The organism is Pseudoalteromonas sp. AS84 (genome assembly GCF_038900255.1).
Classification (GTDB): domain Bacteria; phylum Pseudomonadota; class Gammaproteobacteria; order Enterobacterales; family Alteromonadaceae; genus Pseudoalteromonas.
Window position 1 is genome coordinate 230,687 of sequence record NZ_JBBMQY010000001.1, and the last position, 57,671, is coordinate 288,357.

Consider the following 57,671-nt stretch of genomic DNA (forward strand, 5'->3'; position numbering starts at 1 on the left):
TCTACAATATCATTGTGGTTGCAGGTTAAAGGATTTACTTGTTGCGCCAAGGTACTGTGGTCGCGCTCTCTTAGGGTTTCCATCACCCCTTGATCAATTTGTTCTTGTTGTTGTGTTGCGTCACTCATACATAACCTCTGTAATAACTTTATAACCGTATTTGTTAACGTTTTAACTCTTAAATATAGTTATAACAGCCTAAACGCCAATAGCCAGCATTTTTGATTCAAGTGCTTATTTTTTGATTTGTTTGCGCAAATAGCCAGCAATTACGGCCTTTTTGAGGAACATTTAAATAATTTGCATTGGGAAAATAAATACGTTAAATTCTAATGATACATTATCACATATCATTTATTGAGGCGTATTATGAAACCAAATATTCATCCTGATTACCACGTGGTTGCTTTTCACGATACCGCTGCCGATTCTTACTTTATTATTGGCTCAACCATAAAAACGAGCCGCACAATAGAAATAGATGGTAATACATATCCATACGTACCTATTGATGTATCAAGTGACTCGCACCCATTTTATACAGGCAAGCAAAAAACAACCGCTACAGATGGCCGCGTTGCGCAGTTTAATCGTCGTTTTAAAAGTTTATCGACTGTTAAAAAGGAAAAGGTATGAAAGTATTAAGATCTCTTAAAAGTGCTAAGCAACGTCCGGGGTGTCAAATTGTAAAACGCAAAGGTCGCGTATTTGTAATTTGTAAAAACAACCCACGCTTTAAAGCAGTACAAGGAATGAAAAAGAAATAAGTTAAACGGGGATGCTCAACATATAATTAGGTAGCTTGCTTAAGCTACCTAATTTAGGGGGACTATTTTACCACTACTGAAAACTCTGGCACTGCCTGAATTACTTTTTTTACCGTACAGGTATTAACGGCTGCAATAAGCGCCTTTTTATATTTATCAGGGAAGCCTTCTGGTAAGTTAATCTCAATTGAAAATAGCTTTTTACCGTTGTCATCTACATTTTCGTTATTTTGAGTAAGCGTCATACCTTGCGTTGAAATATCACGCTGCTCGCAAAACTTACGCGCATAAAAACCTGCACATAAAACCATACTTACTAAAAAATAATCAAACGGTTCTGGATGCTCAGCAGTGCCACCAGCGTTTACACTTTGATCGCTTATTACTTCTAGGTCGCCAAATTTAGCGCTTTGCTTTTGGCCTTCTAACATTGAAACTGAAATTTCCATTGTGTTTCCTTATATTTATTGCTGCAGATACCTTTAACGAAATTAGCTTAAAAGTAGCTACTAAAGATACATATAGTTTAGGTTTATGAACCGAACAGTAATTCAAAGAACCCTGGAGGCTCGTGTAACTCATGATATTTTTTACGTAAATTATCTATATTTTTCAGTGGTTCTTTTGCCGCACTTAGCCCCAGCTCGTTTGCTGCTTTTTTTGCAAGTTCAGCTTGAGCAATCACTTTATCAAGGCCCTGCAATGACTGTTCTGGTTTCTTGTAAAACTTACCTGTTTTACTCACTTTAACCAGCTTTATAAATTCATCAATCGCAGTATTAAATTCACTAAGTTGAGTTGCCTGCACCGCTTGTTTATATGCAAGGCCCGTGTTTTTCATATTTACTTCAAGATCGACTTCTTGCTGCGCAAAAGACATTGAACTAAACACAAAAGTAAAAATAATAACTAAATACTTCATGGTCAAACCTATTAATTAAAAACAATTAAATTGTATCAAGTTTACGTAGCAAAGTAACTTTACGAGCTGTTATGAGTACTTTGAACTGTAAAGGGGGTTTACAAATTAATCATTTTAAAGCCGCAATAGTGAAAAATATTCAAATTACGATTTTTTTGAATAAAAAACACCTAATAAAAATCGCTTTAAAAGAGCATTAACACACATAAACTTTACAAATAAGTACATATTACACTCGCTGGCAACTTCATATAAATAAAAATTTATATGTGAATAATTATAAACTGCAAAAAATTGACTTAAAAAACAACTGAAAATTTAACAAAGAAAATCCAATGTTAATAACTAAGATGCATAAGAAAAACCAAATGTAAAAACACCTAGATTAATATTTAAAAGAACCTCCTCAGTTAATACCAAAAAACACAACAAAAGTTCTTCAGGTTATTTCAAGTTGCTTATTTTACAGTAAGTTAGTTCCTTTTAATAAAATAATCAGCATGCAATAATCGCCGCCCTCATAAAAAAAGTTATAGGGATTTACCCAAATACACACTGTATTTGGTTAAAAACTACATTGTATTTAATTACTATAAAATGTTCTCTGGGAATCAAATGAAACGTCATAACTTACTTTCTACTAGCATTAAATGTGCATTAATTACTGCTGCTGCAACAGCAAGTAATTCTGTGCTTGCACAAGATGAGCAAGCAACAAAAATTGAACGCGTTGAAGTAACGGGTTCACGTATTTTACGTGAAGGTGCTATTGCACCTGCACCAGTAACCGTTATAAGCGGCGAGCAGCTAATGAACACTGGCGCAGTAAACATTGGTGAAGCGCTAAATAACCTACCTGCACTTGGCAATACATATTCTATGGCTAACTCAGGCCGTTTTATTGGTACTGCGGGTTTAAATATTCTTGATTTACGTAACATGGGTACAGATCGTACTTTGGTACTTGTAAATGGAAAGCGTCATGTATCAAGCTCTGCAGGTTCTCAATCAGTAGATACCAACACTATTCCAAGTGTATGGGTAGAACGTGTAGAGATCATCACTGGTGGTGCATCTGCTGTATACGGTGCTGATGCGGTGACAGGTGTTGTTAACTTTATATTAAAAGACAACATTGAAGGCATGGACTTTAGCGTTACACGTGGTTTTGCCGATTTAAGCAGCTACAACAACGAAAAAGCGACGTTCTCATACGGCTCTAACTTTGATAACGATCGTGGTAATGCAGCTTTTGCTATTGAGTACTCAGGCCAGGATTCATTAAACGCGCTTGATCACCCTTGGACTAGCACTTCGTTTGCGAGTTTACGCAGAGAAGTTTTACCTGGTGAAGATACAAATAGCTTAGACTTTCCTGATAAAATTTTAACGCCAAATGCAGGTTATTACGCTATTAATAACGCGGGCGTTTACGCACTAGAAGATTCAACTAAGTTTATCAATAGCTTTAACCCTGACAGCAGCGCCCGTGATTTATACATAGGTAATAATGTAGATTTGTATTCATGTGCAGAATGTGACTTTTTCAACTTAGGTCAATTTGAAGAAATTCAACCTGAGTTTGAGCGTTACAACGTAAACTTTAAAGTTAACTACGATGTTACCGACGACTTAAACGTTTACTTTGATGCTAAATATGTAAACAGCCAAGGTGAAAGCATAGGCCAACCTGCATTTTTCTTCTTTGACGATGAAAACAGCATTAAAATCGACAACCCTTACCTAGACCCAGCCATTAAAGCGCGTATGGAAGAGCAAGGTGTTGATTCGATCATGGTTAACCGCATGATGACCGATCTAGGCCGCCGCATTGAAAACAATACCCGTGAAACAACGCGTTTTGTTACCGGCTTAAAAGGCAATGTATTTGAAGATTGGGAATTAGATACCTCAATAGTATACGGCCAAACTGATCTAGAGCGCGAGAATGGCGCTAACATGATTTTAGCTAATTACTTTAATGCGCTTGATGCAATTGAAGATACAAATGGTAACGTAGTATGTCGTAGTGCTGCAGCCCAAGCTGACGGCTGTGTTCCTGTAAACATTATGGGATTTGGTACCCCATCTCAACAAGCCATTGATTACATTAATACGGTATCTGTTGGCACTTCGACTATTAAGCAAACAGTTATTTCTGGCTCACTTGCAAACGGCGCTATTTTTGAATTACCAGCGGGCTATGTTGGTGTTGCATTTGGTGCTGAGTACCGCAAAGAAGAAAGCGAAACAAAAGAGCCAGATAACGCTGAAGGTACTTTCTTTAACGCGCTGGGCGAAGATAAAGGTTCGTTCAACGTACGCGAAGTATTTTTTGAAGCGACAATGCCAATTTTAACTGATTTACCGCTTATTCAAGATTTAGTGTTTGATACTGCAGTACGTCATGCTGATTACAGTACTATTGGCGAAGCAACTAGCTGGAAACTTGGCCTTGATTGGACTGTAAATGATGAGCTACGTGTACGTGTAACTCAATCTGCAGCACTTCGTGCACCTAACATTAGTGAAGTATTTGGTGCCCCGAGTCAAACTTTCTACAATGTAGACGACCCGTGTCGCGCCGACAACCTAGGTGATTTATCAAACGGAGCAACCCGCACTGCAAACTGTGCCGCGTTAGGCGTAGCGAGTGATTTCAACTCAGGTTACGATGCAGCGTCATTAGATGGTTTAACAAGCGGTAACCGTGATGTAAAAGGTGAAGAGTCAACAAGTACAACTGTAGGTATTGTTTACCAACCAGAGTTTTTAGAAAATGCGCTACTTACTATTGATTACTGGGAAATTGAACTTGAAGATGCAATTGACACAATTAACGCGCAAGACATTCTTGATCGCTGTGTGGATAGCGCAACAGGTATAAACAATCAGTACTGTAACTTAATTACACGTAATACTAATGGTGAAATTACTCTAATTCAAAACTCAGTACTAAACGTTGCCGGTCAAAAGGCATCAGGGGTAGATTTTGAACTAGGTTACGACTTTGACGCGCTTGAAGGTAGCTTTAAAACACGCTTAATTGGTACTTACTTAATTGAACGTAAAGATTATCCGTTCCAAGATGACCCTAGTAACTACATTGAATACGCAGGCACGGCAGGTGAAGCTAAATGGCAAACTAACCTATCTGTAAGCTATGTTATGGATAACTTTTTCTCAACAGTTGAAACACGCTTTTTGAGTGAAGTAGAGCTATACACAAATTTTGAACTTGATAGCAACCCTAACCCAAGTAATCAAATGTCTTACGGTAAATACTTTATTACCGATATGACAGTCGGTTATAACTTTAATAGCGGTTTAGGCGTTAAAGTAGGAGTTGATAACGTATTTAACCGTAAGCTTCCGTACGGTACTCGAGGCACAGGTGAAAACAGCGCAAGTTATGACAACATTGGCCGTTTTGGCTACATTAACTTAAGCTACAGCTTGTAATTAGTAACAACGTTATTGATTAAATTAAAGGCTCGCAGTGCGAGCCTTTTTATATCAATCCGCTTAATTAAGTGATCAATTTTGAGGATTGCTATTATTGCATCTTATTTAATATTACTCAGCCACACGCTTTGATACGGCTCAAGCTCTATTGTTAATTGGCTTTCTTCAATCGTTTTATCGGCAACTAAATCAAACCACTTTTGGGTGTTAATTAAGTTTAAGTCGGCCAATGTGAGCGTTTGTGGTTTATCGCTAATGTTATAAACACAAAATATGCTTTGGCGACGGTCTATACTTTGTCTCCAAAAACCAAACAACCCACCCGCTAAATGCAAAGTAAATTGCGTTGCGTTAGGATGAAAAGCCCCCTGCTTTTTACGTACTGCCAATAAGCCTTTTATGCCATTAAACACTTTATGATGATGACTATACTTTTCACCAATTGCCGCCAGTAACTTTGACTCTTGCCAACGATGGCGATTTATAGCGCGATTATGCTGTGAATTTTCAAATCGCTCATAGTCGTTAGTTGTACCTAACAAACTGTGAATATAAAGCCCTGGGATACCTTCAAGCGCAAACATAATTGCGTGAGCACACATAAACCGTTCAAGGCCAAACTTGTCGGGGCCATTGTGCGTACCTTGCATTGCATCAAATAACGCAATATTTAGCTCGTATGGTGTATGTGTACCATCGTTACTGGTACGCATAGATACACGACCACCAAACTGCATGGTTGTACTTACTAATGACGCCACTTCGCTAGGTTGTAATAAACCTTCAATTGGCCTGAGCCCTATTCCATCGTGCGAGGCTATAAAGTTAAAGTATGCCGTACCATTTTGCGCAGGCGGCATACTCATCATCCAATGTTTAAGCGCTGCACTATCACCACTTAATAATGTATGTAGCAATAACGGTGGCAGTGCAAAGTTATAAATACTGTGCGCTTCATTGGCGTTACCAAAGTACGATAGGTTTTCTTGGTTTGGAATATTAGTTTCGGTAATAATAACTACGCTAGGCTCTGCGTGCTCAATAAGTGTTCGCATTAGCCTTACGGCTTCATGTGTTTGCGGTAAGTTAATGCAGCTTGTATTAAGCTGTTTCCACAAAAATGCAACCGCATCGAGTCTAAACAGACGTACGCCATTGTCTAAATAATGACGAATTATTCCCACAAACTCTTTAAGCACATCGGGATTACCAAAATCAAAATCGACCTGATCGTGACTAAACGTACACCACACGTGCTTTTCGCCGCTTGGCGTTGTTACAGTATTTAATAACGATGAGGTTCTCGGGCGCACAACTTGGCTTAAATCATCCGTTAAGCTCGCCGTTTTAAAGTAGTCTTTACCCGGGTGTAAATCGTTTAAAAAGTTCTCAAACCATACGCTTCTGCTTGAGCAATGGTTAATAACTAAATCTGCCATTAGCTTTACGTCTTTAGCGATGTTTTGAATATCACCCCAATCACCTAACGACTCATTCACTTGCACGTAGTTCATTACCGCAAAGCCTTCGTCTGAGCTGTACGGGTAAAATGGCAATATATGCAGGGCATTAAGCTGCATATCACATTGCTCTTTTATAAACCTATGTAGCGTTTTAAGCGGCGCTTCTATTGGGCTTGATACTGCAAATTCACTATCATCGTGTTTAATAATTGAGTCGCCATAGGCAATCAATACTATATCTTGTTCATCCCATCGATTTGTATGGGGTGTAGGGTCGCGCAGTGCATTGCTACCTAATATAATTTTAATAAGTTGCTGAGCAAGCTCAGTAACCGATAAAGGCAGCTCAACACCCTCATAAATAATATGAAGATGTTGCTCTACTCGTTGTAAAAATAATTCGCTAACTGAAATCACATGCGCCCCTAATATTTATTGTTTAGACTTATAGGCTAGTTAACCTGCGCGCAGGTTAACTATATTCTTCGTTATCTAGCTCTACGGCTTCTTTTAAGCGCTCAAGTACGTCTGGCATTGCTGATACAACACGGTTCCAACTTGGCACAAATGGCGCTTCCATTGGGTTTTCTAAAAAGTGTTGCCCTGCTTCCATAATATTTTGCGCAAACATTTCTACTGCTTTTTCTTCTTGGTGTACATCAAGCGTTAGCCCGTTCATTAACGCATCGTTGTGATAGGTTTCAATAAAATCTAGACCGATACGGTAGTAAGTCGCTTTTAATGAACGAATTGTTTCGCTGGTAAAAGTAACGCCTTGTGTAGCCAGCTTTCTAAATAATGCCTTGGTAATATCAATCGACATTTTAGACAAGCCTGCGCTTTGGTCATCAAGTGAAAGCTCTTGGTGCTTATGATCATAGTTATCGGCAATATCTACTTGGCACAAGCGGTTATGTGAGTAGTTACGATACATTTCGCTCAGAACGCCAATTTCAAGGCCCCAGTCACTTGGAATGCGAATATCATTTAATACATCGCGTCTAAACGAAAACTCCCCTGCTAATGGGTATCTAAACGAATCCATGTATTCAAGGTAGTCTGTATTACCTAAAATTGTTTTAAACGAGCGAAGCAACGGCGTTACTAATAAGCGCGATACACGCCCATTAATTTTGCCATTAGCAGTACGTGGGTAAAACCCTTTACAAAATTCATAGTTAAAACGCGGATGCGCAACAGGGTAAATTAAACGCGCAAGTAAGCTTCTGTCGTAGGTTAAAATATCGCAATCATGCAGCGCGATAGACTCTACTTCTGCTGTTGCTAATTTATAGCCCATGCAATACCAAACATTACGGCCTTTACCAAGCTCGCGAGGTGCAACCCCTAGCTCTTGTAATTCTTTATCGAGTGCTTGTAAGCGTGGGCCATCGTTCCATAATACTTTGTGGTTTTGGTTTAGCTCTTTAAAAAAGCCAAGTGCATGGCGGTACTGTGCTTCGTCGGCTCTATCTAAGCCTATAGTGATTTGTGATAAATAAGGTACTTCACGCAACTCACTAACTATATTTTGCAGCGCAGGGCCTTCAAGCTCACTAAATAACGAAGGAAGTATTAATCCCATTGGGCGCTGCTTACTAAAAGTAAGTAGCTCTTTTTCTAGATCTTCAATTGGTCTGTCGGCAATGTTATGTAATGTAGTAATAATGCCATTTTGATAAAAATCAGCCATGAGACTTTTGCTCCTCAGAAATACTTAAAATACTGCTAATGCACGGCAACGATGTTATTTCTTCAATCCAGCCCAGCGGTGCTGGCGATTGAGAGTATCGTGCTTTGTTGTGCGACAATTTAACCGGCTTTTTACTCGCCGGGTTGGCGATAATAATGGCGATATTTGCATGCTCTAACATTTGCTTATCGTTATCGCTATCACCAAGTGCAATGACCGTGAGAGGCTTTCTGAAATGATGGGTAAACTGTTTAACTAACCACTGCTGTGCAGCGCTTTTATCGGTATTTTTAGCAATATGAATGAAGCGCCCACCAATTTTTATATCGTAACCGAGTGCTTCTACATCATTTACAAAGGCGGTGAGTAATTCGTCGTTGCCATACCAATAAAGAGGGTCTGAATAATCGCGTGTTTGTGCACGTCTTGCTTGCGCATCGTCTAGCCCGGTAAGCTCTGATATTTGCTCACTCGATAAGTCGCTAAACAATTTGTAATGCGCTTTGTAATCGGCATTTAAGGTATTTAAATCCTGTAATAAACTCGATAATGGCTTTGCCATCGCATAACACCAGTAAGCGCCTACTTTTTTACAACCAATAGGCTTTAATTCAAAATAGTTTTCTGGAATAAATACTGCTGCGCCGTTCTCTACAATAAAAGGCTGTTGAATATTTAAATCATTTTTAAGCTCAATGACTTCGCAAAAAGTTTTACTGGTATTAAACACCACCGGAATATGCGCATTTTGCAGCTGCTGTAATAACTCACTGATATTATTTGTATTATAATCAGCATGATCGAGCAATGTGCCATCCAAATCTGTAAAAATAATTGGCTGGAGGGTGTCGTCACTTGTTAGGTGCATACCGCTAATATCGCGGTTGCTATCAAGTTCAATTAACGCATTTGCTTTAGCGCTCAGTGTGTTTAAGTTCTCACGCGTAATGCGCTCAAAGTGAGAAATAAAATACACCAATTGCTCGTTAGTCATGGTGCCTGAGCCTTCACCTTTTTTGGTTATTAGCTTTTGCTCTTGCTCTTGTCGCCATGTAAAAACATCACTAAAACTCGGTGCTTTTAGCATAACGGTATAATCAATTAGGTTAAAAACGGCTTTGTATTCGTTTGCTAAACAGCTATTTACACAGCGGCGCCAAACGCCTTCTTTATCAAACTGTTGCTCTAACTCGTTAAGCGGCTCACTCAATGAAAACAGCGGTTGTGGCTCACTGCCCACGCACCACCCTTCTAAAATAACAATATCAACCGGCTTTTCATTTGTTAGCCAATCACTTGCTGGTACGCAGTCGTCTTCGTGTTTATTAAACCGTGGAAGCGGTACGTTTACCTCTCCTGCCAGTAAGTTAGTTATTGTGCTATTCATTAATGCTACGTCGTGAGTACCTGGTACTCCGCGAGTAGTAAAAAGAGGATGTACATCTTTGGCAAGCTCAGTACGTACTTGTTTTGCTAGATAAAAGTCATCAATCGACAATGCAACACTGTTAAGCGGGGTGTTTTTAGAAAACCACGTAACTAAAAAGTCGGCGAGCGTTGTTTTTCCTGAGCCTTGGCATCCATTTATGGCAACAAAAATAGGAGTATTTGTTTTTTTAGATTCGAGGATGTCATGCGCAAGTGGAACAAAATATTGCTCACTCAAATATTGATACTTTAAAGGCAGTTGGTGCTTTGCTAAAAACGGGGTGATATCCACAATATTGGCCTCTGACATAGTTACTCCTTTGCATACAATGCGTCTGGGAGTTAAATGCAGATACTAGACCATTATTATTTTTATATATTTATTAGTAGGTTAAAAAAATAGCGCATTATAAATGCGCTATTATGGTGCAATCTATTTAGCTAATGTGCAAAATTAAACTTTTTCAGGCTCTGCTTTTGGTAATACTAAGTTAAGTACTATTCCTAAAATAGCGCAAAGGCTTACGCCCTCTAAACTAAATTGGCTGCCACCAATATGCATACCACCAATACCGCACACCAAAATTAGTGCAACAATACTTAAATTACGTGGTGCGGTTAAATCATCGCCCGACTTAACCAGTGTATTTAAACCCACTACAGCAATAGAGCCAAAAAGTAGAATCATAATACCGCCCATTACTGGCACAGGAATAGTTTGCAAACCAGATCCCATTTTAGCTACAAACGCTAAAATAATGGCAATAACAGCTGTCCACATCATTACTTTAGGATTGAAGTTTTTGGTAAGCATTACAGCGCCCGTAACTTCTGAGTATGTAGTGTTAGGCGGGCCACCAAATAATGATGCCGCAGAAGTCGCAAGGCCATCACCAAACAAAGTACGGTGAAGCCCAGGCTTTTTCAAAAAGTCTTTATTGGTTACTTGGCTAATAGCCATCATATCGCCAATATGCTCAATTGCAGGTGCTATTGCTACAGGCACCATAAACAAAATAGCCTGCCATTTAAACTCAGGCCATGTGAAGTTTGGTACAGCAAACCACTGTGCGTTAGTCACTGCGTCAAATTGCACAACGCCCATACCGAGCGATAAACAATAACCCGCTACAACCCCTGCTAATATAGGTATAAGCTTAAATACGCCTTTTCCCCACACTGCAAAAATAAGCGTAACCACTAACGAGAACAACGAAATATAAATAGCGCTGGTGTAATCAATAATTTGAATACTGCCGTCGCCACTTTTACCCATCGCCATATTTACAGCAACAGGTGCAAGCGCTAAACCAATAACCATAATTACTGGGCCTACAACCACAGGCGGTAAAATTTTATGAAGCGTTGCAACGCCTTTAAATTTTACTAATAAGCTTAAAAGCATATAAGCAAAACCCGCAACCATTAAGCCGCCCATGGTGGCCGGCACGCCCCACATTTGCACAGCGGCAATAATAGGAGCAATAAAAGCAAACGATGAAGCTAAAAATATAGGCACTTGGCCTTTAGTCACTACCTGAAACAGCAAAGTACCTATGCCTGCGGTAAAAAGCGCAACATTAGGATCAAGGCCAGTTAAAAGTGGCACTAATACCAGCGCACCAAATGCTACAAACAGCATTTGCGCGCCCGTTAAAATAGTTTTTATTGAAAAGGTGTCATTATTTTGCACTTAAGACTCCTAAACAGTACCGAATATTTTGTCGCCCGCATCGCCTAAACCAGGGATAATATAGCCCTTTTCGTTTAAGTGGCTATCTACTGAGGCTGTAAATATTTCTACATCTGGATGAGCGGCAAGTGTTCTCTCAACACCTTCTGGTGCTGCAACAAGTACAATTACTTTGATTTCTTTACAGCCTGCTTTTTTAAGCATATCGATTGTGGCAATCATTGAGCCACCCGTTGCAAGCATAGGGTCAATAACTAAGCTTAGGCGTTCATCAATATTACCTACTAGCTTTTCAAAATATGGTACTGGTTCTAGTGTTTCTTCGTTACGTTCAAGACCAACAACACTTACTTTAGCGGCTGGTAATAACTGCATAACACCGTCCATCATGCCAAGACCAGCACGCAAAATAGGCACTACGGTAATTTTTTTACCTTTAATGTGCTCTACTTTTAATTTATTGCCATCCCAGCCTGTAATTTCGTTATCTTCTAACTGTAGGTTTTTAGTTGCTTCATAAGTTAATAAGGTTCCAACTTCAGAACATAATTCACGAAAGCTTTTAGTACTAATACCATGCGCTCGCATTAGGCCTAGTTTATGTTGAACAAGAGGGTGAGAAATAACGTGAATTGCCATGATATAAACCTACTGATACAAGAATTTGCAGTATTTTATATTAAAAAAGGTCATTTGACCTTTAGTTTTAAAGAGATTTTCATACATCGTGCCAAAATGCATTGTTTTGCTTGATATTTATGCAAGAGATTAGCAAAACCTGTTTATTAAATGTTACCCGCTAACCAGCTGTTTACTTGCTGTTGCATATAACTATTTATTTTTTGATGCTCGGGGCTCCACCCAGCTAAAAATCGATAAAAGTCAGCCCATGCAGCAGGCCATAAAGCGAGCCAATCGTCAGCTATTTTACCTGCTGGTGCCCAAGGGTGATAAGCTGTAATAGCAGCCTTTAAATTGTCAAAATAATACACAAGGTACTCATCAGCGCACTCGTGTAATTGTGCATCACTTAAGCAACTGGTCATAAAATACATTACATCAATTATCCCGCTACCGGCACCTATATACTGAAAATCATAACCGAGTATTTTACCACTCTCATTTGTTGCAAAGTTAGCAAGTTTTGCATCGCCATGAATCAGCGTTTTGTACGCACAACTTTGTAGTTGCTCATCTATTTTATGTGCAGCATTTTTAATATCGGACTTTTTATCATCCGTTGTTTTTAATTTATTAAACTCATCTGGGCGCGTGCTTAAATGCCAGTAATTGCCTTGCTGCCATAACCCATCAGCGGGTTTACTTAAGTTAAACGCATGAAAGTGTGCAAGCCACTTTAATATAGCTTTAACATGTTGTGACCCTGCTTGAGTAAACCCATGTTTGATGAAGTTTTTAAACACCAATGCGTATTCATCATCTTTATTAATTGCGCTTATACATTTAATACTTTGCGCATGTTTTGGTAAGTGCTGGCTATAAAGCTTATAAAAAGTGTATTCAACACTATAGGAATACTGCTTTCTTTTAAGTGCAAATTCGCTTTGTTTAATTTTAGGATGGTGTATATAACTGGGTATTTTAATAGCTTTAATAACACATAGCTCATCATTAAGCTGGCACTGCACAATGCTGCCACACCCACTCCAAAGTGATGTAAGCGTATCGCCAATTTCAATGCGCTTAAAGTGAGGTTGTAATAAAGGAATGTAAAATGCCATAGCTATAATAAGTAATTAATTTTTTGTAGTTTAACATTAGTGGGCGTTTTTAATAAAACTAAGGCATAAAAAACCCCCACTTGGTTTTATATAAGTTTGTATGTAAATAGTGGCCAAAATCACTATGCCACTACAGTACTCATGCACTAAATTTTTAAGGCAAACATTTGTGGAATGGACAGGATTATCTGTACGTTATTCATTTTGGGCTAAAGCATATTATCGGCAGCAAGAAGGCAAAGGAAAGCCCCATAATACCATCATCAGATCATTGGCATTTAAGTGGATACGAATCCTATTTAGCTGCTGGGAAACACATACGCCCTAAGATGAATCAACTTACTTAACTGCATTGAAAAGTAAGGGATCACCGCTGTTAAAATTTGCGGTGGAAAGTGAGCTTTAGCGCTTGCTGTCCACCTCAGGGCGTGTTGTTAGATGAAAACTACGACTTCAGAAGAGCATTAAGCTTTTCAAGGCGCTTGTTTAATTTTGTAAGTTTCTTTTCATCATATTTAGAAATAGAATAATCAAAAATGGCCTTTTCGTCAGCTCCATCAATTCGCCTAACAGATACAGTTAAAACCATATCATCTCGATCTTTAGGGGCTTTACCCCATGCACCAAACCTATTTGGTGTAAGCTTCCAAGTAACTTCTTCATCCGGCTCAAGACCACCGGCTATAGAGTAGTTAAATGATTCTGAGACCCAAGGTACAGAACGACCTTGTGAAACTAAAACACCATCGAAGTAAGCACGTGATATAGCATGTTTAGTGTTGTTTTTAACGGTAAGTTCAATAACTGCCTCATCACGGTATGAAGCTTTCTGATAGTAAAATCTAGATCTAATAACAGAAAATTTATTTAAGCTTTCTTTAGCATTTTGAGCATCTGACTTTTTCTTTTCTAAAGCCAATATGTCAGTCTTTATTTCTTCAATTTCTTTTGTGGCTTGTTCTCTTTCTTTGATCTTTCTTGCTGCTATGATGTCATTGCTTTCAGAAATGATTTGGTCAGCAGTTTTACCATTTAGCTTCTCTTTCATTTTACTTTTAATTCCGTCTGCGTTGGCAGCGGCTTTAAATATGTTTCCAACATCAGAGAACGCTAGTACCTTAACAGCTTTCTCAAATTCTACTTTTTTCTCTTCGGTTAAGGACTCTTTAATTGAGGTAATTGAGGTTTTTAAGGATTCATCTGTTGTTGAATCTACTTTTTTCTCTCCACAACCCACTAGAAGCGACATACCTACTAGCAACAAACTCCAATGTTTCATTGTTTCTCCTTTTCATCTAACGCCGTAATAAACGGCACAAAATAGCAGGCTAAACTTAGCGACGAAGGAGCACAGCCTGCTGTTTTGTGTCCTTGGTTTAATTACTTTGCTATGTATTACATACTGTTAGCTAAAATGCCTTTTAAACAGCAGCGGACAAAGAAACTTTGACTCTTTGGCCGACGGTAAGCTGTTATTCGGGTGCGAACAATAACTAAAAACTGTATTTACAAAGTAAGTTAATTCGACAAGATATTCATTAGCCTTTTTAGCTTTCAAAGCTTTGCTTGCTCGGACCATTTTTAGATCTGCAAGGTCATTTAAATCAACTGTAAGTCCGCCAAAGTATGGTTCATTGGTATAAAAATCAATTCGAAAAGCCTCGCCTTCCAAAACATACTCAATATCATGAAACTTCTTCCATGAGATAAACCCTGAATTATATTGCTTAGCTAACATAATACCTTTTTCAAGGTTGCCGCTCCTGCGATACTTTATCAATTTTTGACAGCAAGCTAACAAGTATTTTTTTATCTGCTTCTGCTTTTTAGGGTCAGCATTTAATTGCTGAAGTTTTTTAGATACATCCATATTTCAAGTAATACATAACGCCCTAATAATGGGCAAAAAATTGTTGGCTAAAATGTTGAGGAACGAAAACAGCCAACTGTTTTTTGTCCTTATTAATTAGCTTGTTAGGTAACTTTTACCACTGACCAAATCTTATTATTTGCTGTGGAGCGTATTCCATTACCCATGTACGATCTGATGCAACAATCAGAATATTTTCTTGGTCGAAGTAAGTTGGTAAATCCGATAATAATTGAGACCAACTTAAATACCTTAAATTTGACCAAGTTTTATCAGTGATAATTATTTCAAAAGAGTCCGATACATTTTTGCAGTTAAGCCAATTAACTAATTTATTTTTATGTTCGCAGTCTTCGAGAGATGCAATAACCCACTCGCTTGTTTCGTCAACGCCACGATCCCAGCTAACTTCATGTAAGTGAGGTTCAACTAATTTTCTTAAATCCCTGACTCTCAAATCGGAATTCAACAGATTAACCATCCGTAGTTACCTAACAATTTTATAGTGCGCTCATCGCGCATATATCTGCCAATGTCACGCTCATGTATTCAATAAATCATTTTTACCAAATAACTTAACACATTGCTATATATAATTTTTTACTAGCACACAAACTCTCAATAAAAGACAAAATGCGCTCGTCGCTCATTTTCTTGAATATGGGAGCAGTGCAACTATACTGTATATAAATACAGCTATATTATTGGTGGTAATATGAAAACACGCTCTCCATTTTTAAATTATATAGCCGATTATATGTTGGTACGTCAGTATTCATTACGCACCATCGATACCTACCTAAGATGGATTGCATCTTATATCCATTTTCATAATAAACGCCATCCCGCCTCAATGGGAGACAATGAAGTCGAGTGCTACTTAGAACATTTAGTGTTAAAGCAAAACGTTGCACCACGTACGCAAGCCACTGCACTCAATTCATTGTCATTTTTATACAAACATATAATAAAAAACGAACTTTCATTAAATTTAAATTTTGCCCGTAGTAAAAAACAAGCAAAGCTCCCTGTCGTGATGACCCCAGAGGAAGTTAAAATGTTGATGGCTCATTTAAATAAGCGCTATTATTTAATTGCAGCCCTTATGTTTGGAAGTGGTTTAAGAGTAATGGAAGCGGTGCAATTAAGGGTGAAAGATATTGATTTTGATTATAAATGCATTCAAGTATGGAATGGAAAAGGTAATAAACACCGCATTGTTACGCTGGCCACAGAGCTAATTCCTATGCTGAGAAATCAAATTTTGAACGTTGATGACTATTTAAAACTGGATTTAAATAATACGGAATATTCTGGCGTATGGATGCCATATGCTTTAACAAAAAAATATCCAAGTGCCGCAAAATCGCTTGCGTGGCAGTATTTATTTCCTTCTCATATATTAAGTTCAGATCCTCAAAGTGGTGAAATAAGACGACATCATTTTCATCACTCTTGTATTAGAAAAGAGGTTAAAAAAGCCGTCCAAAAATCAGGGTTAACAAAAATAATAACACCTCATACATTAAGACACTCTTTTGCTACTCATCTACTGCAAAATGGCGCCGATATAAGAACTGTTCAAGCTCAGCTTGGCCATTCTGATGTTAAAACCACACAAATTTATACTCATGTATTGCAGCAAAGCGCTAACGGGGTTATTAGCCCTTTTTCAAGATTATAAGCGTCTCTTTTTAATCCTCTACACATACATATTCGCTTTAAGACCAACACCGCTATCTATCTCTACTTTAAAAAACACATAAAAAAGCCCCGCTTGTTTTTACACAAGCGGGGCTCCACACTAATACTTTTCAAGAATAAAAGCGCCGGTACTGCGGGCGCTTTGCATCATTGAATTTAATTTTATTGATTAACTACGCTTTTAAGCGGATTAATCGGCTGTGCGTTATCGTCTAGTATGTTCATATCAAAGTCGAACTCATCTACACGAATCGCTTTTTCACGTTTGATGTTGTAATCAATTAACTGAACGTGTTCAGCTTGCGTGATTACGTTTGCCGCTAGTGCGTTATCAAGCGTGATGTTAAAGCGTATACCTGGTTTAATTACTTTAGCACGTAGTGCTTTTTTAACTTTAGCCAGCTCGCTAAGTGATGCCATTTTAGCTTTGTAAGCTTGCTCATTAATATGATGGCCATCGCCCACTACTGGTTTAACTAAATGCGTGATTTGCGCTTTAAATGCGGTATCTAGCTGAGCTTGCTTAGCTAGTTCGCGGATTAAATCGTCGCTAATTTTTGGCATTTTAGTTGAGTAGTTCATTGTAATGAAACGAATAAACTTACGTGTACCACTTGCAGGGAAGTTATCTAAAAACTTATGCAATGCTTCTTCAGCACTTTGTAGTGCAAAACGAGTCGCGTAATGGAAATACGGAGCTGCTTGCTCACGGTCACTACTTGATACTTTTTGCTCGTAGTATTTAATTGATGCCATAGCTGCATATAAGAAGCTCATTACATCGCCTAAACGTGCCGATAGCATTTCTGCTTGTTTTAACTTACCGCCAAGTACAAGTAACGAAAAATCTGCGTACACTGCAAGTTTTGCAGATAATTTATGTACTGCTTTTTCGTAGTCACGTACTTCTGGTAATTCAGAATTAGCACTTGCTGTAAATGGTAAAACACCTAAGCGGAAAGCACGTAAACTGTTTGCTGTGCTGTAACCAATTGTTTTACGTAAAATACCGTTAAATTCTTTATCTGCACCTTTGTCTTCGCTGTGAATTGACTCAACCATAGATTGTAAATATGGATGACAACGCATAACACCTTGGCCAAATATCATTAGGTTACGAGTAAGAATGTTCGCGCCTTCTACCGTAATGGCAATCGGCTGAGCAACATAACCACTTGCTAATGTATTTTGTGGACCGTTTTGAATCGCTTTACCCGCTTGAATATCCATTGCTGAATCAAGCACGTCGCGACCAAGCTCTGTCATGTGGTATTTAGCGATTGCAGTTACTACTGATGGTTTTAAGCCCATGCCTAAACCTTCAGTTGTAAGTACGCGCATTGCTTCTTGTAGATATGTTTTACCTGCAATGTCAGCTAGTTTTTCTTGAATACCTTCAAACTGGCCAATGGCTAAACCAAACTGTTCACGCACTGCTGCGTATTCAGATGCTGATTTAAATGCAACTTGTGCTGTACTAACACCTAGCGCAGGTAATGAAATACCACGGCCAGCACCTAAACAGCTAACCAGCATTTGCCAACCACGGCCGATATTTTTTTGCCCGCCAATAACAAAGTCCATTGGTACAAATACTTTGTTACCACGTGTAGTACCGTTGTAAAAACGAATACCCATTGGGTCGTGACGATTACCAAGCTCTACACCTGGGTGCTCTTTTGGAATAAGCGCACAGGTAATACCTAAGCTTTCTTTGCCACCTAATAAACCATCAGGGTCCATTACTTTAAAGGCTAAGCCAAGTACAGTAGCAATAGGTGCAAGCGTTATGTAGCGTTTGTCCCATGTGATTTCAAGGCCAAGCACTTCTTCGCCGTTGTACATGCCTTTAGTTACTGTACCAATGTCTGGAATGCCACCTGCATCAGAACCCGCTTCTGGGCTTGTTAATGCAAAACATGGAATGTCTGTACCATTTGCTAGGCGTGGTAAGTAATGTGCTTGTTGTTCTTGCGTACCAAAGTGAAGTAATAACTCACCTGGGCCTAACGAGTTAGGAACCATTACGGTTACCGCAACTGCTGAGCTTTTAGTCGCAATTGTGCCAACAATAGTAGAGTTTGCATAAGGGCTAAACTCTAAACCACCAAACGACTTAGGAATGATAAGCGAGAAAAAACGCTCTTTTTTCAAAAATTCTAAGATGTCATTTGGTAAATGAATGCCGTTTTGAATCACTGAATCGTCAATCATGCCCAGTAGTTCTTTTACTGGACCGTCTAAGAATGCTTGCTCGTCTGCGCTTAATTTAGCAGCAGGTACGTCGCGAAGTGCACTGAAATCAGGCTTACCTTGGTAGATAGAACCTTCAAGCCATACATCACCCGCGTCTAGCGCTTCTTGTTCTGTGATAGAAATACTTGGTAATACTTTTTTTAGTTTTGTACGTAAACTCATGATTGAACTCATCCGACCAGCTAAATAATACCTACATTACGTCATAAAAAATCGTTTAGATCAATTACTCTATTCAATTAATTAACAGTTTTTTCAATTTATTTTCTTTACCTGAACGTAAACTGTTGAAACACAAAGGCTTACAGTTGTACGCTGAAATAAATAAATTTTGCATGATCAAGTAATAAAAAGATTAAATGTTAGCCAATACGCTTACATTTTTTAAAGGCATAAAAAAACGCAGCACAAATAGGCTGCGTTTTTATTCAATTTGTAGAGGCTACATAAGCAATTAATTTAGCTAAAACTAGCTAAAACTACTTAAATTTAAATCAAATTGTATAAGCGCTTTACTTAGCAACTTTAACAACTTGCTTGCCGGTAAAACCACCAGCAAGTTGTTTATTTAGCGCTTGCGATACTGACTCTGCACTAAAATCTACGGGCGTTATTTCTGGGTGTTTAATGTCGCCACTAACAGCTCCTTCAAGTAACAGGTTACCCATAAAACTCAAACGTTGTTGTGCACATAAACTATTAGCAAGCCATGCACCACCAATCGATACAACGCTAATATTGGGCGCTCGGTGATACATTAAGTCTTGATCAAAACAAGGTAGCGGATTTAAGCAGGCAATACGTCCGCAAAAACGCATTAACTCAATATTACGCTGAGTACACTCACCACCTATCGTATCAATAACCGCATCAAAGCCTTGCGGGCCAAGTTCTCTGCGGATTTTTTCGCATAGCTTTTTATCGCTATAGTCAAAAACCACATCAGCACCTAGCTGCTTAACCAATTTATGGTTACGCTTTGATGCTGTGGTAAATACGTCTGCACCACGCTGTTTTGCATATTGAATAGCAAACTGCCCTACCGCTCCGGCTCCGCCTTCAATAAAAATAGTATCGCCTTCACTAATGCCTATTTTATCTAAGCTAATAAGTGCTGCCATACCGGCGCATGGAAGTGTTGCTGCAATGGCCGGATTTAAACCGCTTGGCACAACCGACACTGCAAAGTTAGGTACTTTGGTGTACTCGCTCAAAGCACCTTGCTCACCAATGTTGGCATGCCACATAACGCGCTGGCCAACATTTGGAAACACACCTTTATTAGCTTTAACCACAACACCTACGGCATCTAAGCCTAAAATGTGTGGATACTGCCATTTACAAAAGCCTGTTTTAGCAAATTGACCATCAACTGGATTTAAACCAACGTACTCTACTTTTACAAGCAGCTCGTTATCTGCACAAATAGGAACAGGCAGCTCAGCATCCGCTAAGTCAATTGCTTCATTTGGTTCTGGCAGTACAATAGCGCGCATTGTTTGCGGGATAATGTATTCATGTAAATTTTCAGTATTTGGCATCAATATAACTCTACTTATTAGTGTCGTTTAACGCATAACTCCATTGGCCATTAAATGACTGGTAAGCATTTACTTTGGCAAGCAGTGAAGAAATTGTTGTTTCAACAGCATTTTCTTGTGCTATTAAAACATCCTGGCGCGCATCTAACAACTCAAGGTAAGGAATTTGACCTTCTTCGTACATTGCTTGTGCTTGTAAAAATGCTTTATTAGCAAAGTCATAGCGCTCATCGGCAAAGCGTTTTTGCTGTGCTTGATTGACCAATAATTGCAATGAAAGTTCACTTTCACTTAGTGCAGTTAATACCACTTGTTGATAATCGCTGTAAGCGGCTTCACTTAAAAACTGCTGCGCGTCGCGCTGTGCTAATAATGCTGGGTAGCTTAATAACGACCATTGCAATTGCGGCGCTACTTGCCACTGTTGGTCGGTATTTTTTAAGCCTGTGCTATCTATACTCACAACCCCTGCAAATGCAGATAAGCTAATATCGGGTAATAGTGCTTTACTTGCTGCAACACTTAAACTATTTGCTTGGCTAAAATCAAACAATGCACGGCTAATGTCTGGGCGTAAGGCAATGGCATTATTAGCGTTTTTTAGTGCGACGCTAAAGTCACGTTCCAGCACGCTTTGCTCGTTTTCAATAGCAATATTTTGCGTTAACTTACCGCTTAGTACTGCAAGTGCAGATAAATCGCTGTATTTTGCATATTCAATAGCAGGCATTAGTGCTTGTTGCTGCCTAAGCTGCGCCATCGTACGATTTAAATCAAGCTCATTTGCTACACCTTCGTCAACGCGAGCTTGAAGAACGTCAATACTTTGCTCAAGCGCTTCTATTTGAAGCGTAACAATGTGTTGTTTTTCAACATTTCCTTGATAACTTACAAAGCCTTTAACAACTGACGAAACAACTTCAATTTGCAGTAAACGTACTTGCTCTGCTTGGCTCATGGCCGATGCATTTGCAGCATCAACCAACGCCGTTATGCGACCAAATAAATCTAGTTGCCAATCAAGTGCAACGTTTGCACTTGATTGGCGGTCAAACACGCTTGGTGCATCGCTTCGAGCTGCGCCAACATTTACGCCACCTTGCGGTAGGTATTGGGCTTTTTGCTCTCCTAAACGCGCTAATGCACTTTTAAGTGTTAGCTGGCTTGTTTGCAAATTATAGTTATTTGCAAGTGCGCCAGTAACAAGTTCATTTAGCTGATCAGAATTAAGCTTTTTCCACCAGTTTGTTTCATCAGCAACGCTAACGTTACTAGCAATATTAGCTTTGGCAACAAATTCGTTAACGGCTTTTTGCTCGCTCATGGTGTCTATTTTATTCGCACACCCGGCTAAAAACGCAGCGACTAATACCGCACTGGCAGTCAGACTTGTTTTAAGTCTTTTTTGCATTAATTTAGTCATGAGTATTCTCCTGCGCTTTCTCTTTTTTGTTAGTCACTAACATATAAAATACCGGCGTGAATAATAGACCAAACACGGTTACACCTATCATCCCTGAGAATACGGCGTTACCCATTGCATGTCGCATTTCGGCGCCTGCACCGGTGGCAAGTACTAACGGTACAACACCTGCTGTAAATGCAATCGACGTCATTAATATTGGGCGCAAGCGCATACGACATGCCTCAAGTATTGCCTCTAAGTACGATAAGCCTGAGTCGTGTCTATCTTTTGCAAACTCAACCATCAATATCGCATTTTTAGAAGCCAACGCGACCAGTACTATTAATGCTATTTGGGTGAATATGTTGTTGTCAGAGCCAACAAACCACACACCTAACAAGGCTGAGAAAATAGTCATTGGTACAATTAATATAATTGCCAGTGGTAAACGTAAGCTTTCGTACTGCGCTGCAAGTACCATAAATACAAGTAATACAACTAACGGGAATACATAAACCATGGTGTTACCGGCAAGTACTTGTTGGTATGTTACTTCAGTCCACTCATATTCAATACCTGTTGGTAGTGTGTCTGCGAGTACTTTTTCAATAGCAATTTGTGCTTGATCAGAACTATAACCTGGCGCTGGGCTGCCATTTAGTTCTGCACTTGGGTAACCGTTGTAATGCATAACACGGTCAGGACCAATCGTTGGAGTTACAGTTAGTACAGACCCCAGTGGCACCATATTACCTGAGCGGTTACGTACTTTTAAATTAAGTATTTGATCAGGGTCTAAGCGATAGTCAGCATCAGCCTGTGCATTTACTTGGTACGTACGGCCAAACATATTAAAGTCATTTACGTACACAGAGCCTAAGTAAATTTGCAGTGCGTTAAATACTTCATCAAGTGGAATACCTTGAATAAGCGCTTGCTCACGGTCAATATCAATATCCATTTGTGGAACTTGGATACGGAAACTTGAGTACAAGCCCATTAATGCAGGGTCTTGTTGCGCCTTACCGATTACGGCTTGCAAGCTATTAAATAAGGCTTCAAACCCTTTGTTTGCTCTGTCTTCAATTTGCAGTTTAAAACCACCGGTAGTACCTAAACCTTGAATTGGCGGCGGCGGGAATACCGCTACAAACGCTTCATCAATGGCAGCAAAACGTTTATTTAACTCTGCCGCAATCGCCATCGCTGATTGGCTTGGATCGGTACGTTTGTCAAAGCTTTCAAGTGGTGTAAATACAATGCCGCTGTTAGGGCTATTAGTAAAACCGTTCACTGATAAGCCAGGGAATGCAACTGTGTGGGCAACGCCTGGTACTTCTAATGCAATTTGCTGCATTTGAGAAAGCACATCTTCAGTGCGGTCAAGGCTTGAAGCGTCAGGTAACTGCGCAATAGCCACTAAATACTGTTTATCTTGCTGTGGAATAAAGCCACCTGGTACAGAATCAAATAACTTAATTGTGCCGCCAACAAGTGCAATGTAAGCCACCATAACAACAACAGTCATACGAATTAGTTTTTGTACCAGTTTTTCGTAACCTTTAGCACCACGATTAAATACGCGGTTAAATGGTTTAAACAACCAACGACCAAACAGTTTATTGAGTAAACGCGTGAACGCATCTGGTTTTGCATCATGCGATTTTAATAGCAATGCAGCAAGCGCAGGCGATAACGTTAATGAGTTAAACGCTGAGATAATCGTCGAAATTGTGATTGTAAGTGCAAATTGCTTATAAAATTGACCTGATAAACCGGTAATAAAAGCAGTAGGAATAAATACAGCACTTAGTACTAGCGCAATTGCAATAATAGGGCCTGTTACTTCGCTCATTGCAACACGGGTCGCTTCAAGTGGCGATAAGCCTTTTTCGATATTACGCTCTACGTTTTCAACAACTACAATCGCATCATCTACAACAATACCTATGGCCAATACTAAGCCAAACAACGATAAGGTGTTAATTGACACGCCCAACCACTGCATTACTGCAAACGTACCAATGAGTGAAATAGGCACAGCAATTAGCGGAATGATAGATGCACGCCACGTTTGTAAAAATACAATAACAACAATAACTACCAGCACAATTGCTTCAAGCAAAGTGGCAATTACCGCGTCAATTGAGCCGCGAACAAATACTGTAGGGTCGTACACAATGTCGTATTCAACACCAGTAGGGAAATCTTTAGATAAGCGCGCCATTGTTTCGCGTACTTGATCGGAAAGCTCAATAGCGTTTGAACCAGGGCGCTGAAATATTGGCATTGCAAGAGCTGGTTGGTTATCAAGCTCTGCACGTAGTGAGTAAGTATCTTGACCTAAATCAACACGGGCTATATCAGATAAACGCGTTAACTGACCTTCGTCGCCTACTTTAATAATAACTTGTTCAAATTCTTCAATACTGTTTAAACGACCTTTAACGTTTAACAATATTTGAAATTGACTGTCGTTTGAAATTGGTTGCGCACCTAAGCTACCGGCAGCAACTTGCTGATTTTGCGAGCGAAGTGCTGTTACTACATCTGTTGCTGTTAATTCGCGTGCAGCAAGTGCATCTGGGTTTAGCCATACTCGCATTGAGTATTTGCCAGCACCAAACATGCGAATATCACCTACACCCGGTAAACGCGCAATTTCATCTTTAATGTTTAAATCGGCATAGTTAGATAAGTACGCTGTGTCGTGCGTTTTTTCAGGTGAATATAAATGCACTACCATGGTTAAATCTGGCGATGATTTTTCGGCTACAACACCTAAACGTTGTACTTCTTCTGGCAAACGCGGAAGTGCACTGTTTACACGGTTTTGTACTTGTACTTGAGCACGATCTAAATCGGTACCTAACGCAAAGGTCACCGTTAATGTCATACGGCCATCGCTTGTACCTTGCGAAAACATATACAACATGTTTTCAGTACCGTTAATTTCTTGCTCCAGCGGTGTTGCCACTGTTTGCGCAATAACGGTTGGGTTAGCACCCGGGTAGTTAGCGGTAACAACAACAGTTGGAGGAACTACTTCTGGATATTCACTTACTGGTAATTGGAATAGTGATATACCACCAGCAATTAAAATAACCAATGACAGCATGGCCGCAAATATTGGGCGCTGTATAAAGAAATGCGAAAATTTCATTAATAAACCTTATTGCTTAGCCACAAATTGTGCGTTGTCGTTTGACAATGTAAATGCTACACCGCTGGTATCAATTGTTACGGTTTGCGGAGAGATTGGCATACCAGGGCCTACGCGAGCAGGACCATTTACGGCAATAACATCACCTTCATTAAGGCCTGATGTAACCGCACGTAATGCACCGTAACGCTCACCTGTAGTGATAAGCTTGTATTCAAGTACGTTGTTTTCGCCAACCGTTAATACAAAACGATTTTTTAAGTCGGTACCAATTGCACGTTCTGGGATAATAATCGCGTCGCTAATAGAATTTGCAGCCAGCTTTATACGTGCAAACGAGCCTGCGCGTAATTGGTTGCTGCTTTCATTAAATACCGCACGTACACGTAATGTACCTGTCGATGAATTAATTTGGTTATCAATAAAGTTAATGTAGCCTTTGTATGCAAAATCGTTTTGACCGACCTTTTGCATTACAACAGTTTGATGGCTCGCAGCAGTAACATCATTGAAAGAGCTATTCCAGGTGCGTTCATCAACATCAAAATAAGCGTACATAGCTTGGTTTGAAACAATTGACGTTAATACGCTTTGACCCGCAAGTATATTGTTACCTTTAGTAATATTTGCGCGAGAAATAATGCCATCAATTGGTGATACAACTGACGTAAATTCTAAATCAAGCTCTGCTGAGGTTAGTTGTGCTTGAAGTGCAGAAAGCTGTGCTTCGCGTTGACGTAGTGTTGAAGTACGCGCTTGTGCTTGCTCAGTAGAAATTGCCTTACGGTCTAATAAGCGTACCGCACGTTTGTCTTCACTTTGAGCTTGCTCTAAGGCCGCTTCTGCGCTGTTGATTTGCGCTTTTAAACTAGCAACCACAGCAGCAAATGGACGAGCATCTAATTGAAATAAAACATCGCCTTCTTTAACCACATCGCCTTCTTTAAATTCAATGCTATCGATGATTCCCGATACACGCGGCATTAAAGCAACTTCTTGTGGAGACTCTAAACGCGTTGTATATGTGTGCCAGCTTTGTACCGGCTTAACAAGCACCTGTGCTACATCAATTGGTTGAAGTTGCTGTGCAGGTGCTGATTGAGCTGTGCTCTCATCAGCACAACCCGCAAGTGTTAAAGATGCCGCAGTAAGTGCAGCAGCAATTAGATGTTTGTTCATGAAGACGCTCCATTGTTGATTAGCCTCGCATAATACGGATTAAACCCGTGTGTAAAAACCATAGATTTTTAAATTCATTAATGCCAAAATGGCATCAATAGATTAATTAAGGTGTAATAATGGATACAACAAGTCGACTTTTAATGTTACTTGAAGTGGTTGAGCAAGGCTCTTTTGCAAAAGCTGCAGAAATACGCAACATAGATCGCTCTGTTATATCCAAGCAAATTAGTCGTTTAGAAGATGAGTTAGGTGTTAGGTTACTCAACCGAACCACACGTTCATTTTCGCTCACAGCGGCAGGCGCCGAAATGATCAAAAAAGCAGCAGAGCTTAGAGAGCTGCTTGGCGAAACTGTGCGCATGGCCGAAAACTACCATTTAGAACCGCGCGGCGTGTTAAAAATCACTTCATCAACACTTATTGGTCGTCGTTATTTACAACCTGTACTTAATGATTTTCAAAAACGCTTTCCTCAAGTAGAAGTTGAACTGCGTTTAGACGATAGATTAGTAGATATAGTCTCTGAAGGATTTGATTTGGCTTTTCGTGTAGGTGAGCCTAAAGATTCGTCACTTATTGCACGTAAAATAGCGCGTAACCGGTTATTAATTTTAGCTGCGCCACAGTTTATTGAAACTTATGGTATGCCAAAAACAATGGAAGAGTTAGCGCAATTACCAGCAGCAAGCTATGCCAGTAATTCTATTCGAGTAGAAGCTATAGATTACTACGATAGTAAAGGTGAACGCTGCGAGCAAAAAATAAAAAGTGTGTTTCGTGCAAACGATGCAGAATCATTGTTAATGAAAACGTTATCGGGCACAACTTACTTTGTCGCCCCTGCATTTATTATTGGTGATGAAATAATACAAGGTAAGCTAGTGCCTTTATTAACAGATGTGAAACTCATGGAGTTTAGTGCGATGTATGCCGTATATCCGCATCGAGATTTACCAGTAAGGACCCGGTTGTTTTTTGATGCTGTGCGCGAGCATTTAGGAAAAGACAAACCGATTTGGGAAAATGGGATCCCCAATTTTGAGCAAATGTACTAAGTGACCCTACTTAAGCAACTACCGCCTCACGGTCGTGTTCTTGTTTAAACTTACAATACACTTTATTGCGGCCAAACTGTTTTGCTTTGTATAACTGCTTATCCGCTTGGTTTACAAAGCTTTCCAATGAATTAGTACTTTTAAATTTTGCGACACCAATACTTGTTGTCACATTAATAGCAAGGCCGTCAATGTCAAATGTTGTATTTTCAAAACGTGCCCTTATTTGTTCAGCGGTATTAAGTGCGGCCTCTTCATTTGCAAAAGCGCTAAATAAAGCAAACTCCTCACCGCCTACTCTAAATACATACCCTCTAGGAAGCTCAACTCTTAGTAAAGTGGCCACTTCGATAAGTACTTGGTCACCGACACCATGACCATGCTCATCATTTATCTGCTTAAAAAAGTCTAAATCGAGTAAAAACAAATATAGCTGTGATTTATCTTGTAGTTCAACTTCAAAGTAGTGGTTCATTGAAAGGCGATTACCTGCACCCGTTAGCGGATCAAGTAATGCTAAATTTTTAAGGCGCTTTGAAAAATGTGAGCGGCTCCCTTCAAAAACATGAGAAATCGCCCAAATACTAAAATAAGCACAGATTAAATTAAGAGATAGGTTAAAATTTTCAAAAGGGGCAAGAGTAGACTTACTCCCTAAAATAAACACTTGGATAACTAATAAATTTGCAGAGAAAATTACACCGTATTGTTTACCTAATAACAGGTAGTACAAAATAGGTAATGCAAACGACCATACAAACACAGCATTACGAGGCGATGCTAAAGATGTACCCAAAATAACAATTAGCGTTATGAGCACACACATTATCAAGGATTGCCAAAACTGTAGTGGACGGCGTATAAGTGAAATATAAGTAAATATACAATAAATAGAAAAACAGATTTCGATATAGCCAAGCAATGGAAAGTTATTTACGGTTAAATTAAAACCCGCAAATCCTACCGATAAAGAACCAAAACAAAGACACATTCCTCGCAGAACGTCTTTTCTTAATGATTTAGTGCTATTAAGGGCGGCGATATCCATTCTAATCACTTAATAAAAATAAAAGTAAGTTTAACGTGAAAATACAATTTAACAAGCTTTGTTGATATAAAACCATGTAGATACAACCAGTTATTTACCTTTTAGGGATAATGTAGTGTATTTTAGGAACACGTTTAGTGCTTTTACTTTTCTAGGTAGCTTTAAAAGCTAGCCACCTAGCATTGATAAATTAGTCGTAATACCTGTATTGCCTTGGTGTAAAAGGTGAGTTGGCTTTTTGGTTTTAATATAACGAGATAGCAACGCCATTAATTTACTGTTTGAACTGTCGTTCATATATTCTCTTAGCGAAATACCCTCTTCAGAAAACAAACACAAGTGCAGGTTCCCTTTTGCTGTAACCCTTAATCGGTTACAGGTACTACAAAAGTCGTTGCTGTAAGGCATGATCAAACCAATTCTGCCTTGATAATCAGGATGAGCAAACTCTTGAGCAGGACCTGCTGATGCACTACGCGCAACTTGCTGCCAACCCGTTTGCAATAGCTGAGTTTTTAAAACTTGCCCAGATACATGGTTAGCATCAAAAAAGGCTTTGTTGTCGTTTGTTTGCATCAACTCAATAAAACGAATAGTAACGGGACGGTGTTTAACCCAATTTAAAAATGTATCAAACTCTTTCGCGTTGTATTGCTTCATCAGCACACTGTTTATTTTTACCGAATCAATACCCGTTTCAAGCGCAGTATCAATACCTTTCATTACTGAGGTAAATTTGTCATGCCCAGTAATGGTGTTAAACATGCGCGGATCTAAGCTATCAATACTTACATTAATGGCGTTTAAGCCCGCATCTACCCAGTCGTGGATATTCTTATGAAGAGAAAAACCATTGGTAGTCATTGCAATTTTTTTTATGCCCGCGACATCTTTTGCCGCGCGAACAACATCTATAAAGTCTTTTCTAAGAGTTGGCTCTCCGCCAGTGATCCTTACTTTTTCAATACCATGGTGCGCAAACGCTTTAAGCGTATTGCTAATTTCATCAATTGTGAGAAAACCACGGTCTGGCCCCCCCTGATAACCATCTGGTAAACAATAAACACACTTAAAATTACATACATCAGTAATAGACAAACGTAAGTAACTAAACTCTCGCCCTGTTGGGTCGATTAGCATAAATAAACCTTAACTAATATCAACAAGTAATAATAACCTAATACCAATTTGCAATAATACTTAATCATTTAATTAAGCGAATTGGTATAAACAACGCTACTTATTGATACATAAATAATAATTACATAAATATATTTAATAACTAAAAAGGGCTGCATAAAGCACACCCCTTTAGTTATTTTTGTTTTACGCTTCTAAGCCTTTTTTAAGTTCGCTTGGCTTCATTGGTAGATCACGTAAACGCACGCCTACTGCATTAAATACAGCATTACCAATCGCAGGAGCCACCCCTATAACGCCAGGTTCGCCTAAACCAACTGGAAATTCATCGCTTTGTAAAAATTCAATGTCAATATCTGGTACGTCTTGCATCCTTAGCGGTAAATAAGTATTAAAGTTAGTCGCTGATACCTGTCCATCTTTATACGTATTTGATTCATGCAATGCAAGGCTGCTGCCCCATAGTAACGACCCTTCAATTTGCGCTAGTGCGCCATCTGGGTGAACTATTAAGCCCGCATCTACAACAACATAAAGCTTTTTAAGCGTTATTTTACCACTATCACGGTTAACATGAACATGCGCTGCGGTTGCAAGCCATGCTGGCATAGTACGTTCTTGCCCTGAGCTTACAGAAAAGCCAATGCCTTCATCTTTAGCTAATTTAACAGAAGCTACTTTGTCTGACACTGTTTTAAGCACATTACGTAAGCGCAGTGCTCCACCTACACTCTCAGGTGCTTTTCCTGCTTGCTTGCCTTTACCGTCTAACATTTCAATTCTAAATTGAACTGGATCTTTGCCTTGCTTATGGGCAATTTCATCAATAAACGACTCAAGACTCCATGCAATCCAACCTGGTCCTACTGAACGTAACCAACCTGGAGTAAAGGTGCTTTGTGCAACTTCGTTATTAATAGCGCGTGCACGATGACTGCTCATGCTGTACCAATGATCAGCGCCCGATGCCGAAAATGCATCAAATTTACCTTTGCCATCAACACCCGGTGATAAAAACCCTGGTGCCATAGCTTTAGTAGGCCAACCTGCAGCAAATGCATGCTCTAAACCAGTAAAAGTACCGTTTTTATCAAACGACGCTGTCATTTTTGCAGCAGATGCAGAACGAGACTGATCGAATAAACTATCGTCTGCTCGTGTAAATACCAATTTTACTGGTTTACCTACTGCTTTTGCGGTTAGAGCTGCAGGTACGGTCCAGTCACCAAATAATCGACGGCCAAAACCACCACCTAAATAATAAGGACGAATAATTACTTTGTTTTGTTCTATTTCAAGTGCTTTAGCAAGCGCAGGTAACGTAAGTGACTGCCATTGGTTACCAGTATGAATAATCCAATTACCGTCTTTAAATTCTGCAACCGCATTAAGTGGCTCTAGCTGATAATGACTCGCTGTCGCTGTGGTATACATTGATTCTAACGACTCACTGGCGTCTGCTTGTGTTTTCTTTATATCTCCTTCATCAACAAATAAAGTACCCGAGTCGCGCTGCTCGCATAATCGCTTACCTTCTTTTTGAATATCATCTTCAGATATATTTGCTGACTCACCCTTTTTATAACTCACCTTTAAAGCATCTACTGCTTTAATGGCGCTTGGGTAACTGTCAGCTAATACAACAACCCAGCCTTGCACTGTGTTACTAGGATCATTTAAAATTTCATAGCCTTTGTAACCTTTAATAGCTTTTGCTGCACTATCGTCAACGTTTGTTACTGTACTGCCATAGCGGGTTGGCGGTATTACTGGTCGCGCGTACAGCATGCCTTCAACTTCTACATCTATACCATATACCGCAGTGCCATTTGTTTTGGCTGGTATATCAAGCGCTTTAAAGTCTTGTTTAAGCCCTGTTAAATGACGCTTATTAGCAGGTTTTAGTGGCAGGTTTGCAACTTCATCACTGGTAAATGTACGATTAAACTCGCCTTTTTTGACTATGTCAGCGTAACTAACCGATTTTTCGCCTGAAATTATATAGCCCTTTTCAGCACGACATTTATCTGCAGGTACGCCGAGCATTTTCGCTCCTGCGTCTATTAATGCAATTCGACCTGCAGCACCGGCTTGAGATAATGGCTTAAAGCTTTGAAATACAGACCACGAACCACCCGTTACCATAAAGCCCCATTTTTCATGAGTATCTACGTAGGTAATTGATACTTTATCCCAATCACATTCAAGCTCATCAGCCACAATACGCGCAAGAGCAGTACCAATATGTTGGCCCATTTCAGCTTTAGCAATACTTACTTCTACGGCGCCGTCGGTGCTCATAGTCCACCAAATGGTTGGTGAAAAAGCCTGTTGCGCAATTGACTCTTTTGCACTGAGCGAACCCGAAAATAACGCAGGGGCAAACGCCATGACTAAACCTGCGCTAGCAGTGCCAATCATAAACGAGCGACGATTTAAATTAACGGTTTCGCTATTTTTTTGAAATAATTTTTTCATTATCGGCTCCAGTTAAGCGTCTTGTGCATTTGGATCAAATATATTTACTACACTTTGTGACTCATCTGCAGCGCGTTGAATAGCAGTTTTAATACGTTTATAAGCCATACAGCGACAGTAGTTACCATTCATATGGCTTACTATTTCTTCATCTGAAGGACTTGGGTTAGCTGCCAGTAATGTGGCCGCTTGCATTATTTGCCCCGACTGACAGTAACCGCACTGTGGCACTTGCTCTTCAACCCATGCTTTTTGCAGTGGGTGTTCGTTATTAAGCCCTTCAATTGTGGTGATGTTTTTTCCTGCAATTGCGCCAATTGGTAAAACACATGAGCGAGTTGCTTGCCCATCTAAATGCACTGTACACGCACCACACATTGCAATACCGCAACCAAACTTCGTCCCTTTTAATCCAATTTCATCACGAATAACCCATAACAATGGTGTATCTTCACTTGCGTGTGATTCGACCACCTTGCCATTAATTGTAAACGTCACCATAGCTTGCCCCTTAATTACGATTTCTATAGTCACTTTTAAACTATACGAACAGCTTCAAAAGTGACTATAGCTATTAAAAATATAACTACGACCCTACTCGTTATATTTTTTCATTAAAATTTTTATATTCTGTTTTACTTAAAAACTCACTTAATTGCTCTTGCGTATCTATATCTAAACTCGCACTACTTAAACTAATTGTGTTAACAACTTCACGACTAGAGCGCAATAATTGCTGTGCACCTCTATCCGAAGTTAAGCTTGCAAGCTGAGATAAATCAACCGCTGGGAATATAGCGGGTACACCTAAACGCTCGCCATAGTTTGCGCACCAGCGCGATGGATTACGTGTAAAACCAGTAACTAGCTCACTTAAGTGCGCTACTTTTAGCTCAACCTGATCCGCGAGCATAAATAAAATCCCATCGAAGGACTTATTTTTAAACACAGTTTGAGACGCTATCGCGATTGAATTACCTAAACCTTGGCTCCATTGCTTGTTCTCAATTAGCTCTATGTTTTTATAACCGGTCAGTACTTGTGCTACTTCTTTATGCCATGCCCCGGTAACTACATACACGGGCGTGTCATCAAGTGCTTGAAGTGTATTTACTGCATGTTCAATCATTGTTTTGCCAAACCCGATATCAGCCGTTAATTTACAGCCGTTAAAGCGAGATGATTGCCCTGCGGCTAAAACAACTTTTGCAATTAGCACTCCTCTTGCCCCCAATGGCTTAGCGATTGGGCGTTTTTGTCACACAGCACTGCATGTATTTCGCTGATCAGCGATAGTGCAATACTCTCTGGCGAGTCGCCGCCTAAATTTAAACCGACAGGCCCAAAAACAGGAGACTTTATTTGTGAAACACGCGTATTCGCGTGCTCTAAAACTTGTTCACGCCTGTGCTTAGGACCCAATAACCCTATATATTTAAAAGAAACATCTTTAAATTGAGCTAACGTACTCGCGTCAAGCTCAACGCTGTGAGCCATTAAAATAGCCGCATCGACTTTATTAGTTATGCAATATTCTCTTAACTCACTCGGTGTGATGCGCAAAATAGCATCTGCATTTTTAAAATATTGCCTTTTTGCATTGGCTGCACGCGTGTCCCATACAGTTACACTCCAACCAAGTTGTTTGGCAAATGTATAAACCGGAACCGCATCGGCCCCACCACCCACTATTAATAAATGAGGCGGCGGATAAATAGAAGTTTGTAAGCACGTAGCGCCTTTTAATTCTATTAACTGCGCTTTGCGGTTCATTGATAAACCATGTAACTCATCATTTTGCGTAAATACACCACTACCGGCTGGCAAAATGGGGCTTACCTGTTGAAGGTATCGCCCTGGTTTATTCTCATTAAGTGCTTTAGATACAAGCTCTAACTGTAAATAGTCATTAGCTTTGTGAATGGGCTGCAGTAAAATGTGTACTATGCCCCCACAACCAATACCAAGTTGAAATGTTAAATCGTCTTCATCGGTGGCATCATAACTGATGGTTTTACTTGTTAAAGTACTCATTACTTGTTTAGCATGGCGCTGTATGTCAGCTTCTAAACAGCCACCTGAAAGCATCCCCAAGCGCTCGCCTAGGCTAGATATAAGCATCATAGCCCCTAGTTTTCTGTAGCTAGAGCCTTCAATTTTGTACAAAGTAGCTAAAACCCATTCTTGGTTGTCCCTATTTTTATACCAAGTGTTTAAGATACTTTTTAAATCTGTAACCATATATTGCCCTTTAAAAGCATTTTTTGCGTTTAAAAACAAACCAGCCTAAACAGCTAATCTAAAACTTAATAATTCACGCACAATTTACTCCTCTATTATATCGTTTAAGGTCTCAATTAACTCATCAAATTGCTCATTAACGCTTTGGCGTTGTTTATCATTTAGAGTTGAGTTTAATTCGTAGAGTAAATTTATATATAAATTTAAGTTTGCTTCATTGGTTTTCAATAGTGCGTCGCTCATATAGAGTTCGCGCTCTTTAATAACCGTACTTAACTGATTTATAAAATCTTTTTCTGTAATTTCAGCATTTGTAAATACCTGCTTGGCTGCATTCAAACGGTTTTGCTTGTACTTTAGCCACAGCGTTCCTGAGTCTTGATGTTGCTCATTAGTTGATTTAATCAGCGCTTTTTGTTGTTTATTAAGCTTGCCTATCCACTGCTCGTAGTATTCAAATTGCTTTTCCAGGCGCTCACTTTTTCGCTCAAGCGGGGTTTGTTCGTTAAACTCTTCGCGTTCGTCGTTAATTTTTATTTGAATATTGTTTAAAAGTTCTTCTCTTTGCTCACTTGATAAAGTTGCACCCAGTTCGGCTAAAGGCATGTGCGCGTATTCAAGTAGGTTTTGCCAATGCTTTTTAGCAAAAACCACCTGCTCTTTTAACTTCTCAATGCTTAGTGTGTTGTTAAAAAGTGCCTTAATATTTTGAATGTCTTGTTTATAGGCTGGTAGCTGCGTACTTCTATGCCACGCTTGGGTCGTGTTAATGATCTTTTTAAGCTGCTTATTTTGTGTTTTATTTAAATCAATATAATCATCTACCCAAAATGACGAAAGCCAACTCAAATTATTGTAAGTAAAAGATGCCGAACAACTACATAAAAACAACATACTTACAGCAAGGCATATCTGTTTTAGTTTTTTTGCTTTGAAATTTTTAAGCATAACCTTCTCTATTATTTAGATTGTGGCAAAGCTCAAAACTCATTTGATAATAGTTATCATTTAAGTGTTGACTTACATTTAGATCTAACTGATAATCGTTCGCACAAACACAGTGTAACGACCTCAATGCCTACGGAAGAATATTCAGCAAGGATGCTGACACATTAAAAGAAGAGCGTGCCGCTTCGTGTTATTACTTACTCGACCCAAGTAATAACATCAAATATCACATTTACTTGCTACATTGCTCATATTAGTGACGGTTAATATGATTCAAAAAAGCCCTAACGGGCTTTTTTTATTTCTTTAAATTTTCTATAAAATCTGTATCTTACACTTCTAAACTCGTTTACTTACCTTAAAAGTCCACCGTGCTGTTATTTACATTTTATACGCACGATCTGATAAGGTATCGCCTTGCGTTTACGCTAAAGCTGGCGTAAAACATAACAGTAGACACCCTTTTTTGCATCTATTTATAGTAACCGATTTAGTCTCTACTTAAATGCATTGAGTATTAAACGTTTAAAATGCGCAAATAGTGCAAAAATTTAATAATTTAGCATTCAACTATGGCCTGTTGACCTTTTAGCATTAAAATTTGTTCTATCTAGGCGCTATTTATACCAATCTGCTTATATATGGGGTCTATTTAACGTTAAAGAAATTACGCTAGAACTAGGCAAAAGTTTTTGTATCTAGTTGTTCTAAATGAAAATTTTTAACGACGTTATAGTGCAATTTAATTCGTTAAATTGATCAAAGATTTATGCAGGTTGGTATTAATCGCCGCACGAAGTTTGTAACCTAGTAGGCTCATTAAAAACCGAGCAACAAAAAGCGAACCTAAATAGCAGCACAAATTTAAACTAGAAAGATAAACAGGCGTTAATACCTATTGTAACTATTACTAATTGGAGACATTAATATGTCACAGTTTAATTTGAAATCACTCGTTCTAGCTGGCGTTTTGCTTGCCAGCCCCTTTGCTCATGCAACATTAGAAGATGGCATAAAAGCAGCAAACGAAGGTGAATTTGCAGTCGCCCTAAAAGAATTTCAATACCTTGCCGATAAAGGCTTTGCACCAGGAATTTACGAACTAGCTAAATTATATGAAGGTGGATACGGTGTAACGCGCGATTACCGCAAAGCAGCTGCGCTTTATCAACAAGGCGTAAAAAAGAACCACCCGGATTCAATGTTTGCTCTAGCAGTTTTATACGACGAAGGCAAAGGTGTTAAACTTGATCACCAAATGGCTGTTACCTTATTTGAACAAGCAGCCAATAAAAACCTGCCTGCGGCTCAGTTTAATTTAGGGGTAATGTACTCCAACGGCGTAGGTGTGACTCGAGATTATAAAGCTGCGCGTAATTGGTATGAAAAAGCGGCCGCTAATAATTACTCTTTGGCTCAATTTAATTTAGCGCTAATGTATTTTGAAGGTCTAGGCATGCCAAAGGATCTAGAAAAGTCATACATTTGGAATACTATTGCCGAGTACAATGGCAACATGCAAGCAAGTCATAGCCGCAAACTTGATGAGCGTAAAATGCTACCTAAAGAAATTGAAGAAGCTAAAGAAAAAGCCGATGCCATTTATGCAAAAATACAAGTGGGTACTTATGCTGGTGAAGGTCGCTTATTTTAAGTCTTATTTTAGAGTTTAAGAGTTTAGTTTGAAGCTAATCTAAAAAGGCTGAATTACATAACGTAATTCAGCCTTTTTAATATATCTTGATTAGCAAAATAAAATCTATTCAACTTTACAAAATCAACACCCTATCATTTTATATAAAGCCATTTTAATAGCTTAATAATAAGTTTACTTTGTTTAAGTAACAGATTAATACGAGGATTAAATGAGCCTGATACTAAGGTGTTTTTAGCGTGGCTGAACGTTAAAAAACCTTCAATACCATGATAGTGCCCCATTCCTGAATGCCCTACACCACCAAAAGGGGCATCGTCAGCAGTTACTTGCACTAACGTATCGTTTATTGCCACAGTGCCACTGATTGTTTGCTTCATAATGTATTCTTGAGCGTGCTTATCTTGCCCTAAAATATAAAGCGCTAATGGGTGGTGATGCGCTTTAATGTAATCAATTACAGTGTCGAGCTTTTCGTAACTCATTATTGGTAATATTGGACCAAATAACTCATCTTGCATTAGGCTCATCTCGTCAGTCACTTGAGTCACTAAGTGCAGCCCCATACGATGTTTTTGCTCATCTTGCTGGTTTTGCTCAAGTGGCTTAATAATGTTTGCGCCAAGCTCTTGTGCTTGCTCTAAATAAGTTGCTAAACGTTTATAGTGTGCATCGCTAATAATAGAAGTTAAGTTTTTACCTTCAACACCGTCTTTAAAATGCTTTTTATACAGCTCACACAATTGCTGAACCAGCTGATGCTCAAGCGCTTTGGGTACAAATACATAGTCGGGAGCAACGCATATTTGCCCTGCATTAGCCATTTTTCCAAACAGTATGGCTTGCGCCGCTTTTTTAATATCGGCATTTTGCGTAATAATAACTGGCGATTTACCACCGAGTTCGAGCGTTACGGGTGTTAAATTACGACTCGCCGAAGCCATTACTAATTTACCTACGGCCGTTGAGCCCGTAAATAATAAATGAGCTAATGGGAGCGATGAAAATTGCGCGGCTACATCGCTGCCGCCTTGTATTATCTTACAATGCGCTTGCATGTCGTCTTTAAATATTTTTTCGATAACGGCGTTTGTGTGAGGTGTAAACTCGCTTAATTTGAGCATGACTCTATTACCGGCAGCTATGGCAGTAAACACAGGTACTAACGCTAACTGAATCGGATAATTCCACGGTGCAATAATACCAACCACACCTTTGGGCTGGTAATTAACACTTACTTTTGAAGGCCACAAGCTTAAACCAACAGAGCGATTACTTGGCTTTGCCCATTTTGGGAGCTTTTTAATAATGTGTGCGAGCGTTTGCACCGTAGGTAATATATCGCCAAGTAAAGTATCGAAAGCAGTTCTATAACCAAAGTCTTTTGAAGCAGCATCCACTAGCTCTTGCTCAAGTTCAACAATACGTACACGAAGTTTTTTTAATAAAACGAGACGTTTATCAATTGGCAAGTGAGGCGTTTCGAGAAAGCTTTTTTGCAATTCATCAAATTGGGGAATTAAAGGCATTGCCTGTAGTGTGTCGGTGCTCAAAATAGATTACTCAATTTTTAAAGTTACCGCAGACTATAACCTTGTTCTGTTTTTCGAGCAATAACACTAATTATCTAAAAAAGAGCTTCTTAAGCAATATAAATAAGTATAAAGAGTAGCTTTGTTTAAAACTGTAAATATAAACAAAGCTACTCTGGTATAGGTTGATTTAGTACAGCTTTAAAAGCCAAATACTTGAGCTGCTATAGTCATTGTCACTAGCGTAATTAATACAATAGCAACAATATTTAGTATAAAGCCCGCTCTTATCATGTCGCGCATTTGAATTTGCCCTGAGCCAAATACAATGGCATTTGGTGGTGTCGCTACTGGCATCATAAACGCGCAGCTACATGCAATAGCGGCAGGAATAACCCATACAAGTGGCGAACCTGTAATAGATTCTGCAACGGGTCCTAACAAAGGAAGAAAGCCAGCTGCAGTTGCTGTATTACTCGTGATCTCCGTTAAAAACGTAATTAATGCCACAACAACAAGTACGCTCATAACAAGTGGAATAGTACTTACACCCTCTATCATTTGGGCAATAAAATCAGCAAGGCCTGATGATTTTATTTGAGACGCTAATGTTAATCCGCCTCCAAACAAAAGTAGTACGCCCCACGGTACCTCTGATGCGTGATGCCAATCAAGAATACGCTCATTTTTGCCTTTATTCGCTGGCATTACAAACAACAGCAATGCCGCAGCAATTGCAATTGTAGTATCTGAAATATTAAGACCTGTAATATCGCCTAATAAAGGTCTAAATATCCAACAAAGTGCAGCAAGTACAAATACAAACAACACGCCTTTTTCTGCACGTTGCATTATTCCAAGATTTTTTAGCTGAGTTGTAAACACCGCTTTTGTATCAATTTTCTGATCGTTTTTAACATTAGCATCTACTTTATACGCAAACTTAGTAAGCCAAACCCAGCTAATAACTAGCATGCTTAAAGACAGAGGTACACCTACAATCATCCATTGCGCAAAGCCAATTTCTATTTGATAACTGTCTGATAAGTAAGCAGCCATTAAAGCGTTAGGCGGAGTGCCGATTAAAGTAGCAATACCACCAATACTTGCACCATAAGCGATTGATAACAGTAAAGCCTTACCAAAACCTTCATTTTCAGGGTCTGATTGTTTAACTAAACTGGTAATCGAAAGTGCAATAGGCAGCATCATTACGGCTGTAGCCGTATTAGACATCCACATCGACAAAAATGCGGTAACCAACATCATAGCTAAAATTTGTAGGCTTGGTTTTTTACCTGCGTATAGCATAGTGCTAAGCGCAATACGTTTATGTAAACCCCAGCGCTCCATAGCAATGGAAATTAAAAACCCACCTAAAAATAAAAAGATTAGCGGGTGTGCATACGGTGCAGCCACACTCTTTATTGCTGCTATATCAGCTAGTGGTGATATTACCAATGGTAGCAATGCAGTTGCCGGAATTGGTACAACTTCGCTCACCCACCACGATGCCATCCAAAATGCTAAGCCTGCAGTTTTAAATGCCGCAACCGACATACCTGTTGGCGGATCGAATAAACAGGTTAATAGCATTACTAAAGGCCCTAGTATTAAAAAAAGCCATTGAAAATGTTTTTTCTTATCGGGTTCTTGCGTCAGTATGTTGTCTGTCATGATAAGCCTCTAAAACTTATATTTAAGACCAAGCGCAACACTGTTGTCGTCTTGTTCTTCTAGATTAAGATCGGTGTATAAAAGGTAAGCTGTTGTCTGCTTATCAAATACATAGTCAAGGCCTGTGCTCCATTGCGTTGCCTCAGAAACTTGACGAAGTGTAGAGTCATCTTTAGCAAATTGAATCTTTGGTACCCACTTGTCAAGCGTATAACTTGCACTCAATACATAACCATTACCAGATTTAGTGCCATCCACTGATTCCGAATGCTGGTATAAGCCGCCTAACTGTAATTGCTTAAACTTATAAACGCCTGCAAGTCTACTTGCTGTAATATTATTAAGTGAATCAACATGACTTAGTGACACATAATACGGGGTGTTATTTAAATTACGATCGCCATAAATAAGCGTAGCAGCAAAACCGGCTTCATTATCTTTATTATCGTCTTTAGGCGCGTAAGTAAACGAAAACTGTGTATTATGCCAATAGCTTGAAGTGTAGGTTATGGTGTCTCCGAGGCGATCTTGCCCTGCAATAACTTGTGCCATGTCGGCTTGAGTTTCATTAAAGTTATCAACTTTTCCTTCAGAGTATTTAAAGCGTGTATCGTTTCTTCCTACTACAACTTCACCAAACGCACCTTTTAAGCCCAAGTAAGTATTACGTGCAGTAAAAGGCTCATCGGTGTCGTCTTCCTCAAACCCTTTAACTTGTACTTCGTATTTAAAAACAACGCTTAGGTATTCGTTAAGTTTGTGGTCGCCTTTAATACCAATACGCGAGAACGGCGCGTCTATTTGCGTACCCTCATCTGCGTATCGCATAGTGCCTGTATCAGTATTTGCAATTTGTACTTCAGCTTTACCATAAACGGTATAATCAACCGCTAAAACAGTATGCGAAAATGTAGCTAAGCAACTCAGTGAAGCTAGATAAATAGTAGTGTGTTTGAACCTTATCATTGTGTGTCCTAATTATTAGAATCTACTTATTGTCGACTCTAACTAAGCAAACACATTGCCAATGATGTAAATGGTATATATTTCATAATCTTGACACTAGCTGTGGTTTTTATCTATACAAGATTGTGCGGATTACCGCACATTAAAAACCAGGCTATGTCACTTTATCCACACATTTTAATCGATGAACATATCGCGGTTGAGCCCATATTTACTCATTTTATCGTAAAGCGTTTTTCGGGCAATTTGTAATGCTTCCATGGTATTTTTAATACTTCCATGGTTTATCTCAAGTGCATGTTCAATTAGTGATTGTTCGTAAAATGATACTTTCTCTGACAAACTTAAATCGGGCGAAAGCTCACCCTGACCTTGTGTTTTTGTGACCGAAAACGCCAGTTCAACGCCTAATAGCACAGCACGCTCAGCTTGGTTTCTAAGTTCTCTCACATTCCCAGGCCAGTCGTAAGCTAATAAACGCTGTTGTAATTCACTGTTTAAGGGCGCTGGTGCTTTGTGATAGCGAGTAGCTGCAATTGAGCTAAAATGCTTAAACAATAAAAGTATATCTGCTTTTCGCTCTCGTAGAGGCGGTATATTTACTTTAACTAAGCTGAGTCTGTAGTATAAATCTGCTCTAAATTCACCTTTTTCAACTAAAGAAAGTAAGTCTACTTTAGTCGCTGCAACAATTCTGATGTCTAAATCAATTGCTTTGTTATCGCCTACAGGTGTTACTTTTCGCTCTTCTAATACGCGTAGTAACTTAACCTGCAGCGACATTGGGGTACTTTCTATTTCATCTAAAAATACCGTACCGCCCTGAGCAAATTCAAACTTACCCTTTCGACTTTGCGTAGCACCGGTGTATGCCCCACTTGCTGCACCAAACAATTCGCTTTCTATTAATTGCTCTGGTACTGCGCCACAGTTAATAGCAACAAAATTACAGCTAGATCGATTACTTTGATCGTGTAGATAACGCGCTACCAGCTCTTTACCTGTGCCAGTTTCACCTTCAATCATCACATCGGTTGGGGTATCTATAATTGTATTTAACAAGTGCATCATGTGTTGCATTTTAGGTGTATCACCTAGTATGCGTACACCTGGGGCTGAGGTTTTCTGTACAGCCACTTTTAATGCGCGGTTCTCCATAACAAGGCTTCGTTTGTCGCACGCTCGTGCTATGCAATCAAGAAGATGTTCGTTAACCGGTTTTTCAAATAAATCATACGCACCTAATTGCATCGCTTTAACTGCAATCGATACATCAGCGTAACCAGTTAAAAATATTACAGGGAGCTCACTATCAAAAGCCGTTATTTGCTCTAAAAGCGTTAAGCCATCCATGTTCGGCATATTTATATCGCTCAGCACAACTCCAGCAAAGCGCCTATTGAGTTTGCTAAGAGCGGTACTTGCGTCATTAAAGCACTCAACGGTGTACCCTTCGAGAGTGAGCAGTTGCTTTAAAGAGTCTCTGATCATTGCTTCATCATCAATGACTATTATGTGATTACAAGGTAGGCTGTCAATCATCTGTATTTTCCTGCCTGTTAGAAAGGCTAATTATAAATTCAGCCCCTCCCTCTAGCCGGTTGTGTGCGCTCAAACATCCATTAAACGAATCAATTATTTGTTTTGATATGGATAAACCAAGGCCTAGACCATTACTTGATTTAGTGCTGTAAAAAGGTTCAAATAAATGACTAAATGCATGTTGCTCAATACCAGAGCCTGTATCTAAAATCGACAGTTTTACACGCTCTTCAAAACACTCCAACTGAAAACTTAAGTTACGAATAATTGCGCCGTTCATAGCTTGGCTAGCATTCGTAATTAAATTAACAAGTACTTGTTCAAACTTCAGCGAATCGACCCATACAACGACTGCTTCATCAAATTGAGGTGGCTCTACTTGTACGTTATCTTGCTTTAGTTGCGCGCTAGAAATCATTAAGGCGTTATTAACAAGCCCTGCAAGCGGGTAAGGTCTGAGCTGCATTTTTGAAGGTTTACTGAAATGCTTTAGTTGACCTACAATTTGATGCACTCGATCAACTAATCCCTCAATCACCACTAAGCTTTCAGCTAATGCTGAAGTATTTCCTTTCGCTAATAAACGCTTTGCCGAAGCTAAATAAGTATTAATAGCACTGAGCGGCTGGTTTATTTCGTGGTTAATTCCTGCACTTAACTGTCCTATTGTCGCAAGCTTTGCAGATTGCACTAAGGCTGTTTGTACTTTTTCCAAAGCTTGAGTGCGCTCAAGTACTTCAAGTTCAAGGCTATGTCTGGAGTACACCAGCTTTTTATAGCCCGCAAACCGAGTTAATAAAATATAACTAATAATAATTATCAAGCTACAGATAATAGATACCCAAAATAAGCGAGGCAGTTGGGCAGAATTAACTTTTGTTATATCAACGAGTACGTTCATTGTGGCATTAAAATATCGTAAAGGTCTTTGCGATATTACGTAAAGTTTTTTATCTATTTTAAAATGTTTAATACCTTCATTAGAAAATTGAAACTGCTTTATATACAAAGGTTGATGATCTAAATAAGCCCGACGAGATTTAATATCTCTGCGCATAGTTATATCAAGATCAGTGAAGCTGTTTAATCGCCACGTTTGCATATCTGACATTGCAATTACGTCATCTGCAAGCTGTAAGAAAAAGTGGCTGCCCTTTGACGTATTTAAAAGCTCTCTGTCGTCCTCAAATTTGCTTACATTGACTTTTAGCACAACAACACCAATGGCTTTATTATCGCGATATACAGCCTGTGAAAAGTAGATACCACGCTCTTTAGAGCGCATACCTAGTGCAAAATACGCTACTTTTTCGCCTGCAAACGCACGTTTGAAATAAGGTCTAAATGCAAAGTTACTACCTAAAAAAGTGTAATCTGCTTGCCAATTACTACTGGCAATAACTTCGCCTTGAGTATTTAGTACAAAAATATCTGATGCACCGCTGGCTTGTTGAATATCAGCAAGGTAGTTATTAATAGCGTTATAGTGCTGTGGCTGCGCATCAACAAAGTCTATCATTAACGAGTTATAGGTAAGTAACTGTGGAATAGCAGAAAAACGAGCAAGTTCAGTATCAATATAGTTATTTAATTGCGTAACTTGGCGTTCAGCCTGGTAAGTTGCTTGCTCAACATCATGAGCTCTACCAAGCCAAAACGTAACAACTAATATAAGTACGAGTAACACAAAAATAGTAATAATTTTTTTAGAAAAGGAAAACATGGATAGCTCGCAAAAAAATAGCCAAGAAAATTTTAGGGCGCTAGTGTAACGGCTAATCTCTAGCAGAGATATAAACTTTTTGTTAACAACAGTTTTAAAGTGCTTAAAAACAAAAATCGCCGTAAACAACTATGTTTACAGCGATCTGTTTAGCATTAAATTAAAAAACAATTAATTTGTAGCTAATGCTGATCTATTTTTAACATATTTATATAAGCCAATTAACGACGCCGCAATCCAAAATATTTCGATTACAAAGCTCGCTAAATTAAAATTATAACAAAGACTAATTAATAGTAAAATCGCCCCTGTTAAATTCATCATATTATACGTTAAGCTAGCTGGAGATGTTTTACCTAGCTGCAGTAAAAAAAATGAACCAACTACTAAAAAAGTACCTGTCATACCTATGATGTCAAATAAGAGTGCTATCACGAAACTATCCTTTATCCATTTTTAAATAACCCAATAAACTGGCCCGATCCATGGGGAGGGTATTTTTTCATTCATTGAAACAGCAAACCGGGCGATTCTATCAATGTGGTAAATTCTAACAAGGCCATATGTCCGTATGGAGAAAGCTTTATTTAAACGTTACTTTTCCGCCGATGATTTTATAGGCTGGTGCACCACGAATAATAGCCTCTCGGGCAAATGGACGGCTACAGTTAGGGCAAATACATGGCTCACTTGTAAAGTCTTGACTAATACGCTCTTTAAAACACTTAACTAATGCTCCCTTCCCTCCTTTTCGATATTTAAATAAGGAAGCTTTACAGGCTGAGCAAAAAATATCGACCGTTTTAGTTGGGCCTTTTTTATTAGGTTTTGCCATTAGGTTTTGCCATTAGGTTCTGCTGTATTATATGAAGAGTTATTAACTATGATATCAGTTTCGATAGGTAAAGGTGACAACTGGGTTTTAGAATTTTTGTGCAGTATGTTCGTTCAAGCTAGCTCATAATAAATTATTGATTATGAGAAATATAACCTAATCCCTAAAAAAGAAGCGGTTTAATTGAGATGATAATACATTCATATTAAAAGGTTTAATTATAAACCCCGATACTTTAGCTGCGATAACTTGCTTAACTTTATCCGTACTGTCTTCACAAGTAACCATTAAAACGGGAATATCAGTGAGTGCTTTATCCTGTCGAATATTAGTGAGTAAATCAACGCCATCCATTTTTGGCATATGAAGATCTGTAATAACCAAATCGAAATGCTGGTGACGTAATAAAGCCAAAGCTTGCAATCCATCAGTTGCTTCAACGATATTGCTATACTCTAGTTTTCTCAACATATTAATTAATACATGTCGCATAAGCGGCATATCATCAACAACTAATATTTTCATTAGTACGTTTACCAAGTCATGTAAAGGGGATTATATAAAACTACTCTACTCGAAGATAAGGAGCAAATTTGGTTTTACTAATTATTTGAACTTACGGCCATATTCCTAAAATGAGCCCCATTAACGAAAACTGTAAAACATGATAACCCCCGTTAATTAAAAAAAGCTTTAAAGGACGTTGCTCAAATATATAACTTAATCCTAATGAACTACTGATCCAAAAAAAGCCGATCACAAAGCCTGCCCCTATACTTTCACCTACGCTTGCGTCCTTACCTAAAAAAAGAGACAGCATTAAAGCCGCTATAAAAACTAAAAAAAAGCTGCCACCAAATATCAACTTAGGGTTAGCCGATTGTAAGTCCAGATCAGTTAAGCCACTACTTTCTAGCCAAGCATTTTTAAAGAAAGCTTTTGAGTACCATATGCCGCCAAGCATAAAAGAAGACAGCGCAGCCACTAGTATCGCAAAATAATTAACATCTAAAAGATTCATACAAACAGCCGTATACAAAATGTGTGATACCGTTTGGATAAAATATTAACGGTATAAAGATACTCCCAATGTAGTTATAAATAAGGTATTGAGCAAATTGCTTAACTTGAATTAATTGTTTGTATAGAAGATAATTATTAAAATATAGTTTATAAATCGCCAAATTTTGCATTGGTTAATAAGGCTAAATCAGTTGGTGAGAGTGCTATTTCTATGCCTCGTTTTCCGGCGCTTACAAAAATAGTATCAAAGAGTAAAGCACTGCTATGAATAAACGTAGCTAGACGCTTTTTTTGTCCAAGCGGACTCACCCCTCCTAAAATATAACCGGTACTAACTTGTACTTTTTGTGGGGCAGCCATAACTACTTTTTTAGCACCACATAATTTGGCTAACTGCTTTAAGTTAACTTGTTGGGATACAGGCGTTACGGCAACAATCAGTTGCCCTTCATGTGTTTCAAGTACTAAGGTTTTAAAGACTTTGTCACTATTGAGGTTAAGTTTTTCAACAGCCTCAGACCCATAATGGCTATTATTCTTATCATGCTCATAACTGAGTACTTCAAAGGGGATTTTTTGCTTTTTAAGTAGATCTATTGCTGGAGTCATGCTGTTTCATCTTTTTTGTTCACAGTAACAAAAATTAAGTTTAAAGCAAAAAAAACGACGCTAAAAGCGTCGTTTTTTTGTTCATAATAATTTAAATTTATTTAGTTAAATCATCAAAAAACTTTTTAACACCATCAAAAAAGCCTTGCTCTTTAGGACGGTTTTTCGAGCTATCTGTGCCCATGCTTTCATCTAACTCTTGAAGTAGTTCTCGTTGACGCTCGTTAAGATTAACTGGCGTTTCGATTACCACTTTACAAATTAGATCGCCTTGTGCACCACTGCGAACAGACTTAACACCTTTGCCACGCATACGGAACATTTTGCCCGTTTGAGTTTCAGAAGGTATTTTAAGCTTTGCTCGACCATCAAGTGTTGGCACCTGAATTTCGCCACCAAGGCCTGCTGTAGTAAAGCTAATTGGTACTTCACAGTATAAATTGTTCGCTTCACGTACAAATATTTCATGCTCGCGAACCGATACTTGCACGTACAAGTCGCCCGATGGCGCGCCATGCATTCCGGCTTCGCCTTCACCCGTTAAGCGGATACGGTCGCCTGTATCAACGCCAGCTGGAATTTTAACTGAAAGCGTTTTAGTTTTTTCTACGCGGCCTTGTCCATGACAACTGTTACAAGGATCTGAAATAATCTGACCTTGTCCCTGACATGTAGGACACGTTTGCTGTACAGCAAAGAAACCCTGGCGCATTTGTACTTGGCCAGCACCATGACAAGTAGTACATGTTTTAGGTTTAGAACCCGCTTTAGCACCACTGCCATCACACGGCTCACAGCCAACCCATGTAGGTACTTTAATTTCAACTTCTTTACCACGAACAGCTTCTTCTAAGCTTAAGTCCATGTTGTAACGTAAATCAGATCCACGTTGTTGACGAGATTGACGTCGACCACCGCCGCCACCAAAAATATCGCCAAATACGTCGCCAAATACATCACCAAAGTCGCCATGTCCGCCACCAAAACCACCGTGACCGCCACCGCCGCCTTGTTCAAACGCTGCGTGACCATGTTGGTCATACATTTGACGTTTTTGACCGTCAGTTAAAATTTCGTAAGCTTCTTTAACTTCTTTAAACTTAGTTTCAAGCTCTTTATCACCTGCGGTACGGTCTGGATGATATTTCATCGCTAAGCGTTTATACGCTTTTTTTATGTCTCGCTCACTCGCATCTTTGCTTACGCCGAGGACTTCGTAATAATCGCGTTTTGACATATATATCACACTACTCTTTTCTGTTTGCAGCGTGAGCTGCTGGATAAACCGATAAATCGCATCGATTTATCATTGAATTTTTAAACCTTAAATACATGCAAAAGGCGCGACAAGCTATTGCTCGCGCGCCTCAATTGTTCATCCTAACCTAAACACCTAACTGAGTTAAGTACTTTTGGTCAGCGAGAAGCGTTAGCAACAATTACTTGTCGTCTTTCACTTCTTCGAACTCTGCATCAACAACGTCGTCGTCTTGCTTAGTTGACTGTTGTTGCTCGCCTGCATCTGCTGAACCTTGCTGAGCTTTCGCTTGAGCAATTTCCATTAGTTTTTGAGACTTTTCAGCAAGAGCTTGAGTTTTAGCTTCAATCTCTTCTTTATTGTCGCTCTTAATTGCAGCTTCTAAATCTACAACAGCAGCTTCAATCGCTTCTTTGTCTTCGCTTGGTAATGCATCGCCAGCTTCTTCAATTTGCTTGCGAGTACCGTGAACTAGAGCATCAGCTTGGTTACGAGCAGCTACAAGTTCTTCAAACTTTTTATCGTCTTCAGCATGTGCTTCTGCGTCACGAACCATTTTTTCAACTTCTTCATCGCTTAAGCCTGAAGATGCTTGAATTGTAATTTTTTGCTCTTTACCTGTATCTTTATCTTTCGCAGATACATGTAAGATACCATCGGCGTCAACATCGAATGTTACTTCGATTTGCGGTGTACCACGTTGCGCTGGACGAATACCTTCTAGGTTAAATTGGCCTAGTGATTTATTGTCGCTTGAACGTTTACGCTCACCTTGTAACACGTGAATTGTTACAGCAGATTGGTTATCTTCAGCTGTTGAGAATGTTTGCGATTTCTTAGTAGGAATCGTCGTGTTTTTCTCAATTAATGCAGTCATTACTGAACCCATTGTCTCAATACCTAGAGATAATGGAGAAACATCTAGTAATAGTACATCTTTAACGTCACCAGCAAGTACACCACCTTGAATCGCTGCGCCTACTGCAACTGCTTCATCAGGGTTAACGTCTTTACGTGGCTCTTTGCCAAAGAAATCAGCAACAGTTTTTTGTACTAGAGGCATACGTGTTTGGCCACCAACAAGAATAATGTCGTTGATGTCGCTTACTGATAAATCAGCGTCAGCAAGTGCACGTTTTAATGGCTCTAGAGACTTCATTACTAAATCTTCAACTAGTGACTCAAGCTTAGCACGTGTTAGTTTCACGTTCATGTGCTTAGGACCAGATGCATCAGCAGTTACATACGGAAGATTTACTTCTGTAGACTGTGCAGATGAAAGTTCGATTTTTGCTTTTTCTGCAGCTTCTTTAACACGTTGCATTGCAAGAGGATCAGTTTTTAAGTCTAAACCTTGATCTTTCTTGAATTCAGCTACTAGGTAGTTGATTACGCGGTTATCGAAATCTTCACCACCTAAGTGCGTGTCGCCGTTTGTAGCTAGTACTTCAAAAGTGTGCTCGCCTTCAACTTCATCAATTTCAATGATTGATAAATCGAAAGTACCGCCACCTAAGTCATATACTGCAACTACGTTTTCGCCACGGTTTTTATCCATACCGTAAGCAAGTGCCGCAGCAGTTGGCTCATTGATAATACGTTTAACTTCAAGACCCGCAATACGACCAGCATCTTTAGTAGCTTGGCGTTGTGAATCGTTAAAGTATGCAGGTACTGTGATTACGGCTTCAGTTACTTCTTCACCTAAGAAGTCTTCAGCTGTTTTCTTCATTTTTTTCAGTACTTCAGCAGAAATTTGTGGTGCAGCGCGTTTTTCGCCACCCGCTTCTACCCATGCATCGCCGTTATCAGCTTTAATAATTTTGAACGGCATGATGCCGATATCACGTTGAACTTCTTCGTCTTCAAAACGACGACCAATTAAACGCTTAATTGCAAATAATGTATTTGTCGGGTTAGTAACCGCTTGACGTTTAGCAGATTGACCTACTAAAGTTTCTCCGTCTTGCGTATAAGCAATAATAGACGGGGTTGTGCGATCGCCTTCCGCGTTTTCAATAACACGTGCTTTGCCACCATCAAGTACTGCAACACAAGAGTTTGTAGTACCTAAATCTATTCCAATAATTTTACCCATGAAATCTCTCCAACTTCAATATTCGTTAAACGTTCGATGACTAGTAAATAGGGTTGCTCCAAACTTATTTCAACTGTAAAAATGAAAAAAAATTCATTTTTTGTGATTTATTTACAAAATAACCCTAATAATTGTAAGGAATGGTGATTTTTACACCGCCAGGGATGCTTTTAATTACTGGTCTGACTAGTGGCGTTGTGTTATAAATTTATTAAATCGCACTATAAAAGGACATCTTCATGCATTTTGAGCAACTACTTCAACAAGCGGAAAAAATTGGTCAAACCGAAAATACAGAACAATTAAATAATACAATGCAATTTCCAGAAAACTGGTGCCAAGGCAGAACTGCTTTTGGTGGGCTTTCAGCCGCACTGCTGTATCAAGCAATCAGAGGTAAGGTAACGAATGATCGTCGCTTACTTTCGCTTAGTACTAATTTTGTAGGACCATTAATTGCCGATACTCCTTTTTCTTTGTCCGTTGAAATATTGCGCCAAGGTAAAAGCAGTACACAGGTACTCGCCAAAGCAATTCAAAATGAACAAGTGTGCGTAATTGTACAAGCGTGTTTTGCTAAAAGTAGAGAATCGGGTATTAATGTGCCTGTTTCAAAATCTTTGGGTTTAAAGCCGGTAGACGAGCGCCATACACTACCTTTTATAAAAGGTCAGATGCCTGAATTTTTCCAACATGTTGATTTATGCCCGCAGCAAGGCGCGATGCCATTTAGTAGTGCAGAAACGTCTCACCTGGGTGGCTGGATGCGCTTTAAGCAAATCCCAGAACACATAACTGAGGCTCATGTTATTGCATTAACAGATGCTTGGCCGCCAACACTTTTACAAATGTTTAAACAACCCGCTCCTGCAAGTAGCATGTCGTGGTATTTAGAATTTGTGCAAGAGCCAAACTTAACACCTGGAGAATGGCTGGGCTTTGAAGCAATTACTCATCATTCTAAATATGGCTACGGTTTAGAAGATGGCTGTATATGGTCGCAGTCCGGTGAACTCATTGCGCTTACACGCCAAACCGTGGCTTTATTTGATTGATGAATAGGTTTGGCCTTCATCAACAATACTTTTATAAATACCATTTTGCTTGATGAGCGCCAAACCAATGTCAAACTCAGTAGCTAAAGCGAGGTTATTAAAATAAGCAGGTCGATCGGCTTTTGGAAATATAGTATAAATTTGAACAGCGTCAGGGGATTTATGTTGATTGTAGTAATAGTAAAAAATACGCTTATCTAGCACAATTACATCAACCCAACCTTTTAACAGCTTATCTACCTGCGCTTTTTGATTAATAACCTCTTGATATGAGCTAAAGTGTTTAACATTCCTTTTAAATATAGGAGGCAGATATGCTGTTGCATTTTGAAAAGCAAGAACGTTTTTATTAAACATGCCTTCTATTTTATCAATGTTATATTTATTTCGCTTGAGTGTAATAGCTACATTTTCATAACTAAGTACCGTCTTACTTGGATAAATACCAGCACTAATTCCTCCAGCATAATTTAAAAGTATATCTACTCCTTTATTATGTAATTGATGCTCAGCGCGTTTATTCGACATATATTGCACATTAATATTGGCAAATCCATTGGCCTTTAACGCGGCTTTTATTAAATTTAGGTGTATACCCGAGTCCGTTTTTACAAAAACATAGGGTGGAATTGATGCGCTCGCAGCGATGATTATCTCTCGCTCTTTATTAATAGCCACAGCATTTTGCGAGCAAACAAAGAGCCACATTAATATGTAGTAAAAATAATATTTCACACGCTTCCTTTATATAACGAACAGCTTGATGGCAGAACGCGTTGTATTAATGTATTAAATATAGCAAAATTGAAGAAATATTCTTCTTGCTTGGTATTAAATTGCAAACTGTATGCCCCTGCTGCGATCTGATCATAGATATACCTCGCATAATCGCAAAACAAATGGCGATATGCCCGCATTGTCACCACAAACTTTGCGAAGCCGATGTTAATCACGACAGCCGAATTGTCGCGCTGAGCTTTAGCGCTCTATTAATGCTGCTGAGTAGTATGTTTTATCCTTTTATTTCTTTTAGCAGTAGTGGTATTACTCAAACTATTACACTGCCCGACGCTGCTCGAATTTTATTTAATTACGACAGTGAGCTTCTTGGCTTATTTATTGATTTGAGCATTATTGCTCTGCCTATGGGTTTGCTTCTTATTTTAATTCCTTTGCATCTTGGGCTTTTAAAAACATTACCAGAGGGCATAGCAAGGCGACTACTAAAGTTCACCCTTGCGTTAGAGCCCTGGATTATGTCGGAAATATTTTTAATTGGCGTACTTGTTAGTATGGTTAAAATCATGTCGCTGGCTGATATTAGCTTTGGCACGAGTTTTTGGGCTTATGTGGGGTTTGTTATTTTATACATAGCTGCGCTCGTTCACTTAAATCGCCCGCGCTTATGGGCTCAAATAAAGCCAGTAAGAATACTCGAAGGCGCAGAGCATGCTAAGCGTGCTATAGATGAGAACATTAAAGCTTGCCATGTGTGCCATCAACTCTGTACGGGTAACATTTGTCAGCGTTGCCATACTAAAACACACGTCAGAAATCCTTATAGCGTACAAAAAGCAGCAGCTTGGCTAATTACTTCTGTCGTTTGTTATATTCCAGCTAATATTTTACCGATTATGCATACCACGAGCTTGGGAGATGAATCGCCTTCGACTTTAATTGGTGGCGTAATTACACTTTGGAAAAGTGGCTCCTACCCTATTGCCGCTATTATATTTTTAGCAAGCGTTGTGGTGCCACTTGCTAAAGCTTTTGTACTCAGCTTTTTATGCTTTATGGTAACAAGGCCTGCCAATAGGCATACTAAAAGTTACACCCGGATTTATCAACTTACTGAATTTATTGGAAAGTGGTCGATGATAGATGTATTTGTGGTTGCTATTTTAGTTGCCTTAGTTCAGCTGGGTAATTTAATGTCAGTAACTCCAGGATTAGGCATTGTATTTTTTACAGTTATGGTAATATGCCAAATGATGGCTGCCCATGCCTTTGACCCACGCTTATTGTGGGATTCCCCTAAAAACAAAAAATCAGAGAACAAAGCATGACCGAAACTGCCGAAATAACAAAAGAACCGAAAATTTCCGCTATCTGGATCATTCCGGCAATTGCGCTTTTAGTGGGCATGTGGATGTTATACCAATACCAAGCTAATAAAGGCCCTACAATTTTTATCGAGATGCCACAAGCCGAAGGCATTATTGCAGGTAAAACTGAAATAAAAGTGCGCAGTGTAAAAATAGGTCAAATTGACCATGTTCGACTATCAGACACCCAAGACAGCGTTATTGCCCGCGCGCAAATAGATAAAAATTATAACGAGCTACTGACTGACGATGCCAAAATTTGGGTCGTTAAACCACGCATTGATGAGACAGGTATTAGCGGAATGAGCACGCTATTGTCTGGTGTATATTTAGAGTTTTCACCAGGTGAAAGTAAAGAGCTAAAAGAGCGTTTTAAATTACAAGACGAACCCGCCCTCATTGGTAAAGATGTGAAAGGTGGCCGTTTCAAATTAATGAGTTACAACGCTGAAGTGCTTGATGTGAGTACCGGTATATTTTTCAAAAATTACAAAATAGGTCAAATAGAAACCGCCACTTTTGATTGGGAAAACCAGGCAATGAAGTACGGCGTATTTATTAAAGAACCATATCAAAACCTGATCACCATGAACTCTATTTTTTGGGTGAACGCAGGGATTGAAATTGACCTATCTGCCGATGGCATCAATATTAATACGGGCTCTTTGAGTAAGCTTTTAAAGGGCGGCATTTCGGTTGGCTTACCTGAGCAGCAGGCACCAGGTGAAATAGCACAAGATGGCCATAGCTTCTCATTAAGCCAAAGCTATAAAGAAGCGCTAGAAGAGCGTTTTTACGACTTTGATTACTACCTAATTGAATTTGAACAATCAGTTCGAGGACTACGCACTGGTGCGCCTGTAGAATATAGAGGAATGCGTGTAGGTACTGTTGTTGAAACTCCTGCCAATGTAATTATTGACGGTAAACCTGCCCACTTTAGAAACCATAATACGGCGGTTCCGGTGCTTATAAAAGTAGAGTACGGACGCTTGTATCACGACAGTGCTTCAGCTAAAGAATATTGGCAAGGTAGTTTAAAAGGCTGGATTGAGAGTGGTATGCGCGCTTCATTAAAACCGGGCAATTTATTAACGGGTGCAGTGTACGTTGATTTTGATATATACCCAGATGCACCAGAAGCCCACCTAGGTAAACTTGTGCAATATGATGTTTTTCCGAGTGTTTCTAGCGGCATAACCGTATTAGCAGACCAAGTCTCTGACGTACTTAATAAAGTAAATAACCTAAAAGTTGAAGATAGCTTAGAACAAATGCAAGCCACATTTACCGATTACCGAGCGCTTGCTAATGAAATGCGAGAGCTGCTAAGTCAAAAAGATACGCAAAACTTACCAGGCGACTTTAACCGTAACTTCGAAAAGATGACAAAAAGTATGGAACAATTTGAAGTAACTATGCGCCAATTTGATAAAACCATGGCCAGTTACCAAGCAGGTTCTGAACTTCATCATCAAATACAGCAAACATTAAAAGAGTTTAAACGTTTAAGTGAGGGCCTACAGCCTTTAACTCGCGGATTAAACGAGCAACCTAATATGCTAATTTTTGATAAATCACTACCAGCAGATCCAAAACCAAGGAAGCAATAATGAAATCGTTATTTTTAACTGCAAGTTTATTATTACTATTGGCAGGTTGTAGTTCATCAATACAAACTGCCACACAGTATTATCAGTTTGAGCAGCCTATTGGTGCATCGTCTCGAAATGTAACAGATACAGACGCACAACTAAGAATACAAACCGTTGTACTCAGAGGTGCTTTAAATAATTTAGGTATTGCTATGAAAATAGACAGTAACCAAATACATGCTGCTAATTACAACTTGTGGGGCGAATCGCCGGATGTAATGCTCACTGCAACAGCCCAGCAAGCGCTTTTTAATGCTATGCCAAATTGGATGGTAATAAAGGGCTTACCGGTCATTACTGAACTCGATCAACAAACATTTTATGAACTTGAGTACGAAATTCACCACTTTAATGGCGATATGGAAGGTAACGCTGATATTTCAGGACTTTGGCGTTTATATTACACACACCCTGAAACAGGCCGACGTCTTATAAGTATTCATAATTTTTCGCAATTGGTCCCTATTGATGATGACGGTTATGACGGTTTGGTTTCGACACTTGAAGCAACATGGCTAAATATAAACCTAAATGTTGCAAAACAAATAGAACAAGCAAGACTTTAATCATTAAGTGAAAATATAATAACGGCGGTTTTATCATTATTGATAACCGCCTTGCCCTCAATTTTAAAGCCCAATTTTAGCAACACAGTCTGCGAAGCCCTATTCTCTGGTGATGTTATTGCACACAGTTTTGTAATTCCAAATTTATGCTATGTTGCAAAAGTGCGGTAGCCGCCTCAAAAATATAGCCCTTTTTTTCAAAATCGCTTACAAGTGCAAAACCTAAATCAGGTTGTTGTAACGCTGCTCGTTTATAAAACCCAACCACGCCAACCACTACACCATTATGCAAAGTAATAACGTAAGGCCCAAAGCCTTGGTATTTATGAGAAGCAATAAATGACTGATTGATGTATGACTTAGCATCATCAAGAGTATAAATTGCTTTATCGCCAATGTGCTTTATAAAACTAGCCTGATTAACTAATTTTAGCAGCACAGCTGCATCACTTGCATTTGCATGGCGCAACAACAGTCGATTTGTTTTAAATACTGCGTTCAATATAAGTTCCTCTAAAAAACTTTGTTTAGCACGTAACTTTTTGTTGACTGGAATTAAAAAGCAGATTATTTTTGCGCCGATGTTTTTACAGGCACAACAATAGCGGTTTGCACTCCTTGCACCGTCTGGCGCCAAAGCCAACGCGTTTCACTTAAGCTGCTATTTAACATAACTGTTTATGTGTCCCTCCCACGCGTACAAAAGCAGTGACTTGGAAAATGATTTAACAACAAACTTATCATCTTCTTTGTTTTTGTATAAGCAGCTTGAAAATTAATTTAATTTTTATGCATGCTTTTAATTTTGTGAATACTTAAATGCTTGAACCTTCTGCGTTGAGTTTACTACCACCGTTAGTGGTGGTTGTATTGGCTGTTGTATTACGCCGCCCTATTTTATCTTTACTTATTGGTGCTTTAGTTGGTTTAGTCTTAGCCGATCCTGCACAAGTACTTACTAACTTTGCGAGTACATCGCTAAAAGTGATGACAGACGAAACCATCGGCTGGCTAATACTTGTGTGTGGTGGTTTTGGCGCTCTTATCGCGCTATTAGTGCGTACAGGTGGCGCATCAGCTTTTGGTAAGTTAGCTCTTAAGTACACCAAAGGTAAGCGTTCATCTTTGTTTATGACCTTTTGCTTAGGTGTGGTTATTTTTATTGATGACTACTTAAATGCCCTTACTGTGGGTGAAACAATGAAACGCATTACCGATAAATTTAAAGTTAGCCGTGAAATGCTAGCTTACGTTGTTGACTCAACAGCTGCACCAATTTGTGTGCTTGTCCCTTTATCTACCTGGGCGGTATTTTTTGGTGGTTTACTCGTAGATAACGGTATTGCTGAAGAAGGCAAAGGGATTGCTGTTTATATTCAAGCTATTCCGTACATGTTTTACGCGTGGTTTGCAGTGCTTGTTGTTTTACTTGTTGTGTTGGGTGTTATTCCTGCGATTGGTCCAATGAAAAAAGCAGAAAAAATGGCGCAAATTGAGCAAGCTCAAGTCGATCCAGCTCAATATAATAACGTTCAAACAGCAGATGAGTACGCAGTAAAAGCAGCTGAAGAAAACTTTGAAGATGCCGACCCTAAAGGTAAATTACGTAACTTTTTAGTACCTATTATTTTACTAGTCGCATTTACTGTTTACTTTGAAATAGACGTATACAAAGGCTTATTAGCAACAATGGCGGTCACTCTCCCATTTTATGCGCTACAAAAATTAATGAGCGTAAGTGAAATGATTGAGCGCATGCTTGATGGCTTTAAAAGTATGATCCCCGCTATTGGTACTGTTATAGCGGCGTTTATATTTAAAGATGTATGCGACTTAATTGGTTTGCCTCAGTTTGTTATTGGCAGCTTAAGTCCTTATATGACCGCAGCATATTTACCAGCCGTGGTATTTATTTCAATGGCTATTTTAGCGTTTGCAACGGGGTCTAGCTGGGGTATTTTTGCTGTATCAATTCCGATTGTTATGCCACTGGCAAATGCAGTTGATGCAAACATACCGCTGGTCATTGGTGCGCTATTATCGGCTTCTTCTTTTGGTAGCCAAGCGTGTTTTTACTCAGATTCAACGGTGCTCGCAGCGCAAGGCTCTGGTTGTAATTTAATGAGCCATGCCGTTACACAATTGCCTTACACGCTAATTGCTGCGGCA

The 57,671-nt window shown here is 39.1% G+C and carries 49 protein-coding genes (2 of these 49 running past the window's edge); 11 read left to right on the forward strand and 38 right to left on the reverse strand.

Annotation, left to right across the window (positions count from 1 at the left end; genetic code table 11):
- Window positions 1-128, reverse strand: partial view of a hypothetical protein gene (locus WNY79_RS00990; protein WP_007580861.1) — the start only. Its footprint begins 142 nt before the window's first position; 128 of the gene's 270 nt are visible here — the first part of the coding sequence; the start codon lies at window positions 126-128; its stop codon lies off the left edge, out of view.
- 241 nt (window positions 129-369) lie between these two features.
- Between WNY79_RS00990 and WNY79_RS00995 the strand changes: the two genes are divergently transcribed.
- The gene (locus tag WNY79_RS00995) at window positions 370-636 is read left to right on the forward strand and encodes a type B 50S ribosomal protein L31 (protein WP_024591730.1); all 267 of its coding nucleotides are present in this window, start codon (window positions 370-372) and stop codon (window positions 634-636) included.
- Entirely contained in the window at window positions 633-767 is a 135-nt protein-coding gene (ykgO, locus tag WNY79_RS01000) for a type B 50S ribosomal protein L36 (RefSeq protein WP_342874846.1), read from the forward strand. Before WNY79_RS00995 ends, ykgO begins: the two co-directional genes overlap by 4 nt.
- 62 nt (window positions 768-829) lie before the next feature.
- On the opposite strand, the gene WNY79_RS01005 is transcribed toward ykgO, so the two are convergent.
- Window positions 830-1,216, reverse strand: a complete 387-nt coding sequence (locus WNY79_RS01005) for an OsmC family protein (RefSeq protein WP_197184912.1) — start codon at window positions 1,214-1,216, stop codon at window positions 830-832.
- 83 nt (window positions 1,217-1,299) lie between these two features.
- Window positions 1,300-1,689 carry a cytochrome b562 gene (locus WNY79_RS01010; RefSeq protein WP_342874847.1) on the reverse strand — a complete coding sequence of 130 codons (390 nt, stop codon included), beginning with the start codon at window positions 1,687-1,689 and terminating at the stop codon, window positions 1,300-1,302.
- A 615-nt stretch (window positions 1,690-2,304) separates the two neighbouring features.
- Here WNY79_RS01010 and WNY79_RS01015 point away from each other — a divergent pair.
- Entirely contained in the window at window positions 2,305-5,151 is a 2,847-nt protein-coding gene (locus WNY79_RS01015; RefSeq protein ID WP_342874848.1) for a TonB-dependent receptor, read from the forward strand.
- 104 nt (window positions 5,152-5,255) lie between these two features.
- On the opposite strand, the gene WNY79_RS01020 is transcribed toward WNY79_RS01015, so the two are convergent.
- From WNY79_RS01020 to WNY79_RS01060, 9 genes are all read right to left on the reverse strand, one after another.
- Window positions 5,256-7,034 (reverse strand): sugar phosphorylase, encoded by a 1,779-nt coding sequence (locus WNY79_RS01020; protein WP_342874849.1) that lies wholly within the window; start codon window positions 7,032-7,034, stop codon window positions 5,256-5,258.
- Window positions 7,035-7,089: 55 nt separating this feature from the next.
- A complete protein-coding gene (locus WNY79_RS01025; protein ID WP_002958673.1) occupies window positions 7,090-8,310 on the reverse strand; it encodes a glycosyl transferase in 1,221 nt (406 codons plus the stop codon).
- A complete protein-coding gene (locus WNY79_RS01030; RefSeq protein WP_342874850.1) occupies window positions 8,303-10,048 on the reverse strand; it encodes an HAD-IIB family hydrolase in 1,746 nt (581 codons plus the stop codon). Before WNY79_RS01030 ends, WNY79_RS01025 begins: the two co-directional genes overlap by 8 nt.
- A 144-nt stretch (window positions 10,049-10,192) precedes the next feature.
- Window positions 10,193-11,431: a uracil-xanthine permease family protein gene (locus WNY79_RS01035; protein ID WP_007580880.1), complete on the reverse strand. Its 1,239-nt coding sequence runs from the start codon at window positions 11,429-11,431 to the stop codon at window positions 10,193-10,195.
- Between the two features lie 9 nt (window positions 11,432-11,440).
- A complete protein-coding gene (gene upp, locus WNY79_RS01040; protein WP_024591723.1) occupies window positions 11,441-12,070 on the reverse strand; it encodes a uracil phosphoribosyltransferase in 630 nt (209 codons plus the stop codon).
- Window positions 12,071-12,216: 146 nt separating this feature from the next.
- On the reverse strand, window positions 12,217-13,173 hold the full coding sequence (locus tag WNY79_RS01045; protein ID WP_342874851.1) for a phosphotransferase: 957 nt from the start codon (window positions 13,171-13,173) through the stop codon (window positions 12,217-12,219).
- A 445-nt stretch (window positions 13,174-13,618) separates the two neighbouring features.
- Window positions 13,619-14,452: a DUF6694 family lipoprotein gene (locus tag WNY79_RS01050; protein WP_342874852.1), complete on the reverse strand. Its 834-nt coding sequence runs from the start codon at window positions 14,450-14,452 to the stop codon at window positions 13,619-13,621.
- Window positions 14,453-14,578: 126 nt separating this feature from the next.
- Window positions 14,579-15,043 (reverse strand): hypothetical protein, encoded by a 465-nt coding sequence (locus tag WNY79_RS01055; protein WP_335679285.1) that lies wholly within the window; start codon window positions 15,041-15,043, stop codon window positions 14,579-14,581.
- Window positions 15,044-15,158: 115 nt separating this feature from the next.
- Window positions 15,159-15,524, reverse strand: coding sequence for a hypothetical protein (locus tag WNY79_RS01060; protein ID WP_342874853.1), 366 nt, complete (start codon window positions 15,522-15,524; stop codon window positions 15,159-15,161).
- A 234-nt stretch (window positions 15,525-15,758) separates the two neighbouring features.
- Here WNY79_RS01060 and WNY79_RS01065 point away from each other — a divergent pair, with 234 nt between their 5' ends.
- Complete coding sequence (locus WNY79_RS01065; RefSeq protein ID WP_342874854.1) at window positions 15,759-16,727, forward strand: integron integrase; 969 nt, start codon at window positions 15,759-15,761, stop codon at window positions 16,725-16,727.
- A 182-nt stretch (window positions 16,728-16,909) separates the two neighbouring features.
- Here the strand turns inward: WNY79_RS01065 and WNY79_RS01070 are convergent, their stop codons facing one another.
- From WNY79_RS01070 to WNY79_RS01090, 5 genes are all read right to left on the reverse strand, one after another.
- The gene (locus WNY79_RS01070; RefSeq protein ID WP_342874855.1) at window positions 16,910-19,165 is read right to left on the reverse strand and encodes an acyl-CoA dehydrogenase; all 2,256 of its coding nucleotides are present in this window, start codon (window positions 19,163-19,165) and stop codon (window positions 16,910-16,912) included.
- Window positions 19,166-19,515: 350 nt separating this feature from the next.
- The gene (locus WNY79_RS01075; protein ID WP_165722564.1) at window positions 19,516-20,544 is read right to left on the reverse strand and encodes a zinc-binding dehydrogenase; all 1,029 of its coding nucleotides are present in this window, start codon (window positions 20,542-20,544) and stop codon (window positions 19,516-19,518) included.
- 10 nt (window positions 20,545-20,554) lie between these two features.
- A complete protein-coding gene (locus WNY79_RS01080) occupies window positions 20,555-21,967 on the reverse strand; it encodes a TolC family protein (RefSeq protein WP_342874856.1) in 1,413 nt (470 codons plus the stop codon).
- Entirely contained in the window at window positions 21,960-25,112 is a 3,153-nt protein-coding gene (locus tag WNY79_RS01085) for a multidrug efflux RND transporter permease subunit (RefSeq protein ID WP_342874857.1), read from the reverse strand. Before WNY79_RS01085 ends, WNY79_RS01080 begins: the two co-directional genes overlap by 8 nt.
- Before the next feature lie 9 nt (window positions 25,113-25,121).
- A complete protein-coding gene (locus WNY79_RS01090; RefSeq protein WP_342874858.1) occupies window positions 25,122-26,291 on the reverse strand; it encodes an efflux RND transporter periplasmic adaptor subunit in 1,170 nt (389 codons plus the stop codon).
- Window positions 26,292-26,410: 119 nt separating this feature from the next.
- Between WNY79_RS01090 and WNY79_RS01095 the strand changes: the two genes are divergently transcribed.
- A complete protein-coding gene (locus WNY79_RS01095; RefSeq protein ID WP_076925596.1) occupies window positions 26,411-27,349 on the forward strand; it encodes a LysR family transcriptional regulator in 939 nt (312 codons plus the stop codon).
- A gap of 10 nt (window positions 27,350-27,359) precedes the next feature.
- On the opposite strand, the gene WNY79_RS01100 is transcribed toward WNY79_RS01095, so the two are convergent.
- From WNY79_RS01100 to WNY79_RS01130, 7 genes are all read right to left on the reverse strand, one after another.
- Complete coding sequence (locus WNY79_RS01100; RefSeq protein WP_170071386.1) at window positions 27,360-28,397, reverse strand: GGDEF domain-containing protein; 1,038 nt, start codon at window positions 28,395-28,397, stop codon at window positions 27,360-27,362.
- A 168-nt stretch (window positions 28,398-28,565) separates the two neighbouring features.
- Window positions 28,566-29,537 carry a GTP 3',8-cyclase MoaA gene (moaA, locus tag WNY79_RS01105; protein ID WP_170071385.1) on the reverse strand — a complete coding sequence of 324 codons (972 nt, stop codon included), beginning with the start codon at window positions 29,535-29,537 and terminating at the stop codon, window positions 28,566-28,568.
- A gap of 186 nt (window positions 29,538-29,723) precedes the next feature.
- The gene (locus tag WNY79_RS01110; protein WP_342874859.1) at window positions 29,724-32,015 is read right to left on the reverse strand and encodes a molybdopterin cofactor-binding domain-containing protein; all 2,292 of its coding nucleotides are present in this window, start codon (window positions 32,013-32,015) and stop codon (window positions 29,724-29,726) included.
- Between the two features lie 12 nt (window positions 32,016-32,027).
- Window positions 32,028-32,516, reverse strand: a complete 489-nt coding sequence (locus WNY79_RS01115; protein ID WP_007582016.1) for a (2Fe-2S)-binding protein — start codon at window positions 32,514-32,516, stop codon at window positions 32,028-32,030.
- Between the two features lie 100 nt (window positions 32,517-32,616).
- On the reverse strand, window positions 32,617-33,234 hold the full coding sequence (locus tag WNY79_RS01120) for a nucleotidyltransferase family protein (protein ID WP_024598553.1): 618 nt from the start codon (window positions 33,232-33,234) through the stop codon (window positions 32,617-32,619).
- Window positions 33,228-34,256: an XdhC/CoxI family protein gene (locus tag WNY79_RS01125; RefSeq protein ID WP_304180811.1), complete on the reverse strand. Its 1,029-nt coding sequence runs from the start codon at window positions 34,254-34,256 to the stop codon at window positions 33,228-33,230. Before WNY79_RS01125 ends, WNY79_RS01120 begins: the two co-directional genes overlap by 7 nt.
- An 84-nt stretch (window positions 34,257-34,340) precedes the next feature.
- Window positions 34,341-35,204: a DUF6279 family lipoprotein gene (locus WNY79_RS01130; protein WP_342874860.1), complete on the reverse strand. Its 864-nt coding sequence runs from the start codon at window positions 35,202-35,204 to the stop codon at window positions 34,341-34,343.
- Between the two features lie 928 nt (window positions 35,205-36,132).
- Between WNY79_RS01130 and WNY79_RS01135 the strand changes: the two genes are divergently transcribed.
- Entirely contained in the window at window positions 36,133-36,858 is a 726-nt protein-coding gene (locus WNY79_RS01135) for a tetratricopeptide repeat protein (RefSeq protein WP_076925612.1), read from the forward strand.
- Window positions 36,859-36,992: 134 nt separating this feature from the next.
- Here WNY79_RS01135 and WNY79_RS01140 read toward each other — a convergent pair whose 3' ends face one another.
- From WNY79_RS01140 to dnaK, 12 genes are all read right to left on the reverse strand, one after another.
- Window positions 36,993-38,411, reverse strand: coding sequence for a coniferyl aldehyde dehydrogenase (locus WNY79_RS01140; RefSeq protein ID WP_342874861.1), 1,419 nt, complete (start codon window positions 38,409-38,411; stop codon window positions 36,993-36,995).
- Between the two features lie 180 nt (window positions 38,412-38,591).
- On the reverse strand, window positions 38,592-40,067 hold the full coding sequence (locus tag WNY79_RS01145; RefSeq protein WP_342874862.1) for a DASS family sodium-coupled anion symporter: 1,476 nt from the start codon (window positions 40,065-40,067) through the stop codon (window positions 38,592-38,594).
- A 9-nt stretch (window positions 40,068-40,076) separates the two neighbouring features.
- Window positions 40,077-41,033, reverse strand: coding sequence for a porin (locus WNY79_RS01150; protein ID WP_197184892.1), 957 nt, complete (start codon window positions 41,031-41,033; stop codon window positions 40,077-40,079).
- A 177-nt stretch (window positions 41,034-41,210) separates the two neighbouring features.
- On the reverse strand, window positions 41,211-42,575 hold the full coding sequence (locus WNY79_RS01155; protein WP_121955124.1) for a sigma-54 dependent transcriptional regulator: 1,365 nt from the start codon (window positions 42,573-42,575) through the stop codon (window positions 41,211-41,213).
- On the reverse strand, window positions 42,568-44,298 hold the full coding sequence (locus WNY79_RS01160) for a cache domain-containing protein (RefSeq protein ID WP_342874863.1): 1,731 nt from the start codon (window positions 44,296-44,298) through the stop codon (window positions 42,568-42,570). Before WNY79_RS01160 ends, WNY79_RS01155 begins: the two co-directional genes overlap by 8 nt.
- A 171-nt stretch (window positions 44,299-44,469) precedes the next feature.
- Window positions 44,470-44,733 (reverse strand): hypothetical protein, encoded by a 264-nt coding sequence (locus WNY79_RS01165; RefSeq protein ID WP_024598561.1) that lies wholly within the window; start codon window positions 44,731-44,733, stop codon window positions 44,470-44,472.
- A 148-nt stretch (window positions 44,734-44,881) separates the two neighbouring features.
- Window positions 44,882-45,133 carry a hypothetical protein gene (locus WNY79_RS01170; RefSeq protein WP_024598562.1) on the reverse strand — a complete coding sequence of 84 codons (252 nt, stop codon included), beginning with the start codon at window positions 45,131-45,133 and terminating at the stop codon, window positions 44,882-44,884.
- A gap of 156 nt (window positions 45,134-45,289) precedes the next feature.
- The gene (locus WNY79_RS01175; RefSeq protein ID WP_024598563.1) at window positions 45,290-45,658 is read right to left on the reverse strand and encodes a response regulator; all 369 of its coding nucleotides are present in this window, start codon (window positions 45,656-45,658) and stop codon (window positions 45,290-45,292) included.
- Window positions 45,659-45,749: 91 nt separating this feature from the next.
- Complete coding sequence (locus WNY79_RS01180) at window positions 45,750-46,154, reverse strand: DUF1761 domain-containing protein (protein WP_024598564.1); 405 nt, start codon at window positions 46,152-46,154, stop codon at window positions 45,750-45,752.
- 149 nt (window positions 46,155-46,303) lie between these two features.
- A complete protein-coding gene (gene ybaK, locus WNY79_RS01185) occupies window positions 46,304-46,765 on the reverse strand; it encodes a Cys-tRNA(Pro) deacylase (protein ID WP_342874864.1) in 462 nt (153 codons plus the stop codon).
- A gap of 97 nt (window positions 46,766-46,862) precedes the next feature.
- A complete protein-coding gene (dnaJ, locus tag WNY79_RS01190; RefSeq protein WP_024598566.1) occupies window positions 46,863-48,002 on the reverse strand; it encodes a molecular chaperone DnaJ in 1,140 nt (379 codons plus the stop codon).
- A gap of 202 nt (window positions 48,003-48,204) precedes the next feature.
- The gene (dnaK, locus tag WNY79_RS01195) at window positions 48,205-50,121 is read right to left on the reverse strand and encodes a molecular chaperone DnaK (RefSeq protein ID WP_024598567.1); all 1,917 of its coding nucleotides are present in this window, start codon (window positions 50,119-50,121) and stop codon (window positions 48,205-48,207) included.
- Window positions 50,122-50,360: 239 nt separating this feature from the next.
- On the opposite strand from dnaK, the gene WNY79_RS01200 reads away from it, so the two are divergent.
- Complete coding sequence (locus WNY79_RS01200; RefSeq protein WP_342874865.1) at window positions 50,361-51,176, forward strand: thioesterase family protein; 816 nt, start codon at window positions 50,361-50,363, stop codon at window positions 51,174-51,176.
- Here WNY79_RS01200 and WNY79_RS01205 read toward each other — a convergent pair.
- Window positions 51,165-51,854 (reverse strand): transporter substrate-binding domain-containing protein, encoded by a 690-nt coding sequence (locus WNY79_RS01205; RefSeq protein ID WP_342874866.1) that lies wholly within the window; start codon window positions 51,852-51,854, stop codon window positions 51,165-51,167. The two genes, WNY79_RS01200 and WNY79_RS01205, sit on opposite strands and share 12 nt — an antisense overlap.
- Before the next feature lie 221 nt (window positions 51,855-52,075).
- Here WNY79_RS01205 and WNY79_RS01210 point away from each other — a divergent pair, with 221 nt between their 5' ends.
- Genes WNY79_RS01210 through WNY79_RS01220 form a run of 3 tightly spaced genes read left to right on the forward strand, consistent with a single transcriptional unit; the run spans window position 52,076 to window position 55,502 of the window.
- Entirely contained in the window at window positions 52,076-53,242 is a 1,167-nt protein-coding gene (locus WNY79_RS01210; protein ID WP_342874867.1) for a paraquat-inducible protein A, read from the forward strand.
- A complete protein-coding gene (gene pqiB / locus WNY79_RS01215; RefSeq protein ID WP_294122647.1) occupies window positions 53,239-54,894 on the forward strand; it encodes an intermembrane transport protein PqiB in 1,656 nt (551 codons plus the stop codon). Before WNY79_RS01210 ends, pqiB begins: the two co-directional genes overlap by 4 nt.
- The gene (locus WNY79_RS01220; RefSeq protein ID WP_170071377.1) at window positions 54,894-55,502 is read left to right on the forward strand and encodes a PqiC family protein; all 609 of its coding nucleotides are present in this window, start codon (window positions 54,894-54,896) and stop codon (window positions 55,500-55,502) included. Before pqiB ends, WNY79_RS01220 begins: the two co-directional genes overlap by 1 nt.
- A gap of 115 nt (window positions 55,503-55,617) precedes the next feature.
- Here WNY79_RS01220 and WNY79_RS01225 read toward each other — a convergent pair whose 3' ends face one another.
- On the reverse strand, window positions 55,618-56,004 hold the full coding sequence (locus WNY79_RS01225; RefSeq protein WP_342874868.1) for a GNAT family N-acetyltransferase: 387 nt from the start codon (window positions 56,002-56,004) through the stop codon (window positions 55,618-55,620).
- A 317-nt stretch (window positions 56,005-56,321) separates the two neighbouring features.
- On the opposite strand from WNY79_RS01225, the gene WNY79_RS01230 reads away from it, so the two are divergent.
- On the forward strand, window positions 56,322-57,671 hold the 5' portion of the coding sequence (locus WNY79_RS01230; protein ID WP_342874869.1) for a Na+/H+ antiporter NhaC family protein. It continues 33 nt past the right edge of the window; 1,350 of the gene's 1,383 nt are visible here — the first part of the coding sequence; its start codon is at window positions 56,322-56,324; the stop codon falls past the right edge of the window.

What these genes read in the sequence shown, in the direction of transcription:
- WNY79_RS00995 (WP_024591730.1), top strand. Translation starts at nt 370, where the DNA reads ATGAAACCAAATATTCATCCTGATTACCACGTGGTTGCTTTTCACGAT.
- ykgO (WP_342874846.1), top strand. Translation starts at nt 633, where the DNA reads ATGAAAGTATTAAGATCTCTTAAAAGTGCTAAGCAACGTCCGGGGTGT.
- WNY79_RS01005 (WP_197184912.1), bottom strand. Translation starts at nt 1,216, where the DNA reads ATGGAAATTTCAGTTTCAATGTTAGAAGGCCAAAAGCAAAGCGCTAAA.
- WNY79_RS01010 (WP_342874847.1), bottom strand. Translation starts at nt 1,689, where the DNA reads ATGAAGTATTTAGTTATTATTTTTACTTTTGTGTTTAGTTCAATGTCT.
- WNY79_RS01015 (WP_342874848.1), top strand. Translation starts at nt 2,305, where the DNA reads ATGAAACGTCATAACTTACTTTCTACTAGCATTAAATGTGCATTAATT.
- WNY79_RS01025 (WP_002958673.1), bottom strand. Translation starts at nt 8,310, where the DNA reads ATGGCTGATTTTTATCAAAATGGCATTATTACTACATTACATAACATT.
- WNY79_RS01030 (WP_342874850.1), bottom strand. Translation starts at nt 10,048, where the DNA reads ATGTCAGAGGCCAATATTGTGGATATCACCCCGTTTTTAGCAAAGCAC.
- upp (WP_024591723.1), bottom strand. Translation starts at nt 12,070, where the DNA reads ATGGCAATTCACGTTATTTCTCACCCTCTTGTTCAACATAAACTAGGC.
- WNY79_RS01045 (WP_342874851.1), bottom strand. Translation starts at nt 13,173, where the DNA reads ATGGCATTTTACATTCCTTTATTACAACCTCACTTTAAGCGCATTGAA.
- WNY79_RS01050 (WP_342874852.1), bottom strand. Translation starts at nt 14,452, where the DNA reads ATGAAACATTGGAGTTTGTTGCTAGTAGGTATGTCGCTTCTAGTGGGT.
- WNY79_RS01055 (WP_335679285.1), bottom strand. Translation starts at nt 15,043, where the DNA reads ATGGATGTATCTAAAAAACTTCAGCAATTAAATGCTGACCCTAAAAAG.
- WNY79_RS01060 (WP_342874853.1), bottom strand. Translation starts at nt 15,524, where the DNA reads ATGGTTAATCTGTTGAATTCCGATTTGAGAGTCAGGGATTTAAGAAAA.
- WNY79_RS01065 (WP_342874854.1), top strand. Translation starts at nt 15,759, where the DNA reads ATGAAAACACGCTCTCCATTTTTAAATTATATAGCCGATTATATGTTG.
- WNY79_RS01070 (WP_342874855.1), bottom strand. Translation starts at nt 19,165, where the DNA reads ATGAGTTTACGTACAAAACTAAAAAAAGTATTACCAAGTATTTCTATC.
- WNY79_RS01075 (WP_165722564.1), bottom strand. Translation starts at nt 20,544, where the DNA reads ATGCCAAATACTGAAAATTTACATGAATACATTATCCCGCAAACAATG.
- WNY79_RS01080 (WP_342874856.1), bottom strand. Translation starts at nt 21,967, where the DNA reads ATGACTAAATTAATGCAAAAAAGACTTAAAACAAGTCTGACTGCCAGT.
- WNY79_RS01085 (WP_342874857.1), bottom strand. Translation starts at nt 25,112, where the DNA reads ATGAAATTTTCGCATTTCTTTATACAGCGCCCAATATTTGCGGCCATG.
- WNY79_RS01090 (WP_342874858.1), bottom strand. Translation starts at nt 26,291, where the DNA reads ATGAACAAACATCTAATTGCTGCTGCACTTACTGCGGCATCTTTAACA.
- WNY79_RS01095 (WP_076925596.1), top strand. Translation starts at nt 26,411, where the DNA reads ATGGATACAACAAGTCGACTTTTAATGTTACTTGAAGTGGTTGAGCAA.
- WNY79_RS01100 (WP_170071386.1), bottom strand. Translation starts at nt 28,397, where the DNA reads ATGGATATCGCCGCCCTTAATAGCACTAAATCATTAAGAAAAGACGTT.
- moaA (WP_170071385.1), bottom strand. Translation starts at nt 29,537, where the DNA reads ATGCTAATCGACCCAACAGGGCGAGAGTTTAGTTACTTACGTTTGTCT.
- WNY79_RS01110 (WP_342874859.1), bottom strand. Translation starts at nt 32,015, where the DNA reads ATGAAAAAATTATTTCAAAAAAATAGCGAAACCGTTAATTTAAATCGT.
- WNY79_RS01115 (WP_007582016.1), bottom strand. Translation starts at nt 32,516, where the DNA reads ATGGTGACGTTTACAATTAATGGCAAGGTGGTCGAATCACACGCAAGT.
- WNY79_RS01125 (WP_304180811.1), bottom strand. Translation starts at nt 34,256, where the DNA reads ATGGTTACAGATTTAAAAAGTATCTTAAACACTTGGTATAAAAATAGG.
- WNY79_RS01130 (WP_342874860.1), bottom strand. Translation starts at nt 35,204, where the DNA reads ATGCTTAAAAATTTCAAAGCAAAAAAACTAAAACAGATATGCCTTGCT.
- WNY79_RS01135 (WP_076925612.1), top strand. Translation starts at nt 36,133, where the DNA reads ATGTCACAGTTTAATTTGAAATCACTCGTTCTAGCTGGCGTTTTGCTT.
- WNY79_RS01145 (WP_342874862.1), bottom strand. Translation starts at nt 40,067, where the DNA reads ATGACAGACAACATACTGACGCAAGAACCCGATAAGAAAAAACATTTT.
- WNY79_RS01150 (WP_197184892.1), bottom strand. Translation starts at nt 41,033, where the DNA reads ATGATAAGGTTCAAACACACTACTATTTATCTAGCTTCACTGAGTTGC.
- WNY79_RS01155 (WP_121955124.1), bottom strand. Translation starts at nt 42,575, where the DNA reads ATGATTGACAGCCTACCTTGTAATCACATAATAGTCATTGATGATGAA.
- WNY79_RS01160 (WP_342874863.1), bottom strand. Translation starts at nt 44,298, where the DNA reads ATGTTTTCCTTTTCTAAAAAAATTATTACTATTTTTGTGTTACTCGTA.
- WNY79_RS01170 (WP_024598562.1), bottom strand. Translation starts at nt 45,133, where the DNA reads ATGGCAAAACCTAATAAAAAAGGCCCAACTAAAACGGTCGATATTTTT.
- WNY79_RS01175 (WP_024598563.1), bottom strand. Translation starts at nt 45,658, where the DNA reads ATGAAAATATTAGTTGTTGATGATATGCCGCTTATGCGACATGTATTA.
- WNY79_RS01180 (WP_024598564.1), bottom strand. Translation starts at nt 46,154, where the DNA reads ATGAATCTTTTAGATGTTAATTATTTTGCGATACTAGTGGCTGCGCTG.
- ybaK (WP_342874864.1), bottom strand. Translation starts at nt 46,765, where the DNA reads ATGACTCCAGCAATAGATCTACTTAAAAAGCAAAAAATCCCCTTTGAA.
- dnaJ (WP_024598566.1), bottom strand. Translation starts at nt 48,002, where the DNA reads ATGTCAAAACGCGATTATTACGAAGTCCTCGGCGTAAGCAAAGATGCG.
- dnaK (WP_024598567.1), bottom strand. Translation starts at nt 50,121, where the DNA reads ATGGGTAAAATTATTGGAATAGATTTAGGTACTACAAACTCTTGTGTT.
- WNY79_RS01200 (WP_342874865.1), top strand. Translation starts at nt 50,361, where the DNA reads ATGCATTTTGAGCAACTACTTCAACAAGCGGAAAAAATTGGTCAAACC.
- WNY79_RS01210 (WP_342874867.1), top strand. Translation starts at nt 52,076, where the DNA reads ATGGCGATATGCCCGCATTGTCACCACAAACTTTGCGAAGCCGATGTT.
- pqiB (WP_294122647.1), top strand. Translation starts at nt 53,239, where the DNA reads ATGACCGAAACTGCCGAAATAACAAAAGAACCGAAAATTTCCGCTATC.
- WNY79_RS01220 (WP_170071377.1), top strand. Translation starts at nt 54,894, where the DNA reads ATGAAATCGTTATTTTTAACTGCAAGTTTATTATTACTATTGGCAGGT.